This is a genomic window from Clostridium amazonense, from assembly GCF_056431285.1.
In genome coordinates, this window is sequence record NZ_JBWKMH010000031.1 from 1 (window position 1) to 56,375 (window position 56,375).

A 56,375-nucleotide genomic window follows, 5' to 3' on the forward strand; every position below is an offset into this window, starting at 1 on the left:
AGAGCATCTGCCTTACAAGCAGAGGGTCACAGGTTCGAACCCTGTTGTGACCACCATAAAACTTTAAAACTAAAAATATGCTGGCATGGCTCAACGGTAGAGCAGCTGACTTGTAATCAGCAGGTTGTAGGTTCGATTCCTATTGCCAGCTCCATAAATGGAGGAGTTCCCGAGTGGCCAAAGGGGGCAGACTGTAAATCTGTTACGTTTCGTTTCGATGGTTCGAATCCGTCCTCCTCCACCATATAAAACACCTTAGTGAAAATTAAGGTGTTTTTATTTTTGACTCATAATTTCAACCACTAAATCTATGATTGATATAAATATTACATAGGGAGTTAGTTGTCTAAGATAAAGTATATTTAAAAAAATCAAATTTTAATTATCAACCATAACTTTTCACTATTCACTTTTACTTCTTACTTGGTTCCAAACATGAGAATAGCAATAAACTGTAAATTTAGTTGCATTATTTGATAAATCTATCATTTTAAATTTTAGCTTGGAACAATATATATTGTTGATAAAATGATAGATTGTGGATAAATTCAAAAATTAATTTTCAATTTGTGGATAAATTTAATTAATGTTATTTACAATGTTTTCATAATATTCATGTTGACAATAAATTTACAAGGTGATAATATTACAATATAAATTTAATACTGTAACTCTTATCAAGAGAGGTGGAGGGAAAAAGGCCCTATGAAACCCGGCAACCGGTGCTAAGCACTAAGGTGCCAATTCCTGCAGAGTTTTCTGCAAGATAAGAAAGTGGATAATAGAAATTTTCACCTCTTCTTATCGAAGAGGTTTTTTTTATACATTATTGTGCAAAAGATAAGAAATCAGTAATAAATTCAAGTTTAAAATTATTGTGTGAAATATATTTATACATATGTGGCAATAATGCAACATATCTTGTATTCATTAAATAATAAAAAGATACACGTTAGAAACTAACAATTAACATATGAATACAAGCATAATTGATTTAAAACTATTAACAAATTTTAAGAGAGAGAAGGAAGGGAATAGTAATGAGAAGATTATTTACATCAGAATCAGTAACAGAAGGACATCCAGATAAAATATGCGATCAAATTTCAGATGCAGTATTAGATAGTATTTTAGAGAAAGACCCAAATGCTAGGGTTGCTTGTGAAACAGCAGTAACTACAGGTATGGTTTTAGTAATGGGAGAAATCAGTACTAATTGCTATGTTGATATTCCAAAAGTTGTTAGGAATACAATAAAAGAAATAGGATATACAAGAGCTAAATATGGTTTCGACTATAAAACTTGTTCAGTATTAACATCTATAGATGAACAATCACCAGATATAGCACAAGGTGTAGATGATTCAATAGAAAATAGAGGAACAGAGAAGACAGAAGTTGAAGCAGTAGGGGCTGGAGATCAAGGAATGATGTTTGGATTTGCATCAAAAGAAACTCCTGAATATATGCCACTTCCAATAGCTATGTCTCATAGATTAGCAAGAAGATTATCAGAAGTAAGAAAAGATGGTACATTAGAATATTTAAGACCAGACGGAAAGACACAGGTTACAGTTGAATATGAAGATGAAACACCAGTAAGAATAGATACAATAGTTATATCAACTCAACATTGTCCTGATGTAACACATGAGCAAATAACAAAGGATTTACAAGAGTTAGTAATAAAAGCTGTAGTTCCAGCAGAATTATTAGATGAAAATACTAAGTACTATATAAATCCAACAGGAAAATTTGTAATTGGAGGACCACAAGGAGATTCTGGTTTAACAGGAAGAAAAATAATAGTTGACACTTATGGCGGATATGGAAGACACGGTGGTGGAGCTTTCTCAGGAAAAGATTCAACAAAAGTTGACCGTTCAGGTGCTTATGCAGCAAGATGGGTAGCTAAAAATTTAGTTGCGGCTGGTGTTGCAGATAAACTAGAATTAGAAGTTGCTTATGCAATAGGAGTTGCAAATCCAGTTTCAATAGAAGTAGATACATTTGGAACTGAGAAAATATCAAATGAAAAGATTGTTGAAATAGTTAAAAAAGTATTTGATTTAAGACCGGGTGCAATAATAAAAGAATTAGATTTAAGAAGACCTATATACAGACAAACAGCTGCATATGGACACTTTGGAAGAAACGATCTAAATCTTCCTTGGGAACAATTAAATAAAGTAGATGAAATAAAGAAATACTTATAATAAAAAAGCATCTCAAAATAATTTATTATTTTGAGATGCTTTTTATATTCACTGTTCATTGTCAATTTAAAAAATGTACATTAAAATTCCTAATTTAAACATGAATAACTTAAGGTTCAAATGTAGATTTCTATATGTTTGTAACAAAGTTAAAATGGATAAGATATAATATAGAGGTGTACAGTACAAATATAAGATTAAAACAATAGTATGAGTTATAACTTGATTAAAGCATAATTTTAAAACTGAGTTTGCTAATATATATATGGTATAATATTTCAAAAGATTATTTTTTAGGAGAGAGATTTTTTATGGCTGATTTAACAGGGATATTAGAAGAAATAATATTTAAAAATGAAGAAAATGGATATACCATTGCACATATAAAAGAGGGTAGTAAAACACATACTATAGTTGGAATTATACCTTATGTTAAAGAAGGAAATAACTATAGTATAACTGGTGAATGGGTTGTTCATCATAAATTTGGTGAACAATTAAAAGTAGAATCTATAAGTGAAGTGTTGCCTACGAGCAAAATTGGTATAGAAAAATACTTGTGCAGTGGAGTTATTTCTGGTATTGGACCTGTTACTGCAAAGAAAATAGTAGATTTTTTTGGTGAGAGAACTTTAGAAATTTTAGATAAAGATATAGGAAGATTAAGAGAAATAAATGGAATTGGGAAAAAGAAAATAGATCTTATAATGAAGTCATACTCATCTCAAATAGAATTAAGGGATATAATGATATTCTTTCAGACTTATGGCGTTAGTGCAAATCAGTGTATGAAAATATATAAAAGGTTTGGAGCAAGTTCTATATCTATAGTAAAAGAAAATCCATATGTTTTAACTGAAGAGATTTCGGGAATAGGTTTTAAAATAGCAGATAGAATAGCTATGAAATTAGGTGTAGAGAAGAGTTCACTTTTTAGAGTTAAGAGTGGACTTAGATATATAATTAATGAATTTTGTTTGTTAGGAAACACATATATGCCATTAGATAAGCTTATAAATAAGTGTAAGGAGAATCTTGAAGTAGAAGAAGGAATAATAGATACGGCTATAAGAGAAAGTATTTTAGATGGAAAAATAAAAATTGAAAACATAGAAGATACCGAGTGCGTATTTACAATTCAATATGCTTATGCTGAGATGGGGGTAACGAAAAAATTAGTTCAATTATGCACTACTAGTTATGATGAATTAGAAATAGATTATAAAAATGAAATTAAAGAATTTGAAAATAATGAAGAAATAAAATTAGCGAAGTCTCAACGGGAAGCAATTGAAGGCGCTATGATGAATGGAATAGAGGTTATAACAGGAGGTCCGGGTACAGGTAAAACTACTATAATAAATTGTATAGTAAGTATATTTGAAAAATATGGAATGAAAGTTAATATGGCGGCACCAACAGGAAGGGCTGCTAAAAGAATGAGTGAAGCAACAGGAAGAGAAGCAAAGACTATTCATAGGCTTTTGGAAATGGGAGCTGGTGAAGAAGATGAAGAAATAGAGGAATTTAAAGATAAAAAGTTAGAATGTGATGTTTTAATTATAGATGAGGCATCAATGATAGATATAAATTTAATGAATACACTGATGAAGTCTATATTTATAGGAACTAGACTTATATTAGTTGGAGATGTGGATCAATTACCATCAGTAGGTCCCGGCAATGTATTAAGAGATATAATAGAGAGTGAAGTGGTTAAAACTGTAAGACTAAATGAGATATTTAGGCAAGGTAAAGAAAGTATGATAACAGTAAATGCTCACTTAATAAATGATGGTAAAATGCCTATTTTAAATTCTAAGGGAAGTGATTTTTACTTTTTAAAAGGTGAAAATAGACAAGGGACTTTAGAATTAATAATTTCTTTAATAAACACAAGGCTGCCTAAATTTAATAAATCATGGGATAAAATAAGGGATATTCAAATATTATCTCCTATGAAAAAAGGTGAAGTTGGAGTAGATAATTTGAATATTGAACTTCAGAAAATTTTAAATCCAAAATTAAAATCAAAGAAAGAAAAACAGATAAAAGATATAATATTTAGAGTTGGTGATAAGGTTATGCAAACTAAAAATAATTATAACCTTGCATGGACTAAAAAAGAAAGTACATTACTTACTGAAATTTCAGGAACAGGTATATTTAATGGTGATGTTGGATATGTAATAGATATAAATGATGATAAAAATACAGTTGTTGTAATGTTTGAAGATGATAAAACTGTTGAATATGAAGATATGTACTTAGACGAATTAACTTTAGCATATGCAGTGACAATTCATAAAAGTCAAGGAAGTGAATTTCCAGTAGTTATAATACCGATGTATATGGGGCCACCAATGCTTATGAATAGAAATCTTTTATATACAGGTGTGACTAGAGCAAAACAATTAGTGGTTTTAGTTGGGGAATTAAATGCAGTAGCATTTATGAAAGATAATGATAGAATATTTGAAAGGTATTCAGGTTTGAAATGGAGAATAAAAGAAATTTTTGGCACTTAATTAAAGAGAAAAAAATAACTAGAGGCAAGGAATCTGTAAGTAAAGATATTTTAGAAAATGTTAAGGAAAAAGTGGATAGAGTTAATATTGTGTCATATTTTTATAATACATCAATAATTTTTTTAGATTCAATTAAATATTGCATTGAAAATGGTAAAAGCGTTTTATATATTACTAATGAAAAACAAGATAGAATAGAAATATTAAAGTATTTAGAAAAAAAAAATTATATATATTTAGATGATAATGGCAAAGAAGTACGTGGAAAGCTTAATTTAGCAGATTACAATAGAAGTTTATACTTAGAGTACAAATATGACTTGGTTATATATGATGAACTTGGATATATGCCAAGTCAAAATGGAAGAAGTATCGAACTCATTTTATTGAAGCTAGTTAGTCAATTTGGTACAGCTATATCATACTCAGTAGAATCAGTTTTTGAAAAAGCAGACACTATATATTTTCCATATAATGAGAAAAACATTCCGCTAATAGAACCACGAGTAATAAGTACAAAAATAAATATGAAAAATGATTTACCATTAGTAGCATATGATTATTTGATTTGGTCAGTACAAAGTAATAAGAAAACTATAATATATGTTCCAGATAGCGTTAGGGTTATTAATGTGTATCGATATATTTATGAAATAAGAGATAAAATAATTACTGATATTTTTTATTATATAAATGGAAAAAAAGACAAAAGTTCTATAAAAAAATTTTTAGAATCTCAAAATGGAATAATAATAACTAATGATTATCATGAATCTTATGATGATGAGTTAGACAATTTAAATGTAATGGTATTTTTTGCGGATGATTATTTTTTTAATTACAAAAAACTTATCTACATAACAAGTAAAGTTGAAAGAATAAGATCTAACTTTAAAAAAGAAGTTATATTTTTATGTAAAGAAGAAACTAAGGATATAGAAAAAGCTAAATCCATAATGAGAAATTTAAATAAGAAAGGTTGGGAAGATGGATTTTTAAAACTTTAGAATTTATAATTAATAGTTTTTTGAATGTTGTTTATCCAAATGATGAAAAGTGCGTAGTTTGTGGATGTTATAGCACTAGGAATTTGTGCAGAAAATGTGAAAAAAATATAGAATTTTTAAATTCTTCTTTCAGCATTGAGCATAACAAGAATTTGTACAAATATTACTCAATAGCAACTCATAAAAAGGCAATGAGAGATATTGTTATAGCATTAAAATATAATAAAAATTTTAATGCAGCTAGTATAATTGCAGATTATATGGAAAAACTAATTTTAAATAAAAAACTTTCAATAGATGTAATCACTTTTGTGCCAATGGCAAAAAGAGATGAAAGTAGACGAGGTTTTAATCACTCAAAGGTTATAGCTGAATTTTTAGCAAGAAAATTAAATAAGCCTTGTGTTAGATTAATTAAAAAGAAAAGAATAACTAAAGATCAAATAGGGCTAAGTTCTAGTGAACGATGGAACAATATAAATGGTTCTTTTGTATATGAAAAAAAGGCTAAAAAGTATAATTCAATACTACTTGTTGATGATGTAATAACTACTGGTGCAACTGTAATTAATTGTGTAGATGAATTAAAAAAGTGTGAAATTAGAAAAATATATATCTTGACGGCAAGTAAAAGTATAGTGTAATATAAAACGGTAAGTTGTGTTTGTGGTTGAAAGTCGATGCCAGTCGCAGGCAAAACGATCCACGTAAGTTAAACAAAGTTTTAATGAGCATGGTGCGGCTTAGAAGTAAGTCCTGCCGCTTTATAAAGCGAGAGGGTTAGTAGTGAGAGGGTGAATCTGGGTAGCGAAAACTCCAGCAGGCGAGTGTGGGGTCAAAGACCAGGTCAAGCAACTTATAAAAAAACTCTATACGAAAGTATAGAGTTTTTTTATGCATAAAATTAACCCAACTATTATATTATAACATATAGGATGAAAAAAATCATTTCACAACTTTTATAGTAAAATTAAAAAAAAACATAGATAGAATGAAATAAACAAGAATGATTGTGCAAAACTTTCTAAATTTTAAGAAATATTAATTTGAAAATAGTCAATAATAACATTAAAATATAAATACAATAAACACTGCAAGTAAGCATTTAAAATGCTTTCCAGCTCTAGAAAGGGGTTGTACTATTATGAAAGTAAAATCAATAGGAAAAAACATAGAAATTACAACTGCATTAAAGGAGACAATTGAAAAAAAATTATCCAAATTAGATAAGTATTTTTCACAAGAGGTTCAGGCTACAGCAACATTTAGTGTTGAAAAAAATAATCATAGAGTAGAAGTTACTATCCCATTTAATGGAGTGACACTTAGAGCAGAGGAAAGAAAAGGAGATATGTATGTAGCTATAGATTTAGTGTTAGATAAATTAGAAGGTCAAATAAGAAAACAAAAAACTAAATTACAAAGAAGAGTTCAGAATTCAATAATTAATTTTAATAATATAGATGATAGTGAATATGAAGATGATAAGGAACCAAGGATTGTAAAAACAAAAAGATTTGCACCAAAGCCAATGTCAGAAGAAGAAGCTATACTACAAATGGAGTTGCTAGGACATGATTTCTTTGTTTACAAAGATGCTAGAACATCAGCAGTGAATGTTCTTTATAAAAGAAAAGATGGAAATTATGGTTTAATAGAACAAGAATTTTAAGATTTAAAATTTATATAAAATTAGAAAGTAGTGCTAAATTTAGCACTACTTTTAGTTTTGTATAAAACTTTAATGCAATTTAAAGTGTGTTTGTAAATATATTCTCGATAAAAACATATTAATATAAAAAAATGAAAAAAATACATGATAAAAACGAAGAATAAGGTAATTAAGTTTATATAATTTGAAAAGGCCTAATTTTGTCGATACATGGATATATATTAAGTTGAAGGAATATGAAATAAATGATATAATTTTAAAGTGCAAATTAAGATGAAAATAGAATGTTATCTTAATTTTAATAAAGAATTTACTAGAAGTTAATATAAAAGATAAAAACAAAAATATGTATTAAAAATTACAATAAAGCCTAATATGAGTTATATGAGAAGTTTGATATATAATTTTGTATAAAATGGAACAATTGAATTTTTAATATTTTATTTAGTATGAAAGAGTGAGGAAAAGGTATGAAACTTTTTGATAAAATTTTTGGAACATATAGTGATAGAGAAATAAAACGTATAATGCCTACAATAAAAAAAATAAATGAGTTAGAACCAACTGTAGAGCCATTAAGCGATGAAGAATTAAGAGGAAAAACAGAAGAGTTTAAATTAAGATTAAAAAATGGAGAAACATTAGAGCAAATATTACCAGAAGCTGCTGCAGTAGTTAGAGAAGCATCAAAAAGAGTTTTAGGAATGAGACATTATGATGTTCAACTTATTGGTGGAATTATACTTCATCAAGGAAGAATTGCTGAAATGAAAACAGGAGAAGGGAAAACATTAGTTGCAACACTTCCTGCTTATTTAAATGCGTTAACAGGAGAAGGTGTTCACGTAATCACTGTTAATGACTATCTTGCTAAAAGAGATAGAGATGAGATGGGAAGAGTACATGAGTTTTTAGGACTTACAGTTGGAGTTATTGTACATGGACAAAGCCAAGCTGAGAAACAAGAACAATACAATGCAGATATAACATATGGAACAAACAATGAATTTGGATTTGATTACCTAAGAGATAACATGGTTATTTATAAAGAAGAAAAAGTTCAAAGACAATTACACTATGTTATTGTGGATGAGGTTGACTCAATATTAATAGATGAAGCTAGAACACCACTTATAATATCTGGAGAGGGAGAAAAATCTACAGAGTTTTATAAGGTTGCAGATTTCTTTGTAAAATCATTATTAGAGGAAGATTATACAATAGATGAAAAAGCAAACTCAGTTATGTTAACTGATGCAGGTGTTGAAAAAGCAGAGAAATATTTCCATGTTGAGAATTATGCAGACCAAGAAAATATGACAATACAACACCATGTTGTTCAAGCGTTAAAAGCAAATTACATGATGAAAAATGAAAAAGACTATATAGTAAAAGATGGCGAAGTTGTTATAGTTGATGAGTTTACAGGAAGACTTATGGAAGGTAGAAGATATAGTGATGGACTTCACCAAGCTATAGAAGCTAAAGAAAATGTAAAAGTAGAAAAAGAATCTAAAACTTTAGCAACAATTACATTCCAAAATTACTTTAGAATGTACAAAAAGTTAGCAGGTATGACTGGTACAGCTTTAACAGAGGAAGAGGAATTTAGAGAAATATATGGACTAGATGTTATTGTAATTCCAACTAATAAACCAGTTCAAAGAATGGATAAACCAGATGCGGTATATAAAACAGTATCAGGAAAGTATAATGCAATAGTTGAAGATATAAAAGAAACTCACGAAAAGGGTCAACCAGTATTAGTTGGTACAGTAAGTATAGAAAAGTCAGAAATACTTTCTTATATGCTTAAGAAAAAAGGAGTGCCACACCAAGTATTAAATGCGAAATATCATGAAAAAGAAGCGGAAATAGTTGCAGGTGCTGGACAAAAAGGCGTAGTAACTATAGCGACTAACATGGCTGGACGTGGTACTGATATAAAACTTGGTGAAGGTGTAGTTGATTTAGGCGGATTAAAAATAATAGGTACTGAAAGACATGAATCTAGACGTATAGATAATCAGCTTAGAGGTCGTGCTGGTCGTCAAGGAGATCCAGGAGAATCAAGATTCTATATATCATTAGAAGATGATTTAATGAGAATATTCGGTTCAGAGAGATTAGCTTCAGTAGTTGAAAAACTTGGATTAACTGACGAAGATGCAATTGAAAGCAAAATGGTAAGTAATGCCATTGAAAGTGCTCAAAAGAAAGTTGAAGGAAACAACTTTGATGTTAGAAAAAATGTTGTTAAATATGATGACGTTATGAATAAACAAAGAGAAATTATATACTCTCAAAGAGAAAGAGTTTTAACTGGTGAAGACTTAAAAGAACAAGTAAAAGGTATGATTCAAGATGTGATAGAAAGTACTGTTAATGCTCATATTAGTGGAGTAGACGATACTTTCGATGAAGAACTTAGAAAACTTATAGCATACATGGAGGAATTATTTGTAGAAAAAGGAACATTTACATTTGAAGATTTAGAGAAAGATTCAAATGAACAAATAATATCTAAATATGTAGAGTATGCAAATAAAGAATATGACGAAAAAGAAGAAGCATTTGGATCAGAACAAATGAGAGAAATAGAAAGAGTTGTTCTTCTAAAAGTAGTTGACTCTAAATGGATGGATCACATAGATGATATGGATCACTTAAAACAAGGTATAGGTCTAAGAGCTTATAAACAACAAGATCCAGCTCAAGCTTATCAAATGGAAGGTAGTGACATGTTTGATGAAATGATAGCAAACATTAAAGTTGAAACTGTTAAATACTTATTCCATGTAAGAATAGAGAAAGCTCCAGAAAGAGAAAGAGTAGCAAAGGTTACAGCTACAAATGATAGTAGTGAAGAAGCTAATCAACCAGTAAGAAAAAAAGCAGAACCAAATAGAAATGATCCTTGTCCATGTGGCTCAGGTCATAAATATAAAAACTGCTGTGGTAGAGGAAAATAAATTTAAAATATATGTGATAATAGATAATAGATATGGATATTAATTTATATTTATTATCTATTATTTATATACAAATAGGAATAAACTGTAATCCAAAAATCGTTATTTAATAAATAGATTATTTGGAATTTGAACTTGGAACCCTATAGAAAGAAGGTATAGTACAGTGATAATACAATTAGAAGAAGCATTAAACTCAGTAAATTCACTTAAACAAAATTTATTAGAAGTGAAGGTGTCTCTTTGACATCCCTAGTATGGAGTTAAAATTAAGTGAGTTAGAAATGAAGATGCAAGAAGTTAATTTTTGGGATGATATAAATAAAGCTCAAGAAATAACTCAAGAAGCTAAGGGCATTTCTGATAGAATAAATAAAATAAAAGAGGTTAGTGATAGAATTGAGGATATACAAGTTTTAATAGAACTTAGTATAGAAGAAGATAGCAATGAAAGTATAAGAGAAATAAAAAAAGAAGTTAAAGATTTAGAAGAGATAATAAATAAATTTAAAATAGAAATTCTTTTGTGTGGCGAATATGATAAAAATAATGCCATATTAGCATTACATACAGGTGTAGGTGGGAATGATGCACAAGATTGGACTGAAATGCTATATAGAATGTATTCTAGATACTGTGAGAGCAAAGGGTTTAAATTAGAAGTTATAGAGTATATACCAGCAGATGAAGCTGGTATAAAGGGTGTTACATTAAAGGTAAGTGGTGAATATGCGTATGGATATTTAAAAGCTGAAAAAGGTGTTCATAGATTAGTTAGAATTTCACCATATAATTCAAATGGAAAGAGACAAACGTCTTTTGCTGGGTGTGAAGTTTTACCAGAACTTACAGAAAGCCAGGATATAGATATAAAATCAGATGATTTAAAAATTGACACTTATAGATCTAGTGGTGCTGGAGGACAACATGTAAACAAAACAGAATCAGCCATTAGAATAACTCATATTCCAACAGGAATAGTAGTTCAATGCCAAAATCAAAGAAGTCAGCATACAAATAAAGATTATGCAATGAAAATGCTTAAATCAAAACTTGTAGATTTAAAAGAACAGGCGCATAAGGAAAAAATAGAAGATTTAGCTGGTGAAGTAAAAGACAATGGTTGGGGAAGTCAAATACGTTCATATGTATTTCATCCATATAACCTTGTTAAAGATCATAGAACAGGTATAGAAACAGCCAATATAAATGCTGTTATGGATGGCGAGATTGATGAATTTATAACAGGATATTTAAATACTTTAAAATAGATGAAAATAAAGGTCGTAAAATAAATTTTACGACCTTTTTTCTATAATTAAGAAACCTTTTTTTTGTTATTTTTAATTATAAGAACAATGAAAAGAGTTGATGATAAACCTCCAGCAATAAGGAAAAATAATGAGTATTCAGAAAAAATATTTTTAGTATAATATTTATTATTAATTTCCTCAGATATTATAGCAAATGTTCTATCAATAGATTTGGTATCTATGAAATCTATTGTGTCCAATGGTTTGTGTATTCTTACATCGTCATTATCACAAAATGTTACAGCGTCAATATTATGTTGCCTAAATGGATCATGATCACTTAGAGGAGCAAATTCATAATTAAAGTATGCTTTTTGTTTTTCTGCTATTTTGCTAAGGCTTTTTATAGGTTCAGTATTCTTTGTATCGCCATCACTACCTACTAAGCGAAGTTCAATATTATTGGATCCACCAATCATATCAAAGTTGTAAACTGTGCTATCTTTAAATTTATCTGCATATTTGTCTGCAAAAGCTTTTGAACCTAAAAGACCTGAATCTTCACCATTAAATGCAACAAATAAAATATCGCGATTAGGTGTTCCGAGAGATTTTACATACTTAGAAAATTCCATAAGAAAGCCAGTTCCAGAGGCATTATCAAGTGCACCATTATAAATATTTCCTAAAGAATCAGTGCCAACATGGTCTAAATGACAAGAGAATATTACAGGGCTTTTTGAAGAATCTTTTCCTTTAATATATCCAACTATATTGTTAACAGTTGTATTTTCAGGTTCAAAGGGAATATGAATATATGCTGATGCTCCATTATCAAGATCGGTTTTTAATTTTTTAAACATTTCAAGTGATACTGAAATACACAAATCATATTTAAAATCTTTACAATAAGAATATCTGGAATCTATAGTATTATGAGCAATGATTAGTACTAGTGAATTATTTTTGCTTATAACAAAACTAAATTCTTTAGATTCAATTATATCTTTAGATGTAAAAGTTAATTCATTTATATCATAATTAGAACCATTATCCATATAGTCTGTTCCATATATTAAATCCAAGTTATTATTATCTTTAGTGATTGTAAATTTAGGTTTAAAATCTAGAAGTTTAGGATACTCCATATCAAAAGGATTTTCATATGAACCATCAAACTGTTCTAATCCTAATGACTTAAAGTGATTTTCAACATAATCACAAGCTTTTTTATTACCGTCTGTTCCAGGAAGGCGACCTTCTAATTCATCAGAAGATAAGTATTTAGTGTATTCTTTAGCTACATCAGAGCTAAATTTATATATGTTATTATGTTTATGAAAATAATAAATAGATAAAAACGTAACGAAAATGCAAAAACATAGTAGTAATATATAAATTACATTTTTGAAATGCGCTTTTTTTGATAAGGTTGTATTCATTTTTAAAATTCCCCCCCTATAAAATAAATTTTAATCAATATATTATAAGTGTATTTATTTATGTAGTATAATATTAAATAAATTTTAATTAATTGTTTGAAAGAGTGCCTTATGATAAAATTATATTGGAAAGTAAAGGAAAGACATGAGCTTGTATAGTTAAATAAGATTTAATTTTATCATGATTGGAAAATATATAATTATGAAAAGTTATAACTCAGCTATAGTATTAATTAATAGATTAACTATTAAACAACTATTAAATTAATGTTAAATAATACATGAGAAACAAAATGGAGGAAAAAATGGATATTATAATTAAAAAAATAATAAAAGAATTTTCTTTAACTGAAAATCAAGTTAATAATGTAATAGAAATGTTAGATGAAGGAAATACAGTTCCTTTTATAGCTAGATATAGAAAAGAAAGAACTGGTGGTCTTGATGATATAGTTTTAAGAAATTTTTCTGAAAGATTAACTTACCTTAGAAATTTACAATCAAGAAAAGAAGATGTAGTAAGATTAATAGAAGAACAAGGGAAATTAACAGAAGAAATTAAAATAGCTCTTGATAAGTCTGAAACATTAACAGAAGTTGAAGACATTTATAGACCATATAAGCCTAAAAAGAGAACAAGAGCTACGATAGCAGTAGAAAAAGGTTTAACGCCACTAAGTGAAGCTATATTTAGTGGGGAGTATAAAGGTGATATAGAGGAATATGCAAAAGGATTCATTGATGATGAAAAGGGTGTAAAAGATGAAAATGAAGCACTTCAAGGCGCAATGGATATAATGAGTGAAAAAATATCAGATGAAGCAGATTATAGAAAATATATAAGAGCATTAGTATTTAGAGAAGGCTTCTTAGAGTCAAAGGGAGCTTCAGATGAAACTACTCCTTATGAAATGTATTATGAATATAAAGAAGAAGTAAAAAAAATACCAGCTCATAGGATATTAGCGATAAATAGAGGAGAAAAAGAGAAAGTTCTTAGCGTAAAAATTACTTGTGATAATGATAAAATAATACAATATTTAAAGGCTAAAACTTTAAAAGGAAATAATAATACGGATGTATATATAGAGAAGTCGGTAGAGGATAGTTTAAAAAGATTAATATATCCATCAATAGAAAGAGAAATAAGAGCAGAGCTAACAGATAAAGGAGAAACTGGGGCAATTGATATATTTAAAGCTAACTTAAAGGCATTGCTTATGATTTCACCGATTAAAGGTAAGACAATAATGGGATTTGACCCTGGATTCAGAACAGGGTGTAAAATAGCAGTTTTAGATGAAACAGGAAAGTTTTTAGATAATGTAACTGTACATGCAACAGCAAGTAGTGAATCTAAAGTAAAAGAATCTATAAAAGTTTTAACTGATATGGCAATTAAATATGGTGTAGATGTAATTTCACTTGGAAATGGAACAGCAAGTAGAGAATCAGAAGAAATTTTAGTAGAAGTTATTAAAAATGTAAAAGAAAAATCAGGCAAAGATATATATTATGTAGTTGTATCAGAGGCTGGAGCATCTGTATACTCAGCATCAGAGCTTGCCACAAAAGAATATCCAGATTTAGATGTTACTGTTAGAGGTGCTATATCAATAGGTAGAAGGCTTCAAGATCCTCTTGCTGAACTTGTAAAAATAGATCCAAAATCTATAGGGGTTGGACAGTATCAGCATGATGTTACACCTAAAAAATTAGATGAATCTTTAAAAGGTGTAGTTGAAGATTGTGTAAATAATGTTGGTGTAGATTTAAATGTAGCAACTCCATCATTGCTTTCATATATTTCAGGTATAAATTCAACAATAGCAAAGAACATTGTTGATTATAGAGAAGAAAACGGAAAATTTAAAAATAGAAAAGAATTATTAAAAGTAAAAAGACTTGGGGCTAAAGCTTTTGAACAATGTGCAGGATTTTTACGAGTAATGGAAAGCAAAGAGCCACTAGATAACACATCAGTTCACCCAGAAAGTTATAATGCTTGTAAAAAATTATTAGATATATTAGGTTATACAAAAGAAGATATAGCTGACAATAATTTAAAAGATATAGATGGAAAAATTAATAGTATAGGAGTGGAGAAACTTGCAAAGGAAGTAGAAATAGGAATTCCTACACTAAATGACATAATAAAAGAAATAAAGAAACCAGGAAGAGATCCAAGAGAAGACTTACCTAAACCTATTTTAAAAAGTGGAATAGTTGAAATGAGTGATTTAAAACCAGGCATGATGTTAAATGGAACTGTAAGAAATGTGTCAGATTTTGGAGCATTTGTAGATATTGGTGTTCATCAAGATGGGCTTGTGCACATAAGTCAACTAAGTGATAAGTTTGTAAAACACCCATTAGATGTAGTAAAAGTAGGAGATATAGTCGAAGTTAGAGTTATGGAAGTTGATGAAAAAAGAAAAAGAATTTCTCTTTCAATGAAAAAAGAATAAAATATAAAAAAATCTATGCAATTTGCATAGATTTTTTTGTTAAAAGAATGTTAAATAATTTTCAAGAATTATCAATTTAATGACTGTAAAAATAAAAATTATTCATTTATATTTTTTACAAATTAGTAAAACCGTGAGAAATGCTAGATTGAGAATTATAAAAAAAGAAATGAAATGAAATTTAATTGAATTTATTTGAAAATATGTTCAATTAGATTCAATGGAAAATCAAATAATGAAATAAAATGAATAAAACCTAAGAAAAACAAGATAAATATAGTTAAATAGGAATATAGAATAAAAAACAAGTAAATATAAGACTTTTTGAAAATTGATTTTAACAAAAAATAGGAGTATTTTATATTATATTTGAAAATGCATGCATAAAAAAATCAACAAATGAAGAAAAATGTCGAATAAATATAAAATGTAAAGATTTATTTTAAAAGTAAATTAAGTATAAATTAAAGAATAAATAATATGATTAACTTAAGGAGATTTACTAAAATGATAAGAAATTTAATTGGGGGAACTTGCTATAATATAATAATATGCAAGGATGATTTAGAAAAATATAACTTAGATTTAAGTACAGTAGTTATGGAATTAGATAAGAAAATAGATATGACTTTTTATAATAAGAAAGAATCAGAGAAAATAATATTATATACATTAAAAGATGAAGTAATATTAGAATGTATGGAAGAATTTATAAAAAATCAGTTAAAGTTCTATGATTTGGTAAAAGACGAAATAGAACCTTTAATTACTAAGTTACATAATATGAAAGATGTTTCAGAATTAATATCAATGGCAAAATCTGATGAATTTAATAATCTTACATATGATAGTGTACTAGAACATTTAATTGTAGAAGAAGAGTGTGATATTAGAATATGTTATGAGTGTATCTCTTTCTTTAGAGAAGAATACATAGAAAAAGAGGACAAACACTTTCTATCATACATAGAAAAATTAATCAGAAAATCAGCTAGATATAATAAACTAGGTTCTACAGTTAGAGTATTTTTTGCATAGATTGAATTAAAAAATTAAAAATATATATAATCTAGAAACTTAGAGCGATTACTTTATATAGTATGAATTAAATAAAGAATAAAAATAAATTATTATATAAAAAATTAGGAATGAAATGAATTAAATAATATTCATAGTCATTCTTAATTTTAAATTGGCTCCAAAGAGGAAATTAAAAGTAACTTACAAACTGTAAGGGACTGACTTTATATGATTAGAGGAATATGATATTAAAAGAGGCAATAAGTTATTATAAGATAAGTAGCACATCATATGTGTATAAATCTTGCTAATTTATATATTGGCAGATAAAATTAATAACAGTTAGCAAGGGAAACATTCTCAACATTTTGAATATTGCTTTTTGTATAGTGCTATTATATAATAAATATGAAAATAAAATATTAAATACTCTTCAGGGCGGGGCGAAAATCCCCACCGGCGGTAAAGCCCGCGAGCCTTAATAAGGCATGATTCGGTTAGATTCCGAAGCCGACAGTATAGTCTGGATGAAAGAAGATTGATACGATGTTTATTTGTGTATTCAAAGCCCTAACACTATTGTTAGAGCTTTTTATTTTTTTATATATCGTATTAAACCTATTAATTCCTAGAAGAGCATTATTAGGGGGTATTTAAAAATGGAACAAAGTCAAAAATTACACAGAATGGTAAAGATATCTTTACTTTCAGCAATTGCCTTTATACTGATGTATATAGACATTCCAGTATTACCAGCATTTCCATGGCTTAAAATAGACTTAAGTGATGTACCTGCACTTATGGGGGCTTTTGCATTTGGACCTTTAACAGGGATAGGAATTGAATTATTTAAAAATATTTTAATAATAATATTTAAAGGAACTGCAACAGGATTTGTTGGGGAAACAGCTAACTTTTTAGTTGGCATTTCATTAGTTTTTCCAGCAGCAATGATATATCATAGAAATAAAAGTAAAAAAACTGCGATTTTAGGTATGGCTTTAGGATTTTTTATGATAGAAGTAGTAGGAATACTTTCAAATGTATTTTTATTATTGCCTGCATATGGAATGAAAATGGTAGGTAAAGAATTAACAACATATGTATTAGCAGGTTTATTACCATTCAATGGTATAAAGGCTTTGCTTGTATCAGTGATAACATTTCTATTGTATAAAAGATTATCAGTAGCCTTATTTAAGGTAGAGCCTATGTTAGGAAAGCCTAAAAAAGCATAAAATATAGAAAAGATATGTGATAAACTTGATTTCAAAATTAAATTTATCACATATCTTTTTATATTTTTCTATTCCACATAATTAAACCATCTTCTCTTGGGTTAGAATAAAAGTCTTTTCTAATTGCTTCAACTTCAAATCCATGTTTTTCATAAAGTTTCTGCGCAATTATGTTAGATTGTCTAACCTCTAATGTTATTGAAGAAGCATTATTTTTTTTACAGTTATCTATAAGTGAATCTAAAATTATATTTCCATATCCCATACCACGATATTTAGGATGAACTGCAATATTAGTTACATTAGCCTCATCAAACAATATCCATGCACCACCAAAACCAATATAGGTATTTGAAATTTTCAAAACAACGTAATTAGCATGAGGATTAGATAATTCTTTTTTTATAGAATCTAAGCTCCAAGGAGTATGAAAACTAAGTTTAGAAATTTCTTCAACAGCAGTAATGTTAGTATCATTTAACTGTTCTACAATGATATTATCCATTATTTTTCATTTTCTCCTCATACTCTCTTTCAGCTTGAGATAATCTTAAATAAATAGGAGAAGCTGCATAAATATCATCAACTATACCATCTTTAATTAAATTTAACCCTATTTGACCTAGTGATGAAGCTTTAGCTACATTCAAATGACATGGAGCTATTGAGCAAGTAGAAATTTCTTCTTTAAGTTTTTCACAAAACTTAAAAGTTCCATCTCCAATAAAATAAATCTTTTCATTTTTAGCTTTTAAATCATTTAATAACTCATCAATAGATACAACATAAGGTTCTTTTAGAGTTATTAGTTTATCATTATCAAATTTGTATAATCCAGTATAAACATTACCTCTTAAAGCATCCATTATAGGACAAATAATACCATTAGTACCATAAAGGTTATTAGCAAGTCCGTCTAAAGTAGAAATAGAAACAAAAGGTTTCTTAGAAGCTTGGGATAAAGCTTTAATAGTTGACATACCAACTCTAAGTCCAGTAAAAGAACCAGGACCTTTTGAAACAACAAATCCATCAACATCATCCAAGGATAGTTGGGTACTTTTTAAAAGCTCATCTATCATAGGCATCAGTATAGTAGAATGTTGTTTTTTATTATTTATATTAATTTCACCAAGTAACTTATCCTCGCTTAATAAAGCAACGGTAGCACATTCAGTAGCGCAATCTAAACTAAGAATTATCATAGTATTAACTCCTTTATATAATCATATCTAGTTCCATCATATTTAATAGTAACTTTTCTAAAAGAAGATCCTAATTGAGGTATTTTTTCTAGATATATAGTTAAATTCTCATCAGGAATTAGTTCTTCTATATAGTTAGACCATTCAATGACACTTACACCATCTCCGAAAATATATTCATCAAAGCCAATTGCTGCAATTTCATCAGGGTCATTAACTCTATAAACATCAAAATGATAAAATTTTAATCTTCCAGTGTCATATTCGTTTACAATATTAAAAGTTGGACTAGTTATATTTTCTTCTATGCCAAGTCCTAAAGCTATGCCCTTTGTTAAATGAGTCTTGCCAGTACCTAAATCACCAACAAGGCAAATTACATCACCGCTTTTACAAAGCTTCCCTAATTGAATACCGAGTTTTTCAGTTTCTTCTACAGTATTAACGATAAATTCCATTATGTTCACCTCATTTAATATTTTAGCCCAAAATCATGAAAAAGAAAATCATAATTATAAATATATCAAAATTATTTAAGCTTTAGAAGGTGAAAATATTATATGTGATAAGTATTTTCGTAATAAAAGATAGTAACAATTATGTAATAAAACGTATATATTATATATAGGGTGAATTTATATAGGGAAATAAGTTTGAAAATGCAATTATTCATATTTCAGTTGAGAACTCTAATTAATTTAATTTAAAATTGAAAATTGAAAGTGAATGTAAAAATTGGATTTCCAATTTTGAAGAATAATTTTTTATTAAATTTGCACAGCAAATTAATTGAAAATAATATAAAAACTGAAATTTATAAAATATCCAAAGTAATAGTGATAGTTACTATTAAAACTATGATTAGTAAGAACATTATGATGGGGAATTTATTCTCCAAAATGAACTTTTTATGGATAAATATTATACTAATTTTATTTGAAGTACAAATAAAACATTGTAGCGTGGATTTCAATCCACGGGATATTAACCATAACTATTCACTTTTCACTCTTACTTGGTTCCAAATATGAATATAGTAATAAATTATAGTACTTCTAGTATCATTTGAGAAAGTTATTATTTAAAATATTAGCTTGGAACCCTATATCATGTTAGTGTGGTTTTTATCATAGTATAGTAATAATTAAATTTCAATACTATAATATCTATAATTTTGTAAAAACATATTGTCTTAAGTCTATTATACATTTTAAAAAGAAGAATAGAAAAAGATATACAATGAAATTTAAAAAATATTCCCAATAATACGAAAATAATATATAATTGTTTTATAATATTAAATTTCTAGTTTTATTTATTATATTTAAATAAGGGGTTTAGTATATGGAGGAGGGTATGTCATGTTTGTAAGTAATTTAATGTTAACTAGAGAAAAGCTTGTAACAGCCACACCAAAAATGACAATAGGTGAAGCTTTAGAACTTATGGAAAAAAACAACTTTTTATCAATTCCTGTAGCAGATGAAAATAAGTTTTTAGGGGCAATATCAAAAGAGAAGATATACACATATTACTATGAAAAAAGTGTAGAAAGAAAGTGCTTATTATCTGACTTTTTAGTTGAAAATGTTATGAGAACAGATGTCCCAGAAATAAAACCAATGGAGCAAATAGAAGAAGCTGCATATTATTTAGAAACTAAAAACGTTTCATTTTTAGCAGTTGTAGATAATACTGGCGACTTTAAAGGAATAGTTACACATTATGCTATATTCCATCAGTTTACAGAATTATTTGGATTAAATAAAGGACATAGGTTAGCTGTAATAGCATATGAAATCCCAGGACAAATATCAAAACTTTCTAAAATAATAACTGAAAATAAAGGTGACATAATAAGTTTTGTAGTTGTAGATCCAAAAACTAAAACAGATATAAAAGAAATAGTTGTAAGATTAAGAGCTGAAAACTTTGATGATATATTATCAAAAATAAAATCAGCAGGTTTTAAAATATTATAAAATATAGTAAGAATTCAAAGTTTAAATTAGAATTCTATATTAAGGGCTTGGAGTTTTCATTCCAAGTCCTTTCACATATCCAAATAAAATATCAAAAAAGTATTGACAAGTTTAAATGTTGATGATAAAATAAATCTTGTCTTAGGGGTATAGCTCAATTGGTAGAGTAGCGGTCTCCAAAACCGTTGGTTCCGGGTTCAAGTCCTCGTGCCCCTGCCATATAAACTAGTAGTTTACTACTAGTTTTTTTATTTTGTAAAGTAAGAAAAGGTAGTAAAATTTTACTACCTTTTAATTAATTATTAAATATCAAAAATGGTTTCTTTCTTTTCAATAGCTTCAGTTGAGCAATTTTTGTTATTTTTATTAAAAAAACTAACACAATCATTAAAAACCTTATGTTTCTGAGCTTCATTTAGAATTTCATGTCTAGCATCAGGATATAAAATCATATCCACAGATTTAATATTCATGTTTTTTAAATCATTATAAAGCCTAGTAACACCTTTTCCCATCAAACCAACAGGATCATCTTGCCCAGCAATTAAAAGGATAGGTAGGTTTTTAGGGATTTTATCTAGATTTTCTTTCTTTTGATTAGTTCGTAGGCCTTTTAGTAAATAGTAAAAATATGAATTAGAGTGTATTGTTCCGCATAAAGGGTCTTCAATATATTTATCAACTTCCTTTTCATCGCTGCAAAGCCAATCAAAATTTGTCCTATTTGGTTTAAAGTTATTATTAAAATTACCAAAACTTAGCTTGTCCATTGTAATTCCAGCAGTTTTGGCACCATGCTTTTTCATTTGATATTTAGCTACTTTTTCTCCAAATGAAAATATGAAAGGTTGGTTTCCATTAGTGCCACAAAGAATTAAGCCATCTAAGCCATTTCCGAAAAGTTCAGCATATCTTAAAGATAAAAAAGAACCCATACTATGACCTAAAAGAAATATAGGCAAATTAGGATTTTCACTTTTTATTAAATCAGTCACATCTTTTAAATTGTTTACCATAAGATGAAATGCATCACCTTCACCCATATACCCAAGTTCATCAGGGCTTGTCTTGCCATGACCACGATGGTCATTAGCGTAAACTATATAGCCGTTATCATTTAAATAGTTTGCAAACTCAGCATATCTAAGGGCATGCTCTGCCATTCCGTGGGATAGTTGAATAACCCCTATAGGATCTTTTACATCACAGGTCCATTTATAAATGTGAATATTTTTATCACTAGAATCTTTAATAAAAAATTTATTTAAAGTCATAAAAATCATCCTTTCTTAAGTACTTATAAGTAAATTTAAACATATATTATATAAAGTATTAATATGAAATAAATATAGAATTTATAATCAAATTTTAAGATTGGTTATTGATGTAAATTTAAAAGTTTTTATAGGCAGAAAAAATAATAATTTGAAACCACAATTGATAAAAAATATAATTTAAAACATAATTTTAAAAAACTATAATTACAATCTAATCAATTAGTTTATCGAGTACAGCAAAAAAAAAATTAATATAATATAAAAATATTAATAAAAAAACTTAAAAATAACAATAAATTTTTGATATAATATAATAAAGATAATTCTGACAAATTACTTAGCAAGTATGTTTAAGCAGAGAATAACTATAAATTATAGGGAATTTAATTAGCCTAAAGGGGGAATATTATGCCAAGTAAAATTGATTATTATGGTAAATTTAGAGAGAGGCACTTTTTAACATTTCCTACCTTAGAAACTAAAAGATTTTTATTATTAAAATGTGATAAAAATTATGAAAGAAATTTTGAAGAACTATTAAGTGATGAAGAAATTAATAAATACACAGGAACTGAAGTAGTAAATGCTAAAGAAGAGTGCAACATTTATTTGGAGCATATAGATGAAGAATATAAGAATAAGACAGCACTTAATTGGGTTATAATAGATAAGGAAAAGTGTGAATTTACAGGAGAGATTAGGTTATACAGCATAGATTTGTATTCTAATAGATGTGAATTAGGATATACTATAGTCAAAAAAAATTGGCGAAAAAGGATTGCAACTGAATGTATATTAAGAGTTTTAAATTTTGCATTTAATGAGCTTTATATGAACAAAGTATCTGCACTTATAGATATGCATAATATTGCATCTAAAAGACTTATAAAATTATTAGGCTTTGCAGAAGAAGGAATATTAAGAGAGCACTATTATAGTTTTAAAAGAAAGGCATATATAACTGTAGAAGTGTGGTCAATGATAAAAAAAGATAATGAATTTTATACTAAGACGTTAAAAATATAACAAGTTAAAGAGACCACAAAAACTTTTGTAGTCTCTTTTTCTGTAGTTATTTAAAATTTTTTCTTTAGTAATAGACTCATTAAAAAATTTTCTTCATGGGTCTTAATAAAAGTTACAATACTAAAATTGTAACTTTTAAAATTTAGGATAAAATTTAAAAGTATGAAACTTTCAAAATCGTATTATAAATAGTATTCCTTAATAAAAATAAAATATACAAAAAATTATTTTAATATTAAATGTCCAATATTATTTGTATATTCCAAAGTATAAAGATTTTTATCAGCAGTATCATCTTTAAAGTCTTCATAATATAAATCATTAAAGTTAAATACATAATTAAAAGAAGATATTCTCTCTAAATTTTTATAGGCAGATTTAAATGTTGCATCAAGAGAATATGCAACATTATAGTGTTTTAGTGCTGAATCTAAATCACCATTGATTTCACATATAATTCCAAGTAAGTTGTGTGGTTTAGCAGATATATCATTTTGTAGCATAGCTAAATGAATACAAGTTAAAGCCTCATCATATTTTTTACTTTTAATTAAATAAATTGCTTTTTCAATATTTTCATCAAAACTCATATAAAATCACCCCCAAGTTTTAATATATAAATTTTACCAAGAAACATATAAAGATAAGATAAAGATTATGTTTAACTATATAAATAAAACATTAAATACTTACGTTTTAATAAATTGGGAACAATAAAATAGGAATGGGAATATAAATTAAGTTATTTATGTTTAAAGTGAGAAATTATATAAAAAATAAATTTTATAAAATACACAAAGTAATAGTTATATTTGCTATTAAAACTATGGTAAGTATGAATATTATAATAGGGAATTTATTCTCCAAACTGAACTTTTTATGGATAAATATTATACTGATTTTATTTGAAGTACAAATAAAACATTGTAGCGGGGATTTCAATCCCAAAAATATTCACCATCACACTATTCACTTTTCACTCTTAGTTCTTAATTAGGTTCAATCATAATAAACTGTAAGCTTAATAATATCATTTGATAAAGAGGTTATTTAAACTTTGAACTTGGAACCCTATAATTAAGTTATTTAAAATGGTATAATAAATGTTAACAAATATAAATTATTAGAAAATACTATTTCGGATTAGAAATTAAAATATAGTTTTTAGGAAAGTAGGAAATTATAATGAATAAAAAGACTAGAGATGAAGTTTTAAGAATATTAAGTGAAGTTTATGAAGGGGCAACTTGTGGATTAAATTTTAATAGTCCATTTGAACTTTTAATATCAACAATTTTGTCAGCTCAATGTACTGATGAAAGAGTAAATTTAGTTACAAAAGAATTATACAAGGAATACAATACTCCAGAAGCTATAGTAACTTTAAGTGAAGAAGAACTTGGAGAAAAAATTAGAAGTTGTGGATTTTACAAGAATAAGAGTAAAAATATTTTAGGTTGCTGTAAAATGCTCTTAGAAAAGTATCATGGAGAAGTGCCTAAAACAATGGAAGAACTTATAGAATTACCTGGTGTAGGAAGAAAAACAGCAAATGTTGTTATGGCAAATGTATTTGGAATACCTGCAATAGCTGTAGATACACATGTTTTTAGATTATCTAATAGGATAGGTATTGCAAAAGGGAAAGATGTAGAAGAAGTAGAACAGAAACTAATGAAAAATATACCTAAAAAAATGTGGAGTGACGCTCATCACTACTTAATATGGCATGGTAGAAAAATATGTAATGCTAGAAAACCTAAATGTGAAGAATGCCCAATAGTACAGTACTGTGAATATTACAATGGAAAAAATAAATAAAGTACGTTATACTAAAAATAAGTGAAGATTTAAAATAAAATAATTATTTTATTGACTCAATATAAAATTAGTAAGTAAAGCAAGGGAAGGGTGTTTGACATGTCTATACAAGAAGAAGCATTAAAAGTACATAAAGAAAAGAGAGGTAAGCTTGAAGTAATTGGAAAGATGAAAGTTGAATGTAGTAAAGATTTATCTTTAGCATATACTCCAGGTGTTGCTCAGCCTTGTTTAGAGATTGCAAAAAATAAAGATGCAGTTTATGACTATACTATAAAAGGAAATACTGTGGCAATAGTTTCAAATGGAACAGCTGTTTTAGGACTTGGTAATATTGGCGCAGAGGCATCTATACCAGTTATGGAAGGAAAAGCATTATTATTTAAAGAATTTGGAAATATAGATGCATTTCCTATATGTCTAGATACAGAAGATCCAGAAGAAGTTATAAAAACAGTTAAATTATTAAGTCCAGTATTTGGTGGAATAAATTTAGAAGATATAAAAGCACCAGAATGTTTTTATATAGAAAAAAGATTAAAAGAAGAATTAAATATACCAGTATTTCATGATGATCAACATGGAACAGCAATTGTTGTTTTAGCAGGACTTTACAATGCATTAAAAGTAGTTAATAAAGAAATAGAAAACGTTAAGATTATAATAAATGGAGCAGGTTCAGCAGGAATAGCAATTTGTAAATTGCTTTTGAATGCTGGAGCTAAAAATGTGGTAATGTGTGATAAACATGGTGCCATAACAGAAAATCAAGATTTCATAAATGATGCTCAAAAAGAAATAGCTAAAGTAACTAATAGAAATATGGAAGAAGGAGTTTTAGCTGATGTAATAAAAGGAGCAGATGTATTCATAGGAGTTTCTGCACCTGGCATATTAACAAAAGAAATGGTATCAAAAATGAACAAAGATGCAATAGTATTTGCTATGGCAAACCCAACACCAGAAATAATGCCAGACCTTGCAAAAGAAGGTGGAGCAAGAGTTGTTGGAACAGGACGTTCAGATTTTGATAATCAAATAAATAATGTTCTAGTATTCCCAGGAATATTTAAAGGAGCATTAGAAGTACGAGCTACAGAAATAACAGAAGAAATGAAACTTGCAGCAGCAAGAGGAATTGCAAATCTAATAACTGAGGAAGAATTAAATGAAAATTATATAATTCCAAAAACATTAGATAAAAGAGTTGCAGAATCTGTATCATCAGAAGTAAAAAGAATAGCAAGAGAAAGTGGCGTTGCTAGAATAAAATAATATAAATAGAAAAGTCCGTTAAGCTAAATAAGCTTAACGGATTTTTTTATATTATGGAATATGTTCTATGTAAACAAGATTTATTTTTAAACGTAGCCGGGATTATGTTTTGTCGTAGCCGGGATTTCAATCCCGGTGTTCTTTGATATGGATATAAAGCTGAAAATTTAAAATAAATTAAAGAGAGATATACCGGAATGAATTCCGGGTTACGGAGGTAACTGGAATTGAGTTTTAAATATATCAGAAATTATTTTTAAACTTAGTGGGGATTATGTTTTGTCGTAGCCGGGATTTCAATCCCGGTGTTCTTTGATGTGGATATAAAGCTGAAAATTTCAAATAAATCAAAGAGAGATATACCGGAATGAATTCCGGGTTACGGAGGTAAATGGAATTGAGTTTTAAATATATCAGAAATTATTTTTAAACTTAGTGGGGATTATGTTTTGTCGTAGCTGGGATTTCAATCCCGGTGTTCTTTAATGTGGATATAAAGCTGAAAATTTAAAATAAATTAAAGAGAGATATACCGGAATGAATTCCGGGCTAAAAAGAAAAATGGAAGTGACTTTACTTGTTAAGTTAAGTATCTCATTTAAAAGGAAAAGTAAATTAGTCCATAAAGTGTTTGTCCATCTTGTTAATTAGTATTTTAAGACTAAAAAGATATACAAAAAAAGATTGGAAGTTTGTGAATGAAACAAATGTAAAATAAATATAAAAATTACAATGAAATCAACTATAAATAATTTTTTTATGTATTCTATAATAAAGGGGGGTAACAGCATGAAGAAAAAAGAAGTTATTTTCACAATAATTATATCAATATTATATTTTATTTTTATTTTAAATAGAGAAGGAGAACAACCAATAATAAATTACTTAGGACATATAATTTATATATGGATAGATATAATTTTAATTTCATTAATAAGGAATGATACAGAAAAATACGATGAGGATTTTATATACTCAAATAAAAAAGCAATAATAGCATTTGCAATTCTATATATTTACTTAATTCTAACTAATATATTATCCAATAATAAGTCTCAAGTTAATAATATAAGTTTATATGAGACTAAAATAAGCTATATTATTTATCCAATAATCATGATTGGCGTAGTATATGGAATATTACTAATTTCAATGAAAATGTTAAAAATAGATATAAAGAATTTTAAATTTAAAATTGGAATTAAGGAATTATTACTAGTTATACTATTAATAGCAATAAAAAAAGTAATAGAATGTTCTTTTTTAGGAATTGATATGTTGATTAATGGAAGAGAAGTATTTTATATATTTATAAATTTTGTCATTAATCTTATTTCACCAGCGTTCATAGAAGAAATGATTTTTAGAGGACTACTTATGTCAGGACTTAAAGGATTTAATTTTAAAATAGAAAATGCTAATATAATTCAAGCTGTTTTATTTGGATCAATTCATTACTTTTATTACACTCAATATGGCATCATAGGAATATTGGGAATTTCATTTCAAGCAATTGTAGGGTATATGCTAGGAAAATTATATATAAAAACTAAATCACTAACACCATGCATAGTATTGTATGCATTGATTAATACAATTTAATGTTAAAAAATACTTATATATTGAATAAAATATATTTATAAATTATTATTAAACTTAATAATATTTATATACAGAATTATAATTAGGAAGGAGATAGATATGTGTACTAAGATATTAGTAGTTGATGATGAAAAAACAATAGCGAATTTAATTGAATTATATCTAGAAAATGAGAATTTCAAAGTATTTAAATGCTATACAGGAGCAGAAGCAATGAAGATTATAGAAAATGAGGAGTTGGATATGGCTATATTAGATATTATGCTTCCAGATATAGATGGTTTTACTATATGTAGAAAAATAAGAGATTCATATACATTTCCAGTAATTATGCTTACTGCGAAAGATGAGGAAATGGATAAAATTACAGGATTAACTTTAGGAGCAGATGACTATATAACTAAACCCTTTAGACCATTAGAGTTAGTAGCGAGAGTAAAAGCGCAATTAAGGAGATTTACCAAATATAATATAAATAATAAGACTTCAAATGATGATACAATCTCAATTGGTGGATTAATACTAGATAAAAATACACATGAATGTTTTTTAAATGAAAAAATATTGTCTTTAACACCTACAGAATTTTCTATTTTATGGGTATTGTGTGAAAATAGAGGTCAAGTAATAAGTTCAGATGTATTATTTCAAAAGGTATGGGGCGATAAATATTTTAGTAATAGTAATAATACTATTATGGTACATATTAGACATATTAGAGAAAAAATGAATGAATCAGCAGAAAACCCTAAATATATAAAAACAGTATGGGGAGTTGGATATAAAATTGAAGGATAATAAAACTAGAAAAAGTGATTATTTAGCATTTAAAAGAAAAATATTCCTTAAAGTTTTAATACTTGTTTTGCTTAGCTTTACTTTTTTATTAGCATTAACTTTATTATTAAGGGGACATTTTGGTAATTGGATTGTAAATTTTTTAAGAGATACATTTTATTTGTCTGAATCAGATGCGGTAATTATTAATCATTACATATTTAGAAATAATGCAGATAAAATTATGTTAATTTTGAGTGCAATTATATTTTTAATCATATTTAGAGTTGCCATATCATGGGTTACAAAATACTTTGATGAGATTAATGAAGGAATGGAATCATTAATACAAAATACTAATAACAAGATTGAACTTTCACCAGAAATGAATTTCATGGAAAATAAGTTGAATACATTTCGGCATGCTATGGAAAAAAGAGAAAGAGATGCAAGGCAAGCAGAACAAAGAAAAAATGACTTAGTTGTTTATTTGGCACATGATATAAAAACACCACTTACTTCAGTTATAGGATACTTAGAGTTAATGGATCAAATACCAGATATGCCTCTAGAGCAAAGAGCAAAGTACATTGGAATTACACTAGAAAAGGCAAATAGACTTGAAGCATTGATTAATGAATTCTTTGAAATTACTAGATATAATCTACAAACAATTATACTAGATAAAGGAGAGTTCAATTTATCATATATGCTATTACAAATTACAGATGAGTTTTATCCAATGCTTTCGGAAAAAAAACAAGAAGCTATAGTAAACTCTGAAGAAAATATTATATTTTATGGTGATTCTGAGAAGCTTGCTAGAGTATTTAATAATGTATTGAAAAATGCAATTGCTTATGGAAATAATAATAGTAAAATAATAATAAATGCTTATATTAAAGAGGATAATATAACTATAGAAATCAAAAATAATGGAAGAAAAATACCCTCTGATGAATTAAATAGTATATTTGAGAAATTTTATAGAGTGGATAAGTCCAGGGGAACTGATAATGGAAATGCAGGGTTAGGACTTGCAATTGCAAAAGAAATTGTAGAACTACATTGTGGAGCAATTTATGCAGAAAGCAATGATGAATATACTACGTTTTACATAAAGCTACCTAGAAAAATCAATAAATAGTTAAAACACTATCCTTTTATGACTTATAGTCATAAAAGGATAGTGTTTTTGTTTTAAAATCATAAAAAGAAAAGATTAAGTCCTTCATAAGAAAATCTTAAGAAATATATAAGTTCATATTTAGATAAAAAATTTTAGAATTTATTAAAATTAATTCATAAGGAATTGAGATATACACTTAAGGAGGATTTTGAATGATGATATATAGAGAAAAAAATAAAAAGAAAATTGGAAAGCTAAAATATACAACTTTAGCAATGTGTGCAGGATGTATTACAACATTAATGTTATCAAATTGCTTAATAAATAAAATTGATTTAAATGAAGTTATATTTTCAAAACTTCAGAGTATAGAAATAAAAAGTGAAACAAATGAATTTATGGATAATGATTTATTATATAGTTCAAATGCAATTCTTATTGGATTAGATGACAATAATGTACTTTTAAATAAATTTGCAGATAAAAAGATATATCCAGCATCACTTACAAAGATTATGACAGCAATTTTAGCAATTGAAAGTATTCCTAATTTAGAAAAAAATATTAAATTACAAGAGGATATGTTTAGAGAACTATATGAAGAGGATGCATCTATGGCAGGTTTTTTACCTAATGAAGAAGTAGAGGCTATTGATTTAATTTATGGAGTGTTATTACCTTCAGGTGCAGAGAGTTGCATTGGATTAGCAAATGAAATTGCAGGCTCAGAAAAAAACTATGTTGAACTCATGAATGATAAGGCTAAAGAATTAGGTATGAATGATACTCATTTTACAAATTCAACAGGATTGCATAATAGAAATCATTATAGTACTGTAAATGATATTTCAAAATTATTAAGATATGCATTACAGAATAATACATTTAGACAGATATATACATCAAAAATTCACAGTACAAAATCAACAAATTTGCATCCCGATGGAATTACATTTGAGAGTACAATGTTCAAGCATATTAATGAAGAATATGAAAGTAAAGGGATTATTGAGGGTGGAAAAACTGGATATACTGAAAAGGCTAATTTGTGTCTTGCCAGCTTATCAAAAATAAATGGAAAGGAATATATTTTGGTAACTGCGAATGCACATGGAAATCCTGGAACAGAGCAATTTAATATTTCAGATGCATTTAATGTATATAATAGAATTTTAGAAAATTAATATTAATTTTAAAAATATAAACATGTAAGGGAGAAATATAAATGAAAAAAATTTTTTTAATGACTTTAATAATAGGGATGATATCTTTAACAATGTTAGGTTGTGATGTAGTAAATGATAAAAAAAGCAATCAACCTAAGGAAAAAGTTTTGAGTGAAAATATAAAAAAGGAGGATGTTTTCTTTGAAGAGTTAGGAATTAAGTTCAATCTACCTAGTAAATGGAAAAATATAGAGAAAAGTATAGATATATATGGCACAGCACCAAGAGAAAATGTAGAAGGACAATTAATTATTAGTTTTATACCAGATGAGGTAATGGATAAAGCTAAAAAAATGAATGAAGAAGCAGATAAAATTCCAGAGACAGAAAAAGCCAAAATAGAAGAAGCAGCAAAAAAAATTATGGATTTAACAGATGAGTTTAAAGAAATGTGTGTTATAGCAAGCATAGATAAGGGGAGGGAGGAAGGAACATTTCAAAAAGAATTATTTTCGAAATATGAAAATAATGATTTAATAGGTAAAGAGGGGGACTTAGACTTTTATTTTTTATATAATAACAAACCTAATATCAGTAATTTATCAGAAGAAACAAAAAAAGAATATGAACAAGTATATAAAGAAGTTAAAAATCTAAAAAATGCTATTAAAATATTTAAACCAGTATCAGAACAAGAAAAATTAAGCAAATACAATAAAATTGAATTTAATACTAAAACTATAGATGGTAAAAAAATAGATAGTAGTATTTTTAAAGAAAATAAGCTTACAATGATAAATATATGGGCAACATACTGTGGACCATGTATAGAAGAAATGCCAGATATACAAAAGCTTTATGAAGAAGTTGTAGGTGAAAAAATAAATGTAATTGGCATTATATCTGATACACCAGATAAGGATAATGAAGAAGTAGCTAAAAGTATTTTATCTAAAAAGGGTGTTAAATTCCAAAATATTATTCCAGATGAAACTATTAAGAATGGTATATTAAGTGATATTCAAGGGGTACCTACGACGATATTCGTTGATAACGAAGGAAAGGTTGTTGGAGAAGTTTTAGTAGGAGCAAATAACAAAGAAGATTATAAAAAAGCAATTGAAGATAGGTTAGCAAGTATAAAATAATTTAATAATATCACAGTAAAAATATAATATGGGTGAAATTTATGAAACTAAATAAGATTGAATCATTTGTAAAGTATGGTATTTTAACAATTAGCATTTTCTCAACTTTTATGGGGATATGCAGAGGAGAAGGAGAAATTGTATTAAGAAAAGCAGTAAACATATGTTTGGAGTGTATAGGAATTGGATAAAAGAAGGATTACACAAATCATTTCAGCGACACTGACTAATGCAAATATAAAAGGGTTTGTACAAGGAGAAATATATAAGGGGAATTTAAAAAAGATGTGTATTCCAGGGATAAATTGTTACTCATGTCCAAGTGCTATTGGGGCTTGCCCAATAGGCGCTTTACAAGCTGTTGTAGGGAAAATGAAATATAATGTTTCACTATATGTGTTAGGGATTATATCATTACTAGGAGTTATATTCGGAAGATTTATATGTGGATGGATATGTCCATTTGGGCTTATTGAAGATTTATTATATAAAATACCTACTAAAAAATTTAAGGTCAATAGAAGCGTAAATAATATTTTAAAGTATTTTAAATATTTTGTATTGATAACATTTGTAATAATACTGCCTACATTTTTAGTTAATGAATTCGGAATAAGTCCTCCGTATTTTTGTGAATATATATGTCCTGTGGGAACTTTAGAAGGTGGATTGCCATTAATTATAATGAATGAATCTCTGAGAAAAACTATAGGATTTTTATTTTACTGGAAATTAATGATACTACTAGTCATAGTTGTGTTATCAATATTTATATATAGACCATTTTGTAGATATATATGTCCATTAGGAGCACTTTATTCACTATTTAATAAGATAAGTTTCTATAAATATAAAATAGATAAGAATAAATGTACAGGCTGTAATGCTTGTACAAATAAATGTAAAATAAATATAGAAATACATGAAAATCCAAATAGTTTAGAATGTATTAGATGTGGACAGTGTATAAAAATATGTCCTACAAATGCCATAAAAAGTAATTTTAAATATAGAAAATGAACATAATAAACTATGATACAAGATTATTAAGGGAAGTGAACTAAATTTAATGGGCGTTCAAAAAAATAAGAAGTTATATCGTTCAACAATAAGTATATTTTTGATAATACTAATTTGTATGTTAATCAGCTTAGGATTGAATAAGATTTATAGAGTGGATTATGAAAAAATGGATACTATAGATAAAAAAATGTTTGAAGAGCTTTCTAAAATATATGAAAAATTCAATGAAAGCTCAAGTAATTTATGGAACAATAATTATAAGTTTAATGAAAAACCATTGATTCTAATAAGAACAAATAGAGAAAAGGGTATAGTAAGAAAGTATTCATATGTTATAAATGTAGAAGAATTTAAAAATAGTATTTTTTCAAAAAAAGTTAACATTCCAGATTACTTGAAATTACCAACGGTTTATAGAGTTAATAATTTAAATTTAAATATGATTTCTACTTGGATTCCTTCAAATTTTGGTACTGTAAATATTAATACAAATAAAGTGTTCTATTTTAAATATAATCCTCAAATGATGGAAAATCCTGAATTATATTTTGACTTTTCATCATTTCTATTACATGAGTCATTTCATACATATAATCAAAAAAATTGGATATATGATGAGAATGATGGAGAGTATGTAGAAAATTATCCAGTAAACATTGAAAATTATGCTTTGATGGGAGTGGAATTTAAACTTTTAGATAAATGTATGGAATCAAATAATAAAAGTGAAATAAGTAAATATTTAAGACAATGGACTCTGATAAGAAATTATAGGTATAAAAAATGGCCACAATTATTGGCTGAGACTAATACAGAAGCAATAGAAGGAACAGCAAGGTATATAGAATATAAATATAGCAAATTGTCAGGTGGAAAATTAACAGTTTTAGCAAATAAAGAAGCACCGTACCATGTAACTTTTATTCATGCATATAATTGTATAGCTGATAATATAGCAGAGTCCCCTGCATATCTAGAGAGACCAATAAAATATGAAACTGGAGCAGCGGTGTGTCTTATAATGGATAAATTAAATATTGAATGGAAAAAATATATAGAGGATAGTAGAGAGAAACGAGGTAAAACACAATATGAAATATTAAAATACTATTATGATATTTCATATAAAAATTATGATGAAATTTCAAATGTTAAAAGTGAAAATGATTATGAAGAATTATTAAAAAAAGGAGAAAAAATAGTTAATCTATATAATAAATAACATTATATGAATTTATATTGAATAAGAATGAAAAATAACGAATACCATTGATTGGTATTCGTTATTTTTTATTTTATATAAGAAATTTATCTTAAAAATCTTTATATAATCTTTATACTGCTATGATTAATCTTAATCCTAAATTTATATTGCTGATGCTAATATTAATACAGTAATTGGAGAGCGCGGAGGTAATTAAAAAATGATGGATTTAGTTTTTATTATAGTACTGATAGGAACATTTGGAACATTAAAGTTATTTTTAGATTGGTGTGAAAAACAAATCAATAAGAACTAGATGTAGGAGGAAGTTTTATGTGGATAGTTGTAGGAGTAGTAATTTTCTTATTTGGATATTTAGGGTATGCACTTTTTAATCCAGAAAAATTTTAAATTACTTAAAAATAACACTTTAAGAGGGGGAGCAAAATGAAATGGATGCAAATAATAGTAACACTATTATTATTTATACTTTTAATCATACCATTAGGTAAGTATATGTACTTAGTTGTTACTAATAAAAAATGTTTTGGAGATAAATTTTTCGATAAGATAGATAATTTAATATATAAAGTAAGCGGAATAGATAGAAATGAAGAGATGGGTTGGAAAAAATATGTTTTATCATTGTTGGCAGTTAATATAACAATGATACTAATAGGATATGTAATTTTCAGAACTCAAAGCTTTCATATTTTTAATCCTAGCAAAGTGGAAGGAATGGAAGCAAGCTTATCATTTAACACAATAATAAGTTTTATGACTAATACAAACCTTCAACACTATGCAGGAGAAACAGGTCTTTCTTATTTTAGTCAAGTTATGGTTATTGGATTCATGATGTTTACATCAGGTGCTACAGGTATTTCAGTAGCAATTGCTTTTATGGAAGGCATAATAGGAAAGAAAAAAACAATGACAAGCTTTTATGTAACTTTAGTAAGAGTTACTACAAGAGTACTTATACCATTAGCAATAATAGTTGGACTACTTCTAGTGTCTCAAGGAGTTCCTGAGACATTTAAAGGACCAGAAACAGTAACTACTATAGAAGGAAAGGTTCAAGAAATAAGTCGTGGACCAGTTGCAGCTATCGAATCAATTAAGCATATAGGAACCAATGGAGGTGGATTCTTTGGAGCAAATTCATCACATCCTTTTGAAAACCCAACACCTATTACAAATGTAATAGAAATGTTAGCAATGATGATAATTCCAGGATCACTTATATGCACTTTTGGACTAATGCTTAAAAACAAAAAACAAGGATTTGCAATATTTGCAGCTATGTCAATTATATTTTTAATTGGACTTATCATATGCTTTAATGCAGAGTCAGCTGGAAATCCAGCACTTGCAAACATTGGTCTAAATCAAGCAATGGGAAACATGGAAGGAAAAGAATTAAGATTTGGAATTGAAGGTTCTACGTTGTTTACAACAGTAACAACAGCATTCACAACAGGTAGTGTAAACAACATGCACGACTCTTTAACACCACTAGGTGGACTTGTTCCATTAATGAATATGATGCTTAATGTTGTATTTGGTGGAGCTGGTGTAGGCTTTATGAATATGGTTATGTATGTTATTCTTACAGTTTTCTTATGTGGACTTATGGTTGGAAGAACACCAGAGTTTTTATCAAAGAAAATAGAAGCGAAAGAAGTAAAACTTATAGCACTTGCTATAATCATACATCCACTTCTAATATTAATGTTTTCAGCACTTGCAGTATCAATACCAGCAGGAACTAGTGCAATAGCAAACTCAGGATTTCATGGATTATCAGAAATCGTATATGAGTTTACATCTTCAGCAGCTAATAACGGATCAGGCTTCGAAGGACTTATTGATAACACTATGTTTTGGAACACAACAACAGGTCTTGTAATGTTTTATGGAAGATATTTATCTATGATAATACTTTTAGCAGTTTCAGGTTCATTAGCTTCAAAGAATGCTGTAAATGTGAGCATTGGAACATTAAGAACAGATAATTTAACATTTACAATAACACTTGTATTTATAGTTTTAATAATAGGTGCTCTTACATTTTTACCAACATTAGCACTTGGACCAATATCAGAGCATTTGACATTATGGTATTGATGATATAAAGACTAAAAGGAGAAGATATATATGGAAAGCAAAAATCAAAAATCAAAAATTATTACAAAATCCATATTAAAAGATTCAATTAAAGAAGCTTTAAAAAAATTAAATCCTAAATGTATGATAAAAAATCCAGTTATGTTTGTTGTGGAAATAGGTTTTGTAATGTCACTTGTACTTGCAATATTTCCACAGTTATTTGGAGATAAAGACAATAGTTTAAGAATATATAATTTAGTAGTAGCTATAATTTTATTAATAACTGTTCTATTTGCAAACTTTGCAGAAGCAGTAGCAGAAGGTAGAGGAAAAGCGCAAGCAGAAACATTAAAGAAAACTCGTAAAGATACTAAAGCAAAGCTATTAAATCAATCAGGTGAAGTAAAAATTATAAATGCTAATGAATTAAAAAAGAATGATATAGTTTTAGTAGAAAATGGAGATATAATTCCTACTGATGGTGAAGTAATAGATGGAATTGCATCAGTAGATGAGTCAGCTATAACAGGAGAATCAGCTCCTGTTATAAAAGAATCTGGTGGAGATTTTGCATCAGTTACAGGTGGAACAAAAGTAGTTAGTGACTGGTTAAAAGTAAAAATAACAACTACTGCAGGTGAATCATTTTTAGATAAAATGATTGCTTTAGTTGAAGGTGCTTCAAGACAAAAGACACCAAATGAAATTGCACTTAACACTGTACTTGTAAGTCTTACTATAATTTTTCTTATAGTAATAGTAGCGCTTTATCCAATGGCTAAATACTCAAAGGTTTCAATACCTATATCAACACTAATAGCATTAACAGTATGTTTAATACCAACAACAATAGGTGGACTTTTATCTGCTATAGGTATAGCTGGAATGGATAGAGTTACAAAATTTAATGTTATAGCAATGTCAGGAAAAGCAGTTGAAGCATGTGGTGACGTTGATACTATGATACTTGATAAAACAGGAACTATAACTTATGGAAATAGACTTGCATCAGATTTTATACCAGTAGAAGATGTAGAAAAAGAAGAACTTGTAAAATATGCACTTATATCTTCATTAAAAGATGATACTCCAGAAGGAAAATCAATAGTAGAACTTAGTAGTAAATTAGGTATAAAAGTAGATAAAGATTTATATAAGGATGATGAATTTATAGAATTTACAGCTCAAACAAGAATGAGTGGAATAAATTTAAAGAATGGAACAGAAATTAGAAAAGGTTCATATGAAGCAATAAAAGAAAGAGTATCAAAAAATGGAAGAAATATTCCTAAAAACTTAGAAGGCACAGTTAATAAGGTTGCAAGACTCGGGGGAACACCACTTGTTGTATGTGTAGATGATGACATATTAGGTGTAATTTACCTTAAAGATACAGTAAAACCAGGACTTGTAGAAAAATTTGCAAGACTTCGTGAAATAGGAATAAAAACTATAATGTGTACAGGAGATAATCCATTAACAGCAGCAACAATAGCGAAAGAGGCTGGAATTGATGGATTCATAGCAGAATGCAAACCAGAAGATAAGATAAATGCGATAAAGAAAGAACAAGCAGAAGGAAAAATAGTTGCAATGACTGGTGATGGAACAAATGATGCTCCAGCTCTTGCACAAGCAGATGTAGGACTTGCTATGAATAGTGGAACAACAGCAGCAAAAGAAGCTGCCAATATGGTAGATTTAGACTCAGATCCGACTAAAATACTCGATGTAGTTGAAATAGGAAAACAACTTTTAATAACACGTGGTGCATTAACAACATTTAGTATAGCGAATGACGTTGCAAAATATTTTGCTATAATACCAGCAATATTTACTATAGCAATACCTAAAATGCAAATATTAAATGTAATGAAACTATCAACACCATATAGTGCTATATTATCAGCATTAATATTTAATGCAATAATAATACCAATTTTAATTCCAATAGCAATGAAAGGCGTTAAATATAAACCTATGAAAGCAGAAATAATGTTACTTAGAAATATGCTTATATTTGGACTTGGGGGAGTTATAGTTCCTTTTATAGGAATAAAATTAATAGATGTTTTAATAACTCCACTAGTAGCTTGCTTAGGAATATAGCAAAATAAGAGTTAATTACTAAATTTTAAAAAGTGATTAATGATGAATAATTAATAGTGAAAGATAAAACTGAAGTCTCAGTTTTTTTCAAGCAAATTAGTGGAAAATAATATAAAAACGTAGTTTTTAGGTATTTCTATTTTAAATATTAGGAATGAAATGAGTAATATTAACCATAACTGTCAATTGTCAATTTTCAATTGTCAACTGGTTCCAAATATAAATGTAGAAATAAATTGTAAGATTAGTAATATCATTTGGGAAAGATATTACTTTAAATTTGGAACCCCATAGGAGGAGTTAAAATGAAAAAATTAAGGAAGCCAATAGTTGTGACTTTATGTCTATTATTGTTGTGTGGAGTAATATATCCATTATTTTTAAATGGAGTAAGTCAAATAGTCTTTAAAGATAAAGCAAATGGTAGTATTATAGAAATTAATGGTAAAAAGGTTGGTTCTAAACTTATAGGACAAAAGTTTACTGATAAAAGATTTTTTGTAGGAAGAATATCAAGCATAAATTATAACACATATGAAAAAGACGAATCTTACGAAAAAGCAGCATCAGGTTCTTCAAATTATGGACCAAGTAATAAAGAACTTGTAGAGAGAGTAAAAAGTGATATGGATGAGTTTCTAAAGAATAACCCAGGTGTGAAAAAAGAAGATATTCCAGCAGACATTCTTACAAATTCAGCTTCAGGACTTGATCCTAACATAAGCCCTAAAGCAGCAGAAATTCAAATAGCAAGAGTAGTTAGAGAAACTGGACTTAGTAAAGAAGAAGTTGAAAAAATAGTAGATGAATGTACAGACAAAAAATCATTTGGTATATTTGGTGAGGATAGGGTAAATGTTTTAGAAGCTAATTTAAAAATAGCATCAAAATTAGGTATTGAAATTTAAAAGAAATATTTAAAGAAGACAGGGAGTAGTTATAATAACCCTGTCTTAAATTGGAGTTATGACAAATTTATTATGTTAGGGTGGTGTTTATCATAAATGACTATAAAAGACCTAATCCAGAATATCTTTTAACTCAAATTGAAAAAGAAGAGGAAGAGGCATGTTCTACAAGAGGTAAACTAAAAATATTTTTTGGCTATGCAGCTGGTGTTGGTAAAACTTATGCAATGCTCATGGAAGCACATGATATGAAAGCACTAGGAAAAGATATTGTAATTGGATATATAGAGCCTCATGCAAGAAAAGAAACTATAGCATTAATAAATGGAATTGAAAATATAGGGCCCAAAATAATTGAGTATAGAGGCATTGAAATAAAAGAGTTTGATTTAGATACTGCATTAAAAAGAAAACCGGATATAATTTTAGTTGATGAACTTGCGCACACAAATGCTCGAGGAAAAAGACATAGAAAAAGATGGCAAGATATAGAGGAACTTTTAGATTCAGGAATAAACGTTTATACAACTTTAAATGTTCAGCATATTGAAAGTTTAAATGATGCAGTAGAGAGCATTACAAATGTGTTTGTAAGAGAAACCGTTCCAGACAAAATCTTTGATGAAGCTGAAAAGGTTGAACTTATAGATATTGAACCAGATGAACTTTTAAATAGATTTAGTGATGGAAAAATATATAGTAAAGAGCAAACTAAAAGGGCATTTAAAAATTTTTTTGTGAAAAGCAACTTATTTGCATTAAGAGAAATTGCACTTAGAAGAACAGCAGATAGAGTAAAATATGAAGTTGAAAATGTTAGATTAGCAAAAGGACAAATAACCGTTATGCCAACTTCAGACAAAATATTAGCCTGTATTAGTAAATCACCATCATCTGGAAGAATAATAAGAACAGCAGCAAGGATGTCAGAAGCACATCATTGTAAATGGATAGCTCTATATGTAGAGGAAACTAATGCACAAAATTTAAGTGAAGAAGATAAAAAAATTTTAAATGAAAATTTTAATTTAGCAGAGGAACTAGGTGGAGAAATTGTAACTTTATATAGTGACAATATAGTGGAACAAATAATAGACTATGCTAAATTTAGAAATATAACAAAAATAATAATTGGAAAAGATAGAAATAGGATAAAAAAAATAAGTAGATTATATTCAAAAGATATAGCAGAAAAACTTATGGAACGTAGTGATTGTATAGATATATATGTTATACCAAATTTATTTTATACTAAAAAGGAAAATAAATTTAATATAAAACCACCAATAGAATATTATATAAGAATCAGAGAGTTGTTAAAGTCAGTTTTAATAATGGGTATAACAACTGCAATAACATTGTTGTTTTGGAAGTTAGGTGGGTCAGAAGCTAATATAATAATGTTTTTCATTTTAGGTGTAATAGTTACGTATATAGTTACAACAGGCCATGCAATTGGTATAATATCATCAGTTATGGCAGTGTTCCTATTTAATTATTTTTTCACAGAACCAAGATATTCTTTTAAATTTTATGATAAAAATTATTTGTTTACATTTATAATAATGTTAATAGTAGCATTCATTATAGGAATGCTTACCAATAAAATTCAAAAAGAAGCTAAAAATTCTGTAGCAAGAGAAAAAAGAACGCAGATACTTTATAGAGTTAGTAAAAAACTATTAAGTGCAAAAGGTACCACAGATTTAGTGGCAATAGGGATAAAATATATATCAAGACTTACTAGTAGAACTGTAATTTGCTATCTAGCCAATGGAGAAGCACTAGCAGCACCATTTATTTATAATGATAATGAAAATGAAAAAAACAATGAACTATTAACTAGAAATGAAGAAGCAGTTGCATATTGGACTTTTTTAAATGGAAAAGAATCAGGCACAGGTACAAGTACTTTTTATGGTGCTAAGGGATATTATATGCCAATAAAAGGTAACAAGGAAATTTTGGGGGTAATTGGTGTATCTTGTGAAGAAGGAATACTTGAACCAGAGCAAAAGTTTATCTTTGAAACAGTTACTAGTGAAATAGCAATTGCACTTGAAAGGGAAATATTCTTTAGAAAACAAGAAGAGTCTACTATAGAAATTGAAAGAGAAAGATTAAGGAGTAACTTATTACGATCAATATCTCATGATTTAAGAAGTCCTCTTGCAGGCATTAAAGGTTCTGTAAGTACAATACTTGAAAATGGAGACTTAATTACAGAGGAAATGAAGAAAAACTTACTTGAGAGTGTTTATGACGATACAGAATGGCTTATAAGATTAGTTGAAAATCTTTTAAGTATGACTAAAGTAGATGAGGGTAAAATGCAAGTAAAAAAACAACCAGAAGTTGTCGAAGAAGTAGTATATGAAGCCGTTCAAAGAAGTGAAAAGTACTTTAATAAAAATAAAATAAGTGTAAATGTTCCAGAAGATATCTTAATAGCAAATATGGATGGTAGTTTAATAGAACAAGTTCTTATAAATTTAATAGACAATGCTACAAAATTTTCACCAAAAGATGAAGAAATAAATATTAATATATATGATAAAGGGAAAAAAGTAGTTTTTGAAGTAGAAGACAATGGTATAGGAATAAAAGAAGAAATACGTCCTTATATATTTAATAGGTTTTTCACTGATGGTGGAAAAGTGTCTGACTCTAGGAGGGGTGTAGGGTTAGGTCTTGTAATATGTAAATCTATAATCGAAGCTCATGGCGGAGAAATAGAGGCTATAAACAAAAAACAAGGTGGGACAATATTTAGGTTTAATATCCCTAAATAAAATTAATATCTCTAAGTGGAGGTGTAAAAATGACGAATGATGCATACATTCTAGTAATTGAAGATGATAAACCAATAAGGAATTTTATAACCACGTCACTAGGTGTGCAGGGATATAAATATATTGAAACGGAAAAAGGCAGAGAAGGTATTTGTCTTGCAATGTCAAATAGTCCAGATTTAATAATATTAGATTTAGGACTTCCAGACATTGATGGAATAGAGGTTTTAACGCATATAAGAGAATGGTCAAGTGTGCCAATAATAATAGTTTCAGCAAGAGATAATGAAAGGCAAAAAGTTGAAGCACTTGATAAAGGTGCAGATGATTATTTGACAAAGCCATTTGGCATTGGTGAATTATTAGCTAGAATTAGAGTATCGCTTAGACACAAAGAAACTAAGAAAAATTTAAATGAAACTAATGGAACATTTAAAGTGAAAGATTTAATTATAGATTATGAAAAGAGAAAAGTTACTATAGAAAATAAAGAAATTCATTTAACACCTATAGAATATAAACTTTTAGTATTACTTTCAAAATATCCAGGAAAAGTTTTAACGCATAACTTTATAATAAAAGAAATTTGGGGTGCACCAGTAGGTAGTGAAACTCAGACACTTAGGGTATTTATGGCAAGTCTAAGAAGAAAAATAGAAAAACAAACGGTAAAACCAGAATATATATACACAGAAGTTGGTGTAGGATATAGATTTACAGAAGATTAATTTTAAATAAAACAATTTGTAATGAAGTGAATAATATTTTAAATATGCGGATATAATACTAATACCCATCTTAATTACATTAAACAAAAGAAGAGGCATCTAAAGTAGAATATCAAAATTGTTTTGATGTCTAATTTGATGATTTCCAATTTTCTCAAACTACCCTTAAAATGCTCATCCGAAAGGATGAGCATTTTTTATTTTATAGAAAGTTAAATCTTAAAAATGATATAAAAACATATAGTTTTTATATTATTATTTCAAGCAAATCTTTTTCGATTAAATTATTATATTTTCCTTGTCTATATTCTTCAATCAAGGATTTTTTATCTTCAGATGATAAAGAAATCATTTTTTCGGTAAGTTCCTTAGGTGTTTCAACATAAGCACCTTTTGGATTCATATCATTATCAAAAGTTATTATTGTAGGAATAGAAACTCTACCAACAGCCTCTTCAAGAAACTCCTCATAGCCTGTTCTTGGAAGATAGTGAACTTTTAAATTAGAATTTTCTTCACTAAGTTTTTGGATAAAAGGTATAGTAGCAATACAATCAGGACAAAAACCTTCTGTAAAAACAATTGCATTTACGGTGTCATTTAAGTTTTTAATTTCTGACTTAGAATTTTCTGATAAGGTAGTTGCTATATATTTTTTATCTTGAATATCACCATAACTTTCTTTAGATTTTGCTAAATATTGTTCAAAACTTAGAGCACTTGATAAGTCTATCATAAATAACACATCCTTTTCTTATATTTTAATATAGAGAACAAAGTATTTATTCTCTATGGTCATATGGATTTCAAATTAAAAAATTGAATTTATTATAAAAATTATAAAACGAAAACAGTTAAAATGAAAGTATATTTAAAAAATTTTAATTAATTAATAATTTGAGTATATAAACATTTAATTATTCAAAAACTAAAAAAGCAATAAATTGTATATATTAATATATTATTTAAATTAATAAAATGTTAACAATAAAGCTTAGATAAATGCTTATATTTTTTAATGATTTTATAAATTTATATAAAAATTATGTAAAAATAAGAATATGTTAATAGAATATACATACTTTTCATTATTATTCTAACATGTTATAATGTTAATAAAATATTACGAATTCTGAAAAAAGGTAGGGATAAAATATGTCAAAAGTAGTTGAAAGATTATTAAAATATGTAAAATATGATACACAAAGTGATGAAACTTCATCAACAGTTCCAAGTACAAACAGCCAATTAGAGTTTGGAAAAATTCTTATAGAAGAATTAAAAGCTATAGGAATGAGTGATGTAACAGTAGATGATAAAGGATTTGTTACTGCAACATTACCTTCAAATATAGACAAAAAAGTCCCAACAATTGGATTCTTAGCTCATATGGATACAGCTCCAGATTATTCAGGAAAAAATGTAAATCCTAAAATAATAGAAAATTACGATGGTAACGATATACAATTAAATGAAAACACTGTACTTTCTGTAAAGGATTTCCCAGAAATCAAAAACTATGTTGGAAAAACAATAATAACAACTGATGGAACAACATTATTAGGTGGAGATGATAAAGCTGGTATAGCTGAAATAATGACAGCTATGGAATACTTAATAAATAATCCAGAAGTAAAACATGGAGATATTAAAGTTGCATTTACTCCAGATGAAGAAATAGGAACAGGATGTAATAACTTTAATGTTGAAGCATTTGGTGCAGAATTTGCTTATACACTAGATGGTGGTGAAGTAGGAGAAATATCTTACGAAACATTCAATGCGGCTGGAGCAGTTGTAACATTTAACGGAAGAAATGTTCACCCAGGTTCAGCTAAGGGAAAAATGATTCATTCTGGAATAATGGCTATGGAGTTCTTCAATGAATTACCACAAGACCAAAGACCAGAAAAAACACAAGATTATGAAGGATTCTTCATGTTAACAGATATGAACTCAACTGTAGAAAAAACAGTTCAAGAATTCATAATAAGAGATCACAACATGGACAAATTCAAAGCTAAAAAAGTTCTTTTAGAAGAATTAGTTAATAAATATAACAAACAATATGGTGAAGGAACAGTTGTATTAGAAATGTCTGATACATACTACAACATGGCTGAAAAAGTTAAAGAACAATTCCATATAGTAGAAACAGCTATAAAAGCTATAGAAGCAGTAGATGTAAAACCATTAGTACTACCAATAAGAGGAGGTACAGATGGATCAAAACTTTCATTCAAAGGACTTCCAACACCAAACTTATTTACAGGTGGACACAACTTCCACGGTAAATTTGAGTACACTGTAGCAGAATCAATGGAAAAAGCTACAGAAGTAGTATTAAAAATCGTAGAAATGTATGCTCAAAAATAATAAATTAAAAGACATTGATACCTTAAAATTAAAACGCTAATATAAACTTTGCAAAGTAAGAGGGAATTTTTATTCTCTCTTATTTTTTTCTATAACCACAATTATGGTTTTTCGTATCCCAAATTATGCTCTTAGATAGTCAAGATTGTGTTTTTATGTAGTGGGGATTGTGTTTTTATGTAGTCGGGATTGTGTATTTATGTAGCCGGGATTTTAATCCCGGTGCTCTTTGATATGGATATAAATTTAAAATTGTAACTTAGGTTTTTAAGACGTAACAAAAAGGACAGGCAATTCAATATTTTAGATATACATTAAGAGAAGTCTAAAACCTACTTATATATCCACTAATAAATAAAGTAGATGCAGTGACTGACTTTACTTGTTTAGATAATTATATTATTTAATAGGAAAAGCAAATTAAGAAAAGGTAATTAGCCGAAAAGATGTCTGTCCCTCTTGTTCATTGGTATATTTCAAGCTTAAAAAATAAAACTTAATAAGGATATGCAAAAAGTTATGCACAAATATTATTGTTATAAACAAAAATTCAGTAAATTATGTTAATAACTATTGTGTATAAATAAAAAACTGTTGATAACTTCAAAATAAAAAATGAAACATAAATTAAATTAGTATAATCATTAAACTAAAAATATGTTTTAAAATAAATTTCAACTTTAATGAACGGATAAATTAACTTTCTAAGGCTAATAATATAACAATGGAATTATGTAATTTTACATGTCATAAAACTGTCAAATACAAGACACAATACTGTCATAAAAAAGTAATAAGATTTAAACATAAAGTAAATCAAGGAGTTGATCATATATGAATGAAAAAAATAACTTTAATGATAATATGAATAATGATATAGATAAAAATATAAATAATGATAATTTAAACTCTAGTGAAAAATTAGAGCAAACATATATAAATAATGCATCTTATAAAATAGGTGATGAAGATACAAATAGCAATACTGGATATACAGAAACAATGAATTTTAACAATTATGAAGGAGCTAAGGAACCTAAAGTTAAAAAGGTTAAAAAAGCTAAAAAGACAAGAGGAAATGTTGGAAGTTATGTAGCAATAGCACTTGTTTGTTCTATATTAGGTGGAGGAATAGGTGGAGTTACAACATACTCAATAATGAATTCAAATAATAAAAGTGTAAAATCAGTAGCAGAAAAGAAAAATCAAGATAGTTCAAAAAAAGTAGATACAACTCAAATTAGTTCAGGGAATTATATGAACATACCTGATATTGCAGAAAAAGTTTCACCAGCAGTAGTTGGAGTAGCAACTAAATCAGTAGCAACAAACTTTATGGGTTGGCAAACAGGTAATATACAAGAAGGTATAGGTTCAGGATTTATATTTAATGATGAAGGACAAATACTGACTAATTACCATGTTGTAAAAGGTGCAACAGAGGTAAGCGTTATATTTAGTACAGGTCAAGAAGTAGCTGCAAAAGTTGTGAATTATTCAGAAGAAGCAGATTTAGCAGTTGTTAAAATAACTGATCCAAAAGTAGAAGTTCCAGGAGTACTAAGCTTTGGGGACTCTGATAATTTAAAAGTTGGAGAACAAGTAATGGCAATAGGTAGTCCAATATCTAAAGATTTTTCTGGGTCTGTAACTACAGGTATAGTAAGTGCAGTAAATAGAGAAATAGAAGTGGAAGAAGGAAAAACATTAAAATTAATACAAACAGATACAGCAATAAATCCAGGTAATAGTGGAGGTCCACTTATAAATTCTAATGGAGAAGTTATAGGAATAAATACAGTAAAAATAAATGCAGAAGGAGTTGAAGGTTTAGGATTTTCAATTCCAATAAATGAAGCAATAGCAAAACTTGATGTACTAACAAAACCTATATTAAAACTTGGAATACAATGTAGGAATTTAGATGAAGAATTAGCATCAAGAAACAACTTACCAGTAGGAATATATATAGCACAAGTTGAAGATTTTAGTGTTGCACAAAAAGCAGGATTAAAACCAGGAGATGTAGTAGTAAAATTTGATGGTAAAAAAGTTACTACAGTAGCTGAATTAAACAAAATAAAAGAAACTCACAAAGAAAATGATGAAGTTAGTGTAGAATTTGTAAGAGACGGAAAGACAATGACAGCAACTATGAAATTAGAGGTATAATACTAAAAATTGAAATATAAGAAAGTCATCTCCCTTAAAAAATAAAAGATAGCAATTAGCTATCTTTTATTTTTACTATATAAAAACTATTTTTGTTCTTTTATAATACCTTTTCTATATGCCATAAGAAGTTTTTCTAAATCATATATTTGGTTTATTAAATCTTTTCCAATATCGGTGTCTTTTATACTTTTTCGAGTTTTAGTAGTTTCTAGTATTACTGCTGAAGAAAGTATATCTTGACATTCCTCAATGGCTTTTTGCGTTGACTCAAAAGGTTCGTGAGAAACTAATTGTAAGCCGTAAGAATTATAAATCAATGTATAACCTGCAAGACCAGTTTCTCTTTGATAAGCCTTAGAAAATCCACCATCAATAACTAAAAGTTTTCCATTAGCTTTAATAGGGCTTTCACCTTGAACTACTTTTACAGGAACATGACCATTTATTATGTGAGATTCATCTGGTTCAAGTCCAAATTCTCTAAGAATCATATCACAAGTTTCTTCTTTATCTCTAAATTTAAAATAAGGATCTTTAGGTTCTTTGTGAAGTTCTTTATCATCTAAGAAATATCTTTCAAATGTAGCCATTTTAGATTTTCCAAATAGGGGAGAATCTTCACCACACCATAAATACCAAAGAAAATCTAATGAATATAAATCTTCCTCAGAGTCACCTTTATTAAAATAACCTTCTCTAGCAAGTCTGTCAGCAATATCTAAATAAGCTTTACCACAGCATTCTTTTCCAGCAATAGTAGTTTTTCTGAATGTACCATCACTATTAAGTGGAATACAAGCATGATATAGTAAATTAGAATTACAAACTAAATATAAACTTCCTTTAGAATATAAATATCGTACATGTTTTTGAAGCTTTTCACTATTAATAAAAGAAGATTTTAATTTAGTAATTAAAGCTTGTTCTTCTTTGGTAAGCTTATATGGATCTTTTGGATCAACAGTTGGAAAATTAGTGTCATTAAGAGTATAGTCTTTTCCATTTATAGTTATAATACCTTTTTCTAAATCCATCTTATCTAAAAGAAGTCTATTTTCCATATTAAATGTTTTTCTTCTTTTTATAATTTGACCTTCAAGCTTAAACTGAATAATAGAAATAGCTTTATGCATTTGAGCCATTAATTTTAAATCAGTTTCTTTATAATTACCAGCTGAAATTTTAGGTTTAAATGATTTACAATGATCATTTTTATAACATTCCATAGCAAAAGTAGCTAATGGAAGAAGGTTAACCCCATATCCATCCTCTAAGGTTTCAAGATTTGCATATCTAGTAGATATACGAATAACGTTAGATATACAAGCCTCATTACCGGCAGCTGCTCCCATCCAAAGAATATCATGGTTTCCCCATTGAATATCTATAGAAGAACGGCTAATTAAACTTTCCATAACTATGTGTGCACCAGGACCTCTATCGTAAATATCACCAATAATGTGAAGTCTATCAACAGTTAAACGTTGAATAACTGTACAAATAGCAATAATAAATTCCTTTGCACGTCTAATTCTAATAATAGTATCTATAATACCATTAAAATAATCTTGTTTATTTGGTCTATTTTCTTTTTCATTTAAAAGTTCATCTATAATATAAGAAAAATCAGGTGGTAAATTTTTTCTAACTTTAGATCTTGTATATTTAGATGAAACTATTTTACAAATTTCAATAAGTCTATATAAAGTGATTCTATACCAATCATCCAGTTCTTTTTCCTCGTTTATAATAAGATCCAATTTTTGTTCAGGATAATATATTAATGTACATAAATCTTTCTTTTCACTTTCTTTTAAACTATTTCCAAGTAAGTCATTCACTTTTCTTTTAATAACACCAGAAGCATTTCTTAAAACATGGTTAAAAGCTTCATATTCTCCGTGTATATCTGTAAGAAAATGTTCAGTACCCTTAGGTAAATTTAAAATTGCTTGCAAATTAATAATTTCTGTACAAGCATCTGAAATTGTTGGAAATTTATTAGCTAAAAGAGTAAGATAACGTATATCTGCTTCAAGCATATCAACACTTATATCATCAATTGATAGCATAGCAAAACTCCTTTCAAATTTCTTAAGTAATTAAAGTGCAAAACATATAATATAGCACTAATATTAATAGTATATAATATATCGATAAATAATGTAACATAAAATAAAAAGAAAAAATGTAAAAAATTAAAAAATAAATCTCGTTGCAATGACTTTAATTATAAGGTTAAGTTCATTATAAAAAATCAAAATAAATTAGAAATGATATTTTTATAGTAACCATAGTTATGATTTTTATCGTAGCTGGGATTTCAATCCCGGAGAACTTTTATGTGGATATAAATTTAAAATCAAAATATATCTAAATAAGCATATTAGGAATTATTGTGTGTGTTAGAATAAATATGGTATTCAAAAGGAAAACTAAATTAAAATAAACTATTCAATAATAGGGTATGTTCATCTTATTCATTGATATATTTAAGTTAAATAGATAAAATTAAGTAACACTACAAATGAAAAGGAGTAAGAATATGCAAGAGATGATATCTTTAAAAAACTGGGTTGTAATAGGTGCAACAGATGACAAAAGTAAGTTTGGGTATAAAATATTAAAGAAATTGAAAGATAAAGGATATAGTGTTTGTGGGATAAATCCTAAATATAATGAAATTGAAGGGATAAAAATATATAATAATATAAATGAAATAAAAGAAAATATCGATGTAGCTAATATAATAGTTAATCCTAATATAGCCATAACAATGTTAGAGGATATAAAAAATAAGGGAATAAAAAATGTATGGTTTCAACCAGGTTCATTTAATGATGAAGTTTTAGAAAAAGCTAAATCATTAGGACTAAATATAGAAGCTAGCCATTGTGCATTTGTAGAACTTCAATAAAACTTCAATATAAAAAATAATAAAATTTCATCTATAAAATAGGTGGAATTTTTAATTTAAATAACAGAAGTTATATTTATATTGAAAAATACTTACAATAGTAATATAATGTATGCTAACTTAAGGATAAGCTTAATATAATATATAGGAATACAAGTTTAAAATTTAAAACTTGAACTTAGAACCCTATATTAAGTACTTTAAGATTTTTATTTTTGAAAGTAAAATTCATTAATATAAAGAGAGGTGTATTATTTATGAAAAAAAAGACTATGGGAATAATCATAGCAATAATTGTAGTAATAGCAATTCTAGTAATGCCTTTCATTTCAAGTTATAACAAGTTTGTAGCTTTAGATGAGCAGGTAAACACAGTTGCATCCGATTTAGATGCACAACTTCAAAGAAGAGCAGACCTTATACCTAACTTAGTAGCTACTGTTCAAGGATATGCAAGTCAAGAAAAAGAAGTGTTTACATCAATAGCAGATGCAAGATCAAAACTAGCTGGTGCAGGAACAATGGAAGAAAAGGCAAATGCAAACTCAGAACTTTCAAGTGCATTATCAAGATTATTAGTAGTTGTTGAAAGATATCCAGAATTAAAGTCTAATGAAAATTTTAAAGACCTTTCAATAGCATTAGAAGGAACAGAAAATAGAATAACAATAAAAAGAGAAGACTATAATAAAATAGTTGCAGAATATAATAAGAAAACTAAAAAGTTTCCAAGCAATATAGTAGCATCAATGTTTGGCTTTGAAGAAAAAGAATACTTTAAAGCTAGTGAAGGTGCTAAAGAAGCTCCAAAAGTAGAGTTTAATAAATAATTTATGAAAAATAATATAAAAAAGTTTTCAAAATTAATATCGATTTTTTTAGTTTTTTTAGTTATATTTGCAATTCCTATTAAAGCCTTTGGAATAGAATTTGAAAAGCCAACGCAATATAAATATGTAAATGACTATACAAATACTATAGATGTAGAAACTAGAGATAAAATAATAGCAATAGGAAAAGAATTACAAGACAAAACTACAGCAGAAGCAACAATAGTTGTTATAAATACTTTAGATAATTACCCAATAGAAGATTATGCAAACAAATTGTTTAGAGAATGGGGAATAGGATCTAAAGAAAAAGATAATGGGCTGTTAATACTAATGTCTATAGAAGATAGAAAATATAGAGTGGAAGTTGGCAGAGGACTTGAAGGGGCAATATCTGATATATATAGCAACAAAGTTATGGAAGAGGCTGCAAAGCCAAGATTTAAACAAGGCGATTATGCAGGTGGATTATTAGATGCATATGCAGTTTTTGCAAGTAATATAGCAGAAGAATATCAAGTAGAACTTACTAATGAGTATACTCCACAAGTACATGTTAATGTAAAAAAAGATGATGACGGAATAGACATAGGAACAATTATTGTAATAATAGCTTTAATTACAATTTTCGGAGATTCATTTTTCAATAAAGGAAGAATGCTTAGAGGTATATCAAGGGCATTTAGAACAAGCAACACTCACTATTATGGAACTCCAACAGTAAGAAGGAAAAAAGATGATGATGATGATGACTTCTTTGGTGGATTTGGAGGTTTCGGTGGCGGTGGCTCTGATGGCGGCGGATTTGGTGGCTTCGGAGGAGGTTCGTCAAATGGTGGAGGATCATCAGGTAGTTGGTAAAATTTAAGCAAGAGGGATTTTTTCTCTCTTGCTTTTTTGTGCAATAAAATAAGGAGAATATATAAATAAAAACTTTTATATTTGATAATAATTAAAACATATATATAATTTCTGATTGTATCTTATTTGTAATAATAAATTCCTAAAATTAGGATATAATTAAGTTAGGGAAATATTACTTAATTTTTAATACATAATTATTAGTTAATAATATTGAATGAAGAAAATTATAGGAGTATACTAATAAAGTTGAATTTGTAAATTGCAAATTATTCATAAATCTAAAAATTAATAAATGTAGATTTTAGCATTTATTAAAATATTATAATCATGTTCTAAATAAGAGTTGGGGGAGGTGTGCTGTTGCAATTATAACCTATTTAATAAGGCAACAGTGTAGCAAATGGAAAGTGAAGGCGTTGTTCATAGAAAAGGATTGGGAAAATTTAAACTGACTATTTTAATGGTAGCAATTTTATTTTTAGTTGGTTGTAGCAATGCAAGTATTGTAAAACTTTCTGATAAGAAATATCTAAATGCAGTATTTGAAAGAAACAATAAAATTTACAGTTATGATGAAAGAAAACAACAGATAAACGAAATAGGTGATAAGGGTATTTCTAAAGAATTATTGGCAGTAAGTCCTAATAACAAGCAAATTGTATATATGGAAAGAAATGAAGAGAACAAACCTGATTCCCCAAAGATTATACTTCAGGATATAAAAAGTGAAAAGACATCAGAAATTGAATTGAACAATGAAAGTCTTAGAATAATAACAGATTTAGAATGGATTAATGATGAAAGAATATTAATAACATCTCATATAAATCCATCTGTATTAGCTTATGGAGTATACAATGTAGATACTAAAAAAGAAGAAAATTTTGTGATGGGAATATTACTAGGTGTTTATGAAGAAGGAGAAAAACTTTTATATAGCAAAACGTCTAGAAAAGCATCAGAAAATAAATCTAATATTTATATAAATGATACTCTTATATATGAAGTAGATAATAGTGAAGAACAAATACAAGATTCTATATTATCGGAGGATTATTCAAAAATTGCACTAAAAACTTTTACTGTAGATGAACTTTCAGGTCAAGTTAAAGATAAAATCTATTATGGAGACTTTAGCAAAGATTATAAAATATCTAATATTGAGGAAATTGAACTTCCTTCAATATTGTATGGCTCTTTGAAGATAAAAGATAATCAATTGTACCTATATAATCGTGATGTGAGCTATAAAATAAATGGAGACTTATTTACAGAAACAGAATTAGAATTAGACAAACAAGAATTAGATCAACCAAGTGAAGAGCAATTAACAAAATTTAAACAAATATTATCAAAGAAATTTCCAAATGAATTTATAAAAGATTATTTAGAAATGGAAGAATTACAAATATACAATATAAAATTTTTTTAATTTAAATTATAAAACAGAAGTAATGAAAGTTATTACTTCTGTTTTTCTTTTAACTAATTATTTTAAAAACTTTTTCATTTTAGAAAGAGCTTTGTTCTTTAAATATAAAACATGTCTATAATCAACACCTAAAAATTTGGCATATTCCATTAAGGTAAAATCATTTTTAATTATGCAATGATAGAAAAGCTTTTTTTCTTCATCAGTAAGAGAATGAAGAGCTAAGTTAATATCATCTCGCATATAAACATTAGATGATGATTCAGGTGAAGCAAGCACATCTTCTAATGTTAGTCCATCATCAATTTCCGTTGACAAACTTACGGTACTATTATATTTATTAATTCTCAAATTATCATAAAAATTAAATTTAATACTTCTAATTGCATAATTAACAAAATCACCTTTATCAGGAGAAAATTTTTTTATAGAATTAAGCACGCTTAAATATCCAATCATAACAAAATCTTCTTTATCAGAATCTGGGATAAAAGAGGACTTTGAAAGTTTATGAATATACCTTGTAACTAAATTCATAAGTTCTAACTTACAATCATCATTGCCTACTTTTGCCTTACATACAAGTTCATTTAAATCTTCATAAGATTTCTTATCTAATGTATTTTTATCTAAATAATTAAATAAAAAATTTTTACTCAAATCACTACAACTCCTTAATTTAAAATATAAAACAATGTCAATAAACTTTAATGATAACAAAATAAAAGCTTTTAATGATATTTATTAAGAAATTAATTTCTAAAATTAGTAGGAAAATATAAAATGTAAACACTAAATTTAGTATTTTCTTTGTATAAATAGACTATAACACAAATAATTCAATTAATTCTCAATAAAGTATTAAATTACAATAATTAAAAATAAATAGTAAAAATATAAATATATATTTAATAATATTATAAATAATATAAAATATAAAATTAGGAAAGGAGTATTTTATAGGAATAATTAAAAGAATTTAATATTTCCTAGGAAAAACAATAAAATGAATATTGAAAATTGAGAAAAAAATCAAAAATCATTTTGTAAGATAAAAACAAGGTAAAATCTGAATAAATATGATAGAATTACAGTTGACTTTTATATAAAATTTAAAATATAATAGTTTTTGTTGTTATAAAAAAGAAAAAGTCGGAAGAAATATGTAAAAATATTACATATAATATATAAATTTGTAGCTATAAGAATAAATCAAAAATAGTTAATGAATTATTAAGAAAAATGGTAAAAAATACAAAATATTAATATTTTATAAAATGTAATTTGAGAATATATAAAAACAATTTAATTACAAATACAAATGTAATTGAATTAATAAAAAGCAAAGGAGAAAGTTATATGAGTCAAAACATGTTATCACCACTTGAAATAACAGAATATGTTTCAGAAGTTGGTGTGAAAAAGGCGAAAAACAGACCAGTACAAACATTATTTTTAGGAATACTAGCAGGAATATTCATTGCACTAGGTGGATATGGTTCATCAGTAGCTTCACATAGTGTAACAAACTTTGGATTGCAAAAAGTAATTGCAGGGGTAGTATTCCCAGTAGGACTACTATTTGTTTTAATCTGTGGATCTGAATTATTTACAGGAAATTGCTTATTATCAGTAGCAGTAGCTGATAAAAAAATATCAGTAGGTCAAATGGCTAAGAACTTATTAATAGTATTTATAGGAAACTTTATAGGAGCTGCATTAATAGCATTTTTAGTTTATAGTGCAGGACTTTTAGATTTTAATGGTGGAGCTGTTGGTGGATATGCAGTTAAAGTTGCTGCAACAAAAGCTAACTTACCGATGGGACAAGCATTATCAAGTGGAATACTATGTAACATCATAGTTTGTTTATCAGTATGGGCAACATATGCAGCAAAAGACGTAGCTGGAAAAGCATTAATGGGATTCATTCCTATATTTGTATTCGTAATAGCTGGATTTGAACACTGTGTTGCAAACATGTATTACTTCACAATTGGATTACTAGCAAAAGGAAATCCTGTATACATAGAAGCATCACATATATCACCAGAAAAACTTGCAAACTTAAATGTAGCAGGAGTGGCTAAAAATTTATTACCAGTAACAATTGGAAACATAATAGGTGGAGCAGTATTAGTTGGTCTTGTATATTGGTTTATATATAAAAAAGCTGCAAAAAAAACAGTGGAAAAAGCAGTGTCTGAAAAGAAAACAGCATAATATAAAAACATAAAAACTATGGAAATTTAATTTTCATAGTTTTTATGTTTAAATAAAACTCCTTTGTCAATATTTATAAATAAGTATAAATATAAAAAGGAGCGATTGTTTTGTCACGTCAAGCAAGAGTAACAGATTTAAATGGAATATATCACATAGTAATCCATGAATCAAAATCAAAACCATTATTTCCATCAGAATCAGATAAAGAAATGATGATGGAAAAAATAAGAGAAAGTCAAATAAAATATCAATTTAAAATCTATGCATATTGTTTAATGGACACCCATGCACACTTCATAATAGACTCAAATGGAGAAGAAATTAGCACCATAATGAAAAGTATAGGACTTAGGTATGTAAAATACTATAATCCTAAATATGACACAAACGGACCACTACTAAAAGAAAGATTTTTTAGTGAACTAATAAACACTGATGAATACTTACTAAAAGCA

45 protein-coding genes, 3 tRNA genes and 2 riboswitches are annotated in these 56,375 nt (G+C 27.4%); of the genes, 39 read left to right on the forward strand and 9 right to left on the reverse strand.

Going from position 1 to position 56,375, the window contains the following annotated elements:
• Positions 1-79 precede the first annotated feature (79 nt).
• The 9 genes from AC07E4_RS12695 (at position 80) to prfB (ending at position 11,666) form a co-directional block, all read left to right on the forward strand.
• A tRNA-Thr gene (locus tag AC07E4_RS12695) sits at positions 80-154 on the forward strand.
• A 5-nt stretch (positions 155-159) separates the two neighbouring features.
• Positions 160-244: transfer RNA gene (locus AC07E4_RS12700), tRNA-Tyr, on the forward strand.
• A 427-nt stretch (positions 245-671) separates the two neighbouring features.
• Positions 672-773, forward strand: a riboswitch (SAM riboswitch).
• A 267-nt stretch (positions 774-1,040) separates the two neighbouring features.
• Positions 1,041-2,216, forward strand: a complete 1,176-nt coding sequence (metK, locus tag AC07E4_RS12705; RefSeq protein WP_040329700.1) for a methionine adenosyltransferase — start codon at positions 1,041-1,043, stop codon at positions 2,214-2,216.
• A gap of 311 nt (positions 2,217-2,527) precedes the next feature.
• The gene (gene recD2, locus AC07E4_RS12710; protein WP_478216577.1) at positions 2,528-4,744 is read left to right on the forward strand and encodes an SF1B family DNA helicase RecD2; all 2,217 of its coding nucleotides are present in this window, start codon (positions 2,528-2,530) and stop codon (positions 4,742-4,744) included.
• A complete protein-coding gene (locus AC07E4_RS12715; protein WP_051540442.1) occupies positions 4,714-5,751 on the forward strand; it encodes a hypothetical protein in 1,038 nt (345 codons plus the stop codon). The genes recD2 and AC07E4_RS12715 overlap by 31 nt, the downstream gene beginning before the upstream one ends.
• Entirely contained in the window at positions 5,724-6,395 is a 672-nt protein-coding gene (locus tag AC07E4_RS12720) for a ComF family protein (RefSeq protein WP_478216578.1), read from the forward strand. Before AC07E4_RS12715 ends, AC07E4_RS12720 begins: the two co-directional genes overlap by 28 nt.
• 500 nt (positions 6,396-6,895) lie before the next feature.
• Positions 6,896-7,423 (forward strand): ribosome hibernation-promoting factor, HPF/YfiA family, encoded by a 528-nt coding sequence (gene hpf / locus AC07E4_RS12725; protein ID WP_040329704.1) that lies wholly within the window; start codon positions 6,896-6,898, stop codon positions 7,421-7,423.
• A 470-nt stretch (positions 7,424-7,893) separates the two neighbouring features.
• Entirely contained in the window at positions 7,894-10,395 is a 2,502-nt protein-coding gene (secA, locus tag AC07E4_RS12730; protein ID WP_478216579.1) for a preprotein translocase subunit SecA, read from the forward strand.
• A gap of 166 nt (positions 10,396-10,561) precedes the next feature.
• A protein-coding gene (gene prfB, locus AC07E4_RS12735; RefSeq protein ID WP_187372143.1) for a peptide chain release factor 2 occupies positions 10,562-11,666 on the forward strand; the annotation gives its coding sequence in 2 pieces (ribosomal slippage) (positions 10,562-10,639 and positions 10,641-11,666; 1,104 coding nt in all).
• A gap of 47 nt (positions 11,667-11,713) precedes the next feature.
• Here the strand turns inward: prfB and AC07E4_RS12740 are convergent.
• A complete protein-coding gene (locus AC07E4_RS12740) occupies positions 11,714-13,090 on the reverse strand; it encodes a M28 family metallopeptidase (protein ID WP_430830115.1) in 1,377 nt (458 codons plus the stop codon).
• Between the two features lie 305 nt (positions 13,091-13,395).
• On the opposite strand from AC07E4_RS12740, the gene AC07E4_RS12745 reads away from it, so the two are divergent.
• The 3 genes from AC07E4_RS12745 (at position 13,396) to AC07E4_RS12755 (ending at position 17,816) form a co-directional block, all read left to right on the forward strand.
• On the forward strand, positions 13,396-15,558 hold the full coding sequence (locus AC07E4_RS12745) for a Tex family protein (protein WP_478216580.1): 2,163 nt from the start codon (positions 13,396-13,398) through the stop codon (positions 15,556-15,558).
• A gap of 507 nt (positions 15,559-16,065) precedes the next feature.
• Positions 16,066-16,596 carry a hypothetical protein gene (locus AC07E4_RS12750; RefSeq protein WP_040329708.1) on the forward strand — a complete coding sequence of 177 codons (531 nt, stop codon included), beginning with the start codon at positions 16,066-16,068 and terminating at the stop codon, positions 16,594-16,596.
• Positions 16,597-17,003: 407 nt separating this feature from the next.
• Positions 17,004-17,121: riboswitch (FMN riboswitch) on the forward strand.
• Between the two features lie 116 nt (positions 17,122-17,237).
• Positions 17,238-17,816, forward strand: coding sequence for an ECF transporter S component (locus tag AC07E4_RS12755; protein WP_040329709.1), 579 nt, complete (start codon positions 17,238-17,240; stop codon positions 17,814-17,816).
• A gap of 58 nt (positions 17,817-17,874) precedes the next feature.
• Here AC07E4_RS12755 and rimI read toward each other — a convergent pair whose 3' ends face one another.
• From rimI to tsaE, 3 genes are read right to left on the reverse strand one after another with little or no spacing between them, the layout of a single operon-like run.
• Positions 17,875-18,321 carry a ribosomal protein S18-alanine N-acetyltransferase gene (gene rimI / locus AC07E4_RS12760; protein ID WP_040329710.1) on the reverse strand — a complete coding sequence of 149 codons (447 nt, stop codon included), beginning with the start codon at positions 18,319-18,321 and terminating at the stop codon, positions 17,875-17,877.
• Positions 18,314-19,021 carry a tRNA (adenosine(37)-N6)-threonylcarbamoyltransferase complex dimerization subunit type 1 TsaB gene (gene tsaB, locus AC07E4_RS12765; RefSeq protein WP_040329711.1) on the reverse strand — a complete coding sequence of 236 codons (708 nt, stop codon included), beginning with the start codon at positions 19,019-19,021 and terminating at the stop codon, positions 18,314-18,316. The genes rimI and tsaB overlap by 8 nt, the downstream gene beginning before the upstream one ends.
• Entirely contained in the window at positions 19,018-19,479 is a 462-nt protein-coding gene (gene tsaE, locus AC07E4_RS12770) for a tRNA (adenosine(37)-N6)-threonylcarbamoyltransferase complex ATPase subunit type 1 TsaE (RefSeq protein WP_040329712.1), read from the reverse strand. The genes tsaB and tsaE overlap by 4 nt, the downstream gene beginning before the upstream one ends.
• Positions 19,480-20,382: 903 nt before the next feature.
• On the opposite strand from tsaE, the gene AC07E4_RS12775 reads away from it, so the two are divergent.
• Together AC07E4_RS12775 and AC07E4_RS12780 are read left to right on the forward strand one after the other, a co-directional pair.
• Positions 20,383-21,003 carry a CBS domain-containing protein gene (locus tag AC07E4_RS12775; protein WP_040329713.1) on the forward strand — a complete coding sequence of 207 codons (621 nt, stop codon included), beginning with the start codon at positions 20,383-20,385 and terminating at the stop codon, positions 21,001-21,003.
• A 143-nt stretch (positions 21,004-21,146) separates the two neighbouring features.
• Positions 21,147-21,222, forward strand: a tRNA-Trp gene (locus AC07E4_RS12780).
• 83 nt (positions 21,223-21,305) lie between these two features.
• On the opposite strand, the gene AC07E4_RS12785 is transcribed toward AC07E4_RS12780, so the two are convergent.
• A complete protein-coding gene (locus AC07E4_RS12785) occupies positions 21,306-22,277 on the reverse strand; it encodes a lysophospholipase (RefSeq protein WP_478216581.1) in 972 nt (323 codons plus the stop codon).
• 411 nt (positions 22,278-22,688) lie between these two features.
• Here AC07E4_RS12785 and AC07E4_RS12790 point away from each other — a divergent pair, with 411 nt between their 5' ends.
• Entirely contained in the window at positions 22,689-23,306 is a 618-nt protein-coding gene (locus AC07E4_RS12790; protein ID WP_040329714.1) for a GNAT family N-acetyltransferase, read from the forward strand.
• Between the two features lie 224 nt (positions 23,307-23,530).
• Here AC07E4_RS12790 and AC07E4_RS12795 read toward each other — a convergent pair whose 3' ends face one another.
• Positions 23,531-23,896: a tetratricopeptide repeat protein gene (locus tag AC07E4_RS12795; protein ID WP_051540445.1), complete on the reverse strand. Its 366-nt coding sequence runs from the start codon at positions 23,894-23,896 to the stop codon at positions 23,531-23,533.
• A 595-nt stretch (positions 23,897-24,491) separates the two neighbouring features.
• Between AC07E4_RS12795 and nth the strand changes: the two genes are divergently transcribed.
• The 16 genes from nth to AC07E4_RS12875 all read left to right on the forward strand — a co-directional run bounded on the left by nth (position 24,492) and on the right by AC07E4_RS12875 (position 43,100).
• The gene (gene nth / locus AC07E4_RS12800) at positions 24,492-25,127 is read left to right on the forward strand and encodes an endonuclease III (protein WP_040329715.1); all 636 of its coding nucleotides are present in this window, start codon (positions 24,492-24,494) and stop codon (positions 25,125-25,127) included.
• 99 nt (positions 25,128-25,226) lie between these two features.
• Positions 25,227-26,402: an NAD(P)-dependent malic enzyme gene (locus AC07E4_RS12805; protein ID WP_478216582.1), complete on the forward strand. Its 1,176-nt coding sequence runs from the start codon at positions 25,227-25,229 to the stop codon at positions 26,400-26,402.
• A 789-nt stretch (positions 26,403-27,191) separates the two neighbouring features.
• Positions 27,192-28,004: a lysostaphin resistance A-like protein gene (locus AC07E4_RS12810; protein ID WP_478216583.1), complete on the forward strand. Its 813-nt coding sequence runs from the start codon at positions 27,192-27,194 to the stop codon at positions 28,002-28,004.
• A gap of 99 nt (positions 28,005-28,103) precedes the next feature.
• The gene (vanR, locus tag AC07E4_RS12815) at positions 28,104-28,802 is read left to right on the forward strand and encodes a VanR-ABDEGLN family response regulator transcription factor (protein ID WP_040329720.1); all 699 of its coding nucleotides are present in this window, start codon (positions 28,104-28,106) and stop codon (positions 28,800-28,802) included.
• Positions 28,780-29,928 carry a sensor histidine kinase gene (locus AC07E4_RS12820; protein ID WP_478216584.1) on the forward strand — a complete coding sequence of 383 codons (1,149 nt, stop codon included), beginning with the start codon at positions 28,780-28,782 and terminating at the stop codon, positions 29,926-29,928. Before vanR ends, AC07E4_RS12820 begins: the two co-directional genes overlap by 23 nt.
• A 194-nt stretch (positions 29,929-30,122) precedes the next feature.
• Entirely contained in the window at positions 30,123-31,094 is a 972-nt protein-coding gene (locus AC07E4_RS12825) for a D-alanyl-D-alanine carboxypeptidase family protein (protein ID WP_040329724.1), read from the forward strand.
• Positions 31,095-31,135: 41 nt separating this feature from the next.
• On the forward strand, positions 31,136-32,224 hold the full coding sequence (locus AC07E4_RS12830; protein WP_478216585.1) for a TlpA family protein disulfide reductase: 1,089 nt from the start codon (positions 31,136-31,138) through the stop codon (positions 32,222-32,224).
• Between the two features lie 41 nt (positions 32,225-32,265).
• Positions 32,266-32,415: a CD1871A family CXXC motif-containing protein gene (locus AC07E4_RS12835; RefSeq protein ID WP_158644504.1), complete on the forward strand. Its 150-nt coding sequence runs from the start codon at positions 32,266-32,268 to the stop codon at positions 32,413-32,415.
• The gene (locus tag AC07E4_RS12840) at positions 32,408-33,244 is read left to right on the forward strand and encodes a 4Fe-4S binding protein (protein WP_478216586.1); all 837 of its coding nucleotides are present in this window, start codon (positions 32,408-32,410) and stop codon (positions 33,242-33,244) included. Before AC07E4_RS12835 ends, AC07E4_RS12840 begins: the two co-directional genes overlap by 8 nt.
• A gap of 49 nt (positions 33,245-33,293) precedes the next feature.
• Complete coding sequence (locus AC07E4_RS12845; RefSeq protein WP_478216587.1) at positions 33,294-34,469, forward strand: hypothetical protein; 1,176 nt, start codon at positions 33,294-33,296, stop codon at positions 34,467-34,469.
• 315 nt (positions 34,470-34,784) lie between these two features.
• A complete protein-coding gene (kdpF, locus tag AC07E4_RS12850; protein ID WP_074432727.1) occupies positions 34,785-34,862 on the forward strand; it encodes a K(+)-transporting ATPase subunit F in 78 nt (25 codons plus the stop codon).
• Positions 34,863-34,898: 36 nt separating this feature from the next.
• Positions 34,899-36,581: a potassium-transporting ATPase subunit KdpA gene (gene kdpA / locus AC07E4_RS12855; RefSeq protein WP_478216588.1), complete on the forward strand. Its 1,683-nt coding sequence runs from the start codon at positions 34,899-34,901 to the stop codon at positions 36,579-36,581.
• 30 nt (positions 36,582-36,611) lie between these two features.
• A complete protein-coding gene (kdpB, locus tag AC07E4_RS12860; protein WP_430830110.1) occupies positions 36,612-38,672 on the forward strand; it encodes a potassium-transporting ATPase subunit KdpB in 2,061 nt (686 codons plus the stop codon).
• A gap of 305 nt (positions 38,673-38,977) precedes the next feature.
• Entirely contained in the window at positions 38,978-39,580 is a 603-nt protein-coding gene (locus AC07E4_RS12865; protein ID WP_040329729.1) for a K(+)-transporting ATPase subunit C, read from the forward strand.
• Positions 39,581-39,672: 92 nt separating this feature from the next.
• On the forward strand, positions 39,673-42,372 hold the full coding sequence (locus AC07E4_RS12870; RefSeq protein ID WP_430830120.1) for an ATP-binding protein: 2,700 nt from the start codon (positions 39,673-39,675) through the stop codon (positions 42,370-42,372).
• A gap of 29 nt (positions 42,373-42,401) precedes the next feature.
• Positions 42,402-43,100, forward strand: coding sequence for a response regulator (locus tag AC07E4_RS12875; RefSeq protein WP_040329730.1), 699 nt, complete (start codon positions 42,402-42,404; stop codon positions 43,098-43,100).
• 247 nt (positions 43,101-43,347) lie between these two features.
• On the opposite strand, the gene AC07E4_RS12880 is transcribed toward AC07E4_RS12875, so the two are convergent.
• Positions 43,348-43,836 (reverse strand): thioredoxin family protein, encoded by a 489-nt coding sequence (locus tag AC07E4_RS12880; protein WP_478216589.1) that lies wholly within the window; start codon positions 43,834-43,836, stop codon positions 43,348-43,350.
• A gap of 419 nt (positions 43,837-44,255) precedes the next feature.
• Here AC07E4_RS12880 and pepT point away from each other — a divergent pair, with 419 nt between their 5' ends.
• Together pepT and AC07E4_RS12890 are read left to right on the forward strand one after the other, a co-directional pair.
• Positions 44,256-45,476 (forward strand): peptidase T, encoded by a 1,221-nt coding sequence (gene pepT, locus AC07E4_RS12885; protein WP_040329732.1) that lies wholly within the window; start codon positions 44,256-44,258, stop codon positions 45,474-45,476.
• An 834-nt stretch (positions 45,477-46,310) separates the two neighbouring features.
• Positions 46,311-47,648: a S1C family serine protease gene (locus tag AC07E4_RS12890; RefSeq protein WP_478216590.1), complete on the forward strand. Its 1,338-nt coding sequence runs from the start codon at positions 46,311-46,313 to the stop codon at positions 47,646-47,648.
• An 86-nt stretch (positions 47,649-47,734) separates the two neighbouring features.
• Here AC07E4_RS12890 and AC07E4_RS12895 read toward each other — a convergent pair whose 3' ends face one another.
• On the reverse strand, positions 47,735-49,723 hold the full coding sequence (locus AC07E4_RS12895; RefSeq protein ID WP_040329735.1) for a fructose-bisphosphatase class III: 1,989 nt from the start codon (positions 49,721-49,723) through the stop codon (positions 47,735-47,737).
• 473 nt (positions 49,724-50,196) lie between these two features.
• Here AC07E4_RS12895 and AC07E4_RS12900 point away from each other — a divergent pair, with 473 nt between their 5' ends.
• The 4 genes from AC07E4_RS12900 (at position 50,197) to AC07E4_RS12915 (ending at position 53,694) form a co-directional block, all read left to right on the forward strand.
• On the forward strand, positions 50,197-50,568 hold the full coding sequence (locus AC07E4_RS12900; protein ID WP_040329736.1) for a CoA-binding protein: 372 nt from the start codon (positions 50,197-50,199) through the stop codon (positions 50,566-50,568).
• 272 nt (positions 50,569-50,840) lie between these two features.
• Positions 50,841-51,398, forward strand: a complete 558-nt coding sequence (locus AC07E4_RS12905) for a LemA family protein (protein WP_430830119.1) — start codon at positions 50,841-50,843, stop codon at positions 51,396-51,398.
• Positions 51,399-51,401: 3 nt separating this feature from the next.
• Positions 51,402-52,259, forward strand: coding sequence for a TPM domain-containing protein (locus AC07E4_RS12910; RefSeq protein ID WP_040329738.1), 858 nt, complete (start codon positions 51,402-51,404; stop codon positions 52,257-52,259).
• Positions 52,260-52,662: 403 nt separating this feature from the next.
• Positions 52,663-53,694, forward strand: coding sequence for a hypothetical protein (locus AC07E4_RS12915; protein ID WP_040329740.1), 1,032 nt, complete (start codon positions 52,663-52,665; stop codon positions 53,692-53,694).
• 57 nt (positions 53,695-53,751) lie between these two features.
• On the opposite strand, the gene AC07E4_RS12920 is transcribed toward AC07E4_RS12915, so the two are convergent.
• The gene (locus tag AC07E4_RS12920; protein ID WP_040329741.1) at positions 53,752-54,354 is read right to left on the reverse strand and encodes a sigma-70 family RNA polymerase sigma factor; all 603 of its coding nucleotides are present in this window, start codon (positions 54,352-54,354) and stop codon (positions 53,752-53,754) included.
• A gap of 699 nt (positions 54,355-55,053) precedes the next feature.
• Here AC07E4_RS12920 and AC07E4_RS12925 point away from each other — a divergent pair.
• Together AC07E4_RS12925 and AC07E4_RS12930 are read left to right on the forward strand one after the other, a co-directional pair.
• On the forward strand, positions 55,054-55,917 hold the full coding sequence (locus tag AC07E4_RS12925; RefSeq protein ID WP_430830107.1) for a formate/nitrite transporter family protein: 864 nt from the start codon (positions 55,054-55,056) through the stop codon (positions 55,915-55,917).
• A gap of 110 nt (positions 55,918-56,027) precedes the next feature.
• A partial coding sequence (locus tag AC07E4_RS12930) for a transposase (protein WP_478216591.1) occupies positions 56,028-56,375 on the forward strand: 348 nt, incomplete at its 3' end.

Excerpts from the sequence above, each read along its gene's own strand:
- metK (WP_040329700.1), top strand. The coding sequence starts at position 1,041 with ATGAGAAGATTATTTACATCAGAATCAGTAACAGAAGGACATCCAGAT.
- recD2 (WP_478216577.1), top strand. The coding sequence starts at position 2,528 with ATGGCTGATTTAACAGGGATATTAGAAGAAATAATATTTAAAAATGAA.
- AC07E4_RS12715 (WP_051540442.1), top strand. The coding sequence starts at position 4,714 with ATGGAGAATAAAAGAAATTTTTGGCACTTAATTAAAGAGAAAAAAATA.
- hpf (WP_040329704.1), top strand. The coding sequence starts at position 6,896 with ATGAAAGTAAAATCAATAGGAAAAAACATAGAAATTACAACTGCATTA.
- secA (WP_478216579.1), top strand. The coding sequence starts at position 7,894 with ATGAAACTTTTTGATAAAATTTTTGGAACATATAGTGATAGAGAAATA.
- AC07E4_RS12740 (WP_430830115.1), bottom strand. The coding sequence starts at position 13,090 with ATGAATACAACCTTATCAAAAAAAGCGCATTTCAAAAATGTAATTTAT.
- AC07E4_RS12745 (WP_478216580.1), top strand. The coding sequence starts at position 13,396 with ATGGATATTATAATTAAAAAAATAATAAAAGAATTTTCTTTAACTGAA.
- AC07E4_RS12750 (WP_040329708.1), top strand. The coding sequence starts at position 16,066 with ATGATAAGAAATTTAATTGGGGGAACTTGCTATAATATAATAATATGC.
- AC07E4_RS12755 (WP_040329709.1), top strand. The coding sequence starts at position 17,238 with ATGGAACAAAGTCAAAAATTACACAGAATGGTAAAGATATCTTTACTT.
- rimI (WP_040329710.1), bottom strand. The coding sequence starts at position 18,321 with ATGGATAATATCATTGTAGAACAGTTAAATGATACTAACATTACTGCT.
- tsaB (WP_040329711.1), bottom strand. The coding sequence starts at position 19,021 with ATGATAATTCTTAGTTTAGATTGCGCTACTGAATGTGCTACCGTTGCT.
- tsaE (WP_040329712.1), bottom strand. The coding sequence starts at position 19,479 with ATGGAATTTATCGTTAATACTGTAGAAGAAACTGAAAAACTCGGTATT.
- AC07E4_RS12775 (WP_040329713.1), top strand. The coding sequence starts at position 20,383 with ATGTTTGTAAGTAATTTAATGTTAACTAGAGAAAAGCTTGTAACAGCC.
- AC07E4_RS12785 (WP_478216581.1), bottom strand. The coding sequence starts at position 22,277 with ATGACTTTAAATAAATTTTTTATTAAAGATTCTAGTGATAAAAATATT.
- AC07E4_RS12790 (WP_040329714.1), top strand. The coding sequence starts at position 22,689 with ATGCCAAGTAAAATTGATTATTATGGTAAATTTAGAGAGAGGCACTTT.
- AC07E4_RS12795 (WP_051540445.1), bottom strand. The coding sequence starts at position 23,896 with ATGAGTTTTGATGAAAATATTGAAAAAGCAATTTATTTAATTAAAAGT.
- nth (WP_040329715.1), top strand. The coding sequence starts at position 24,492 with ATGAATAAAAAGACTAGAGATGAAGTTTTAAGAATATTAAGTGAAGTT.
- AC07E4_RS12805 (WP_478216582.1), top strand. The coding sequence starts at position 25,227 with ATGTCTATACAAGAAGAAGCATTAAAAGTACATAAAGAAAAGAGAGGT.
- AC07E4_RS12810 (WP_478216583.1), top strand. The coding sequence starts at position 27,192 with ATGAAGAAAAAAGAAGTTATTTTCACAATAATTATATCAATATTATAT.
- vanR (WP_040329720.1), top strand. The coding sequence starts at position 28,104 with ATGTGTACTAAGATATTAGTAGTTGATGATGAAAAAACAATAGCGAAT.
- AC07E4_RS12825 (WP_040329724.1), top strand. The coding sequence starts at position 30,123 with ATGATGATATATAGAGAAAAAAATAAAAAGAAAATTGGAAAGCTAAAA.
- AC07E4_RS12830 (WP_478216585.1), top strand. The coding sequence starts at position 31,136 with ATGAAAAAAATTTTTTTAATGACTTTAATAATAGGGATGATATCTTTA.
- AC07E4_RS12835 (WP_158644504.1), top strand. The coding sequence starts at position 32,266 with ATGAAACTAAATAAGATTGAATCATTTGTAAAGTATGGTATTTTAACA.
- AC07E4_RS12845 (WP_478216587.1), top strand. The coding sequence starts at position 33,294 with ATGGGCGTTCAAAAAAATAAGAAGTTATATCGTTCAACAATAAGTATA.
- kdpF (WP_074432727.1), top strand. The coding sequence starts at position 34,785 with ATGTGGATAGTTGTAGGAGTAGTAATTTTCTTATTTGGATATTTAGGG.
- kdpA (WP_478216588.1), top strand. The coding sequence starts at position 34,899 with ATGAAATGGATGCAAATAATAGTAACACTATTATTATTTATACTTTTA.
- kdpB (WP_430830110.1), top strand. The coding sequence starts at position 36,612 with ATGGAAAGCAAAAATCAAAAATCAAAAATTATTACAAAATCCATATTA.
- AC07E4_RS12865 (WP_040329729.1), top strand. The coding sequence starts at position 38,978 with ATGAAAAAATTAAGGAAGCCAATAGTTGTGACTTTATGTCTATTATTG.
- AC07E4_RS12875 (WP_040329730.1), top strand. The coding sequence starts at position 42,402 with ATGACGAATGATGCATACATTCTAGTAATTGAAGATGATAAACCAATA.
- AC07E4_RS12880 (WP_478216589.1), bottom strand. The coding sequence starts at position 43,836 with ATGATAGACTTATCAAGTGCTCTAAGTTTTGAACAATATTTAGCAAAA.
- pepT (WP_040329732.1), top strand. The coding sequence starts at position 44,256 with ATGTCAAAAGTAGTTGAAAGATTATTAAAATATGTAAAATATGATACA.
- AC07E4_RS12890 (WP_478216590.1), top strand. The coding sequence starts at position 46,311 with ATGAATGAAAAAAATAACTTTAATGATAATATGAATAATGATATAGAT.
- AC07E4_RS12895 (WP_040329735.1), bottom strand. The coding sequence starts at position 49,723 with ATGCTATCAATTGATGATATAAGTGTTGATATGCTTGAAGCAGATATA.
- AC07E4_RS12900 (WP_040329736.1), top strand. The coding sequence starts at position 50,197 with ATGCAAGAGATGATATCTTTAAAAAACTGGGTTGTAATAGGTGCAACA.
- AC07E4_RS12905 (WP_430830119.1), top strand. The coding sequence starts at position 50,841 with ATGGGAATAATCATAGCAATAATTGTAGTAATAGCAATTCTAGTAATG.
- AC07E4_RS12910 (WP_040329738.1), top strand. The coding sequence starts at position 51,402 with ATGAAAAATAATATAAAAAAGTTTTCAAAATTAATATCGATTTTTTTA.
- AC07E4_RS12915 (WP_040329740.1), top strand. The coding sequence starts at position 52,663 with ATGGAAAGTGAAGGCGTTGTTCATAGAAAAGGATTGGGAAAATTTAAA.
- AC07E4_RS12925 (WP_430830107.1), top strand. The coding sequence starts at position 55,054 with ATGAGTCAAAACATGTTATCACCACTTGAAATAACAGAATATGTTTCA.